This window comes from uncultured Tessaracoccus sp. (assembly GCF_947255005.1).
GTDB lineage: Bacteria > Actinomycetota > Actinomycetes > Propionibacteriales > Propionibacteriaceae > Arachnia.
In genome coordinates, this window is sequence record NZ_CAMYFI010000006.1 from 1 (window position 1) to 57671 (window position 57671).

54 protein-coding genes, 3 tRNA genes and 1 other annotated feature (1 of these 58 running past the window's edge) are annotated in these 57671 nt (G+C 63.7%); of the genes, 20 read left to right on the top strand and 37 right to left on the bottom strand.

Annotation, left to right across the window (positions count from 1 at the left end; all coding sequences use genetic code 11):
• Positions 1-134: 134 nt before the first annotated feature.
• Positions 135-905 (top strand): hypothetical protein, encoded by a 771-nt coding sequence (locus tag Q0X61_RS02350; RefSeq protein ID WP_297739960.1) that lies wholly within the window; start codon positions 135-137, stop codon positions 903-905.
• Between the two features lie 42 nt (positions 906-947).
• Here Q0X61_RS02350 and Q0X61_RS02355 read toward each other — a convergent pair whose 3' ends face one another.
• Positions 948-1838, bottom strand: coding sequence for a neutral zinc metallopeptidase (locus Q0X61_RS02355; RefSeq protein ID WP_297739962.1), 891 nt, complete (start codon positions 1836-1838; stop codon positions 948-950).
• 102 nt (positions 1839-1940) lie between these two features.
• Between Q0X61_RS02355 and Q0X61_RS02360 the strand changes: the two genes are divergently transcribed.
• Positions 1941-2627 carry an NUDIX hydrolase gene (locus Q0X61_RS02360; protein ID WP_297739964.1) on the top strand — a complete coding sequence of 229 codons (687 nt, stop codon included), beginning with the start codon at positions 1941-1943 and terminating at the stop codon, positions 2625-2627.
• A gap of 66 nt (positions 2628-2693) precedes the next feature.
• On the opposite strand, the gene Q0X61_RS02365 is transcribed toward Q0X61_RS02360, so the two are convergent.
• The 16 genes from Q0X61_RS02365 to glmU all read right to left on the bottom strand — a co-directional run bounded on the left by Q0X61_RS02365 (position 2694) and on the right by glmU (position 17977).
• Positions 2694-3584 (bottom strand): Bax inhibitor-1/YccA family protein, encoded by an 891-nt coding sequence (locus tag Q0X61_RS02365; RefSeq protein ID WP_297739966.1) that lies wholly within the window; start codon positions 3582-3584, stop codon positions 2694-2696.
• A gap of 98 nt (positions 3585-3682) precedes the next feature.
• A tRNA-Leu gene (locus Q0X61_RS02370) sits at positions 3683-3756 on the bottom strand.
• A 6-nt stretch (positions 3757-3762) separates the two neighbouring features.
• Complete coding sequence (locus Q0X61_RS02375; protein ID WP_297739968.1) at positions 3763-4698, bottom strand: Ppx/GppA phosphatase family protein; 936 nt, start codon at positions 4696-4698, stop codon at positions 3763-3765.
• A complete protein-coding gene (locus tag Q0X61_RS02380) occupies positions 4674-5138 on the bottom strand; it encodes a DUF501 domain-containing protein (protein ID WP_297740066.1) in 465 nt (154 codons plus the stop codon). The genes Q0X61_RS02375 and Q0X61_RS02380 overlap by 25 nt, the downstream gene beginning before the upstream one ends.
• 41 nt (positions 5139-5179) lie before the next feature.
• Positions 5180-5821, bottom strand: coding sequence for a septum formation initiator family protein (locus tag Q0X61_RS02385; RefSeq protein WP_297739970.1), 642 nt, complete (start codon positions 5819-5821; stop codon positions 5180-5182).
• 30 nt (positions 5822-5851) lie between these two features.
• A complete protein-coding gene (gene eno / locus Q0X61_RS02390) occupies positions 5852-7129 on the bottom strand; it encodes a phosphopyruvate hydratase (RefSeq protein WP_297739972.1) in 1278 nt (425 codons plus the stop codon).
• A 108-nt stretch (positions 7130-7237) separates the two neighbouring features.
• The gene (locus tag Q0X61_RS02395) at positions 7238-7855 is read right to left on the bottom strand and encodes a MazG family protein (RefSeq protein WP_297740068.1); all 618 of its coding nucleotides are present in this window, start codon (positions 7853-7855) and stop codon (positions 7238-7240) included.
• 40 nt (positions 7856-7895) lie between these two features.
• Positions 7896-8402 (bottom strand): hypothetical protein, encoded by a 507-nt coding sequence (locus Q0X61_RS02400; RefSeq protein ID WP_297739974.1) that lies wholly within the window; start codon positions 8400-8402, stop codon positions 7896-7898.
• Positions 8403-8455: 53 nt separating this feature from the next.
• Positions 8456-11920 carry a transcription-repair coupling factor gene (gene mfd / locus Q0X61_RS02405; RefSeq protein WP_297739976.1) on the bottom strand — a complete coding sequence of 1155 codons (3465 nt, stop codon included), beginning with the start codon at positions 11918-11920 and terminating at the stop codon, positions 8456-8458.
• Positions 11921-12107: 187 nt separating this feature from the next.
• Positions 12108-12683 (bottom strand): aminoacyl-tRNA hydrolase, encoded by a 576-nt coding sequence (gene pth, locus Q0X61_RS02410; RefSeq protein ID WP_297739978.1) that lies wholly within the window; start codon positions 12681-12683, stop codon positions 12108-12110.
• Positions 12680-13297, bottom strand: coding sequence for a 50S ribosomal protein L25/general stress protein Ctc (locus Q0X61_RS02415; RefSeq protein ID WP_297739980.1), 618 nt, complete (start codon positions 13295-13297; stop codon positions 12680-12682). Before Q0X61_RS02415 ends, pth begins: the two co-directional genes overlap by 4 nt.
• A 268-nt stretch (positions 13298-13565) precedes the next feature.
• Complete coding sequence (locus Q0X61_RS02420) at positions 13566-14750, bottom strand: MFS transporter (protein WP_297739982.1); 1185 nt, start codon at positions 14748-14750, stop codon at positions 13566-13568.
• A 45-nt stretch (positions 14751-14795) separates the two neighbouring features.
• Positions 14796-15161 (bottom strand): CrcB family protein, encoded by a 366-nt coding sequence (locus Q0X61_RS02425; protein WP_297739984.1) that lies wholly within the window; start codon positions 15159-15161, stop codon positions 14796-14798.
• Positions 15154-15537, bottom strand: a complete 384-nt coding sequence (locus tag Q0X61_RS02430; RefSeq protein WP_297739986.1) for a CrcB family protein — start codon at positions 15535-15537, stop codon at positions 15154-15156. Before Q0X61_RS02430 ends, Q0X61_RS02425 begins: the two co-directional genes overlap by 8 nt.
• Positions 15534-16475, bottom strand: a complete 942-nt coding sequence (locus Q0X61_RS02435) for a ribose-phosphate diphosphokinase (protein ID WP_297740070.1) — start codon at positions 16473-16475, stop codon at positions 15534-15536. The genes Q0X61_RS02430 and Q0X61_RS02435 overlap by 4 nt, the downstream gene beginning before the upstream one ends.
• Positions 16476-16516: 41 nt before the next feature.
• Complete coding sequence (glmU, locus tag Q0X61_RS02440) at positions 16517-17977, bottom strand: bifunctional UDP-N-acetylglucosamine diphosphorylase/glucosamine-1-phosphate N-acetyltransferase GlmU (protein WP_367270694.1); 1461 nt, start codon at positions 17975-17977, stop codon at positions 16517-16519.
• 461 nt (positions 17978-18438) lie between these two features.
• Here glmU and Q0X61_RS02445 point away from each other — a divergent pair, with 461 nt between their 5' ends.
• Positions 18439-19194 carry a hypothetical protein gene (locus tag Q0X61_RS02445; protein WP_297739988.1) on the top strand — a complete coding sequence of 252 codons (756 nt, stop codon included), beginning with the start codon at positions 18439-18441 and terminating at the stop codon, positions 19192-19194.
• Between the two features lie 139 nt (positions 19195-19333).
• Here Q0X61_RS02445 and Q0X61_RS02450 read toward each other — a convergent pair.
• Positions 19334-19415: transfer RNA gene (locus Q0X61_RS02450), tRNA-Gln, on the bottom strand.
• Between the two features lie 280 nt (positions 19416-19695).
• Here Q0X61_RS02450 and Q0X61_RS02455 point away from each other — a divergent pair.
• Both Q0X61_RS02455 and Q0X61_RS02460 read left to right on the top strand, forming a co-directional pair.
• Positions 19696-20253: a DNA-3-methyladenine glycosylase I gene (locus Q0X61_RS02455; RefSeq protein ID WP_297739990.1), complete on the top strand. Its 558-nt coding sequence runs from the start codon at positions 19696-19698 to the stop codon at positions 20251-20253.
• 36 nt (positions 20254-20289) lie between these two features.
• Positions 20290-20967: a TetR/AcrR family transcriptional regulator gene (locus Q0X61_RS02460; RefSeq protein ID WP_297739992.1), complete on the top strand. Its 678-nt coding sequence runs from the start codon at positions 20290-20292 to the stop codon at positions 20965-20967.
• A gap of 3 nt (positions 20968-20970) precedes the next feature.
• On the opposite strand, the gene Q0X61_RS02465 is transcribed toward Q0X61_RS02460, so the two are convergent.
• The 4 genes from Q0X61_RS02465 to rsmI are packed head-to-tail and all read right to left on the bottom strand — an operon-like array spanning position 20971 to position 24462.
• Complete coding sequence (locus Q0X61_RS02465; protein WP_297739993.1) at positions 20971-21873, bottom strand: 4-(cytidine 5'-diphospho)-2-C-methyl-D-erythritol kinase; 903 nt, start codon at positions 21871-21873, stop codon at positions 20971-20973.
• Positions 21874-21882: 9 nt separating this feature from the next.
• Positions 21883-22767, bottom strand: coding sequence for a 16S rRNA (adenine(1518)-N(6)/adenine(1519)-N(6))-dimethyltransferase RsmA (rsmA, locus tag Q0X61_RS02470; RefSeq protein WP_297739994.1), 885 nt, complete (start codon positions 22765-22767; stop codon positions 21883-21885).
• Positions 22760-23623, bottom strand: coding sequence for a TatD family hydrolase (locus tag Q0X61_RS02475; RefSeq protein WP_297739996.1), 864 nt, complete (start codon positions 23621-23623; stop codon positions 22760-22762). Before Q0X61_RS02475 ends, rsmA begins: the two co-directional genes overlap by 8 nt.
• Positions 23620-24462, bottom strand: a complete 843-nt coding sequence (gene rsmI / locus Q0X61_RS02480) for a 16S rRNA (cytidine(1402)-2'-O)-methyltransferase (RefSeq protein ID WP_297739998.1) — start codon at positions 24460-24462, stop codon at positions 23620-23622. The genes Q0X61_RS02475 and rsmI overlap by 4 nt, the downstream gene beginning before the upstream one ends.
• A gap of 73 nt (positions 24463-24535) precedes the next feature.
• Here rsmI and Q0X61_RS02485 point away from each other — a divergent pair, with 73 nt between their 5' ends.
• Complete coding sequence (locus Q0X61_RS02485; protein ID WP_297740074.1) at positions 24536-26086, top strand: dolichyl-phosphate-mannose--protein mannosyltransferase; 1551 nt, start codon at positions 24536-24538, stop codon at positions 26084-26086.
• A gap of 281 nt (positions 26087-26367) precedes the next feature.
• Here Q0X61_RS02485 and Q0X61_RS02490 read toward each other — a convergent pair whose 3' ends face one another.
• Positions 26368-27444: an FAD-dependent oxidoreductase gene (locus Q0X61_RS02490; RefSeq protein WP_297740000.1), complete on the bottom strand. Its 1077-nt coding sequence runs from the start codon at positions 27442-27444 to the stop codon at positions 26368-26370.
• Here Q0X61_RS02490 and Q0X61_RS02495 point away from each other — a divergent pair.
• From Q0X61_RS02495 to Q0X61_RS02505, 3 genes are all read left to right on the top strand, one after another.
• Positions 27443-27997, top strand: a complete 555-nt coding sequence (locus tag Q0X61_RS02495; protein ID WP_297740002.1) for a flavin reductase family protein — start codon at positions 27443-27445, stop codon at positions 27995-27997. The two genes, Q0X61_RS02490 and Q0X61_RS02495, sit on opposite strands and share 2 nt — an antisense overlap.
• A 66-nt stretch (positions 27998-28063) precedes the next feature.
• Complete coding sequence (locus Q0X61_RS02500; protein WP_297740076.1) at positions 28064-29455, top strand: L-serine ammonia-lyase; 1392 nt, start codon at positions 28064-28066, stop codon at positions 29453-29455.
• A gap of 52 nt (positions 29456-29507) precedes the next feature.
• Positions 29508-29580: transfer RNA gene (locus Q0X61_RS02505), tRNA-Ala, on the top strand.
• Between the two features lie 96 nt (positions 29581-29676).
• On the opposite strand, the gene Q0X61_RS02510 is transcribed toward Q0X61_RS02505, so the two are convergent.
• From Q0X61_RS02510 to Q0X61_RS02545, 8 genes are all read right to left on the bottom strand, one after another.
• Positions 29677-30870, bottom strand: coding sequence for an IS481 family transposase (locus Q0X61_RS02510; protein ID WP_297740004.1), 1194 nt, complete (start codon positions 30868-30870; stop codon positions 29677-29679).
• A 265-nt stretch (positions 30871-31135) separates the two neighbouring features.
• Complete coding sequence (locus tag Q0X61_RS02515) at positions 31136-31813, bottom strand: response regulator transcription factor (RefSeq protein ID WP_297740006.1); 678 nt, start codon at positions 31811-31813, stop codon at positions 31136-31138.
• The gene (locus Q0X61_RS02520; RefSeq protein WP_297740008.1) at positions 31806-33041 is read right to left on the bottom strand and encodes a sensor histidine kinase; all 1236 of its coding nucleotides are present in this window, start codon (positions 33039-33041) and stop codon (positions 31806-31808) included. The genes Q0X61_RS02515 and Q0X61_RS02520 overlap by 8 nt, the downstream gene beginning before the upstream one ends.
• 50 nt (positions 33042-33091) lie before the next feature.
• Positions 33092-34510 carry an ABC transporter permease gene (locus Q0X61_RS02525; protein ID WP_297740010.1) on the bottom strand — a complete coding sequence of 473 codons (1419 nt, stop codon included), beginning with the start codon at positions 34508-34510 and terminating at the stop codon, positions 33092-33094.
• Positions 34510-35250 carry an ABC transporter ATP-binding protein gene (locus tag Q0X61_RS02530; RefSeq protein WP_231974286.1) on the bottom strand — a complete coding sequence of 247 codons (741 nt, stop codon included), beginning with the start codon at positions 35248-35250 and terminating at the stop codon, positions 34510-34512. Before Q0X61_RS02530 ends, Q0X61_RS02525 begins: the two co-directional genes overlap by 1 nt.
• 714 nt (positions 35251-35964) lie before the next feature.
• Positions 35965-37251, bottom strand: a complete 1287-nt coding sequence (locus tag Q0X61_RS02535; protein WP_297740014.1) for a recombinase family protein — start codon at positions 37249-37251, stop codon at positions 35965-35967.
• 481 nt (positions 37252-37732) lie between these two features.
• Positions 37733-38179 carry an AraC family transcriptional regulator gene (locus Q0X61_RS02540; RefSeq protein WP_108870659.1) on the bottom strand — a complete coding sequence of 149 codons (447 nt, stop codon included), beginning with the start codon at positions 38177-38179 and terminating at the stop codon, positions 37733-37735.
• A gap of 41 nt (positions 38180-38220) precedes the next feature.
• Positions 38221-39315 carry a GNAT family N-acetyltransferase gene (locus tag Q0X61_RS02545; RefSeq protein ID WP_108870660.1) on the bottom strand — a complete coding sequence of 365 codons (1095 nt, stop codon included), beginning with the start codon at positions 39313-39315 and terminating at the stop codon, positions 38221-38223.
• A gap of 59 nt (positions 39316-39374) precedes the next feature.
• Between Q0X61_RS02545 and Q0X61_RS02550 the strand changes: the two genes are divergently transcribed.
• The gene (locus tag Q0X61_RS02550; RefSeq protein WP_297740018.1) at positions 39375-39989 is read left to right on the top strand and encodes a TetR/AcrR family transcriptional regulator; all 615 of its coding nucleotides are present in this window, start codon (positions 39375-39377) and stop codon (positions 39987-39989) included.
• 249 nt (positions 39990-40238) lie between these two features.
• Here Q0X61_RS02550 and Q0X61_RS02555 read toward each other — a convergent pair whose 3' ends face one another.
• From Q0X61_RS02555 to Q0X61_RS02565, 3 genes are read right to left on the bottom strand one after another with little or no spacing between them, the layout of a single operon-like run.
• A complete protein-coding gene (locus tag Q0X61_RS02555) occupies positions 40239-41303 on the bottom strand; it encodes an RES family NAD+ phosphorylase (protein ID WP_297740020.1) in 1065 nt (354 codons plus the stop codon).
• Positions 41296-42249, bottom strand: a complete 954-nt coding sequence (locus tag Q0X61_RS02560; RefSeq protein ID WP_297740022.1) for a sce7725 family protein — start codon at positions 42247-42249, stop codon at positions 41296-41298. Before Q0X61_RS02560 ends, Q0X61_RS02555 begins: the two co-directional genes overlap by 8 nt.
• A gap of 7 nt (positions 42250-42256) precedes the next feature.
• Positions 42257-43144: a sce7726 family protein gene (locus Q0X61_RS02565; RefSeq protein ID WP_297740024.1), complete on the bottom strand. Its 888-nt coding sequence runs from the start codon at positions 43142-43144 to the stop codon at positions 42257-42259.
• Positions 43145-44127: 983 nt separating this feature from the next.
• On the opposite strand from Q0X61_RS02565, the gene Q0X61_RS02570 reads away from it, so the two are divergent.
• The 3 genes from Q0X61_RS02570 to Q0X61_RS02580 all read left to right on the top strand — a co-directional run bounded on the left by Q0X61_RS02570 (position 44128) and on the right by Q0X61_RS02580 (position 46301).
• Positions 44128-44484: a DUF2185 domain-containing protein gene (locus Q0X61_RS02570; protein WP_297740025.1), complete on the top strand. Its 357-nt coding sequence runs from the start codon at positions 44128-44130 to the stop codon at positions 44482-44484.
• 132 nt (positions 44485-44616) lie between these two features.
• The gene (locus Q0X61_RS02575) at positions 44617-45522 is read left to right on the top strand and encodes a DUF2268 domain-containing protein (protein WP_297740027.1); all 906 of its coding nucleotides are present in this window, start codon (positions 44617-44619) and stop codon (positions 45520-45522) included.
• A 26-nt stretch (positions 45523-45548) separates the two neighbouring features.
• A complete protein-coding gene (locus Q0X61_RS02580) occupies positions 45549-46301 on the top strand; it encodes a MerR family transcriptional regulator (RefSeq protein WP_297740028.1) in 753 nt (250 codons plus the stop codon).
• A gap of 371 nt (positions 46302-46672) precedes the next feature.
• Here the strand turns inward: Q0X61_RS02580 and Q0X61_RS02585 are convergent.
• Positions 46673-47925, bottom strand: a protein-coding gene (locus tag Q0X61_RS02585; RefSeq protein ID WP_297740030.1) for an IS3 family transposase whose coding sequence is annotated in 2 segments (ribosomal slippage) — positions 46673-47631 and positions 47631-47925 — 1254 coding nt in all. Because the reading frame shifts where the segments join, the coding sequence is not laid out codon by codon here.
• Positions 47510-47641: a sequence feature (AL1L pseudoknot), on the bottom strand. It overlaps the preceding gene by 132 nt.
• A 101-nt stretch (positions 47926-48026) precedes the next feature.
• Positions 48027-48377, bottom strand: a complete 351-nt coding sequence (locus tag Q0X61_RS02590) for a sulfate permease (RefSeq protein WP_297740032.1) — start codon at positions 48375-48377, stop codon at positions 48027-48029.
• Positions 48378-48637: 260 nt separating this feature from the next.
• Here Q0X61_RS02590 and Q0X61_RS02595 point away from each other — a divergent pair, with 260 nt between their 5' ends.
• From Q0X61_RS02595 to Q0X61_RS02615, 5 genes are all read left to right on the top strand, one after another.
• Positions 48638-49594: an AAA family ATPase gene (locus Q0X61_RS02595; RefSeq protein WP_297740033.1), complete on the top strand. Its 957-nt coding sequence runs from the start codon at positions 48638-48640 to the stop codon at positions 49592-49594.
• A gap of 83 nt (positions 49595-49677) precedes the next feature.
• Entirely contained in the window at positions 49678-52209 is a 2532-nt protein-coding gene (locus Q0X61_RS02600) for a S8 family peptidase (RefSeq protein WP_297740035.1), read from the top strand.
• Positions 52210-53082: 873 nt separating this feature from the next.
• Positions 53083-53472 (top strand): hypothetical protein, encoded by a 390-nt coding sequence (locus tag Q0X61_RS02605; protein WP_297740037.1) that lies wholly within the window; start codon positions 53083-53085, stop codon positions 53470-53472.
• 450 nt (positions 53473-53922) lie between these two features.
• On the top strand, positions 53923-54516 hold the full coding sequence (locus Q0X61_RS02610) for a TetR/AcrR family transcriptional regulator (protein WP_297740039.1): 594 nt from the start codon (positions 53923-53925) through the stop codon (positions 54514-54516).
• Complete coding sequence (locus Q0X61_RS02615; RefSeq protein WP_297740041.1) at positions 54513-54869, top strand: DoxX family protein; 357 nt, start codon at positions 54513-54515, stop codon at positions 54867-54869. The genes Q0X61_RS02610 and Q0X61_RS02615 overlap by 4 nt, the downstream gene beginning before the upstream one ends.
• Before the next feature lie 42 nt (positions 54870-54911).
• On the opposite strand, the gene Q0X61_RS02620 is transcribed toward Q0X61_RS02615, so the two are convergent.
• Positions 54912-56180 carry an MFS transporter gene (locus Q0X61_RS02620; RefSeq protein WP_297740043.1) on the bottom strand — a complete coding sequence of 423 codons (1269 nt, stop codon included), beginning with the start codon at positions 56178-56180 and terminating at the stop codon, positions 54912-54914.
• Positions 56181-56264: 84 nt separating this feature from the next.
• Here Q0X61_RS02620 and Q0X61_RS02625 point away from each other — a divergent pair, with 84 nt between their 5' ends.
• Positions 56265-56600, top strand: coding sequence for a helix-turn-helix transcriptional regulator (locus Q0X61_RS02625; RefSeq protein WP_297740045.1), 336 nt, complete (start codon positions 56265-56267; stop codon positions 56598-56600).
• A gap of 97 nt (positions 56601-56697) precedes the next feature.
• Positions 56698-57671, top strand: the 5' portion of a protein-coding gene (locus Q0X61_RS02630; protein ID WP_297740047.1) for a TrwC relaxase. Its footprint extends 379 nt past the window's final position; 974 of the gene's 1353 nt are visible here — the first part of the coding sequence; it begins with the start codon at positions 56698-56700; its stop codon lies beyond the right edge, outside the window.

Sequence of the window (57671 nt, forward strand, 5' to 3'; positions counted from 1 at the left end):
TACACCGGTGGCGAATCGTCGGCAGCGTCAGATGTGTATAAGAGACAGCCCCCTCCCCCTCCGTCGATCCGACGGCGCTCCCTCGGCCACTACAGATCACGGGGAAGCTCACCGACGGCGACAACGCGCTGCGCGTGGTGCAGGCCCTCGACAAGCTCGCGCACCACCGCCCGGCACTGAAGCTCGACGTCACCCCCACATCGGCCACGCTCATCGCCCTCGGCGCCGACGACAAACCCATCGCCTATCAGTGGTCGAACGGCACCCTCGACGCAGCCACCACCGACTTCCAATACCTACAGCAAAACACCTTCTCTCCGGCCGATTTCCCGCTCGACAAGCTCGGCACCATGTTCCAGCACGCAGAGCGGCTCGGCGTGAAGGGTCAGCTCGTCTACCAAATCCAGGAGTACGGCCGCGCCGCCATCACGCAATCCATCTCGTCACGGCCCGAGACGGTCACCGTGTTTTTCCTGAGCGACGCCACGCCCGTCCCCACCATCGGAGTGACGCTGCCGAGCGACGTAGCAGCCGGCCTGGCCGCGGTCACCGCCGGCGACCAGTACATCACCCAATTCGGCTTCAGCAAGGAGCGCGGCTATTGGGCGTTCGCCATCGACGGCGACGAGGTAGTAACCCGCATCCGCAAAGACCATGTGCCCACCTTCGAGACCCGCAAGGAGAGCACCACCGAGGAGCTGCGTTTCAAGGCATCGCGCATCGACCCAGTATCGGCCGTGCTCGCGATGTCCAACGCCCGCAAGAACGCCCAGGACGCCTGCGAGCTCATCGTCTCGCAACCTCCCGCGAGCCCGGAGCCGATCATGACGATCCGCTGCGGCTCCGGCACCGTGCGCACTGATCTGGCCGGGAACAACCTCGACGACGAGCTCAAGAACAACTGACCCTACCCGGTGGGCGCTCCGGGGCACCGGGTGTCGGGAAGGTCAGAGGTTGTCGGTGCTGAAGGTGTCGCAGGCGTTCACGTCGCCTGTCTGGAAGCCCGCGTGCAGCCAGCGCTGACGCTGCTCGGAGGAGCCGTGCGTCCACTCATTTTGAATGACCTGCCCCATGGATTGCTCCTGAATGTGGTCGTCGCCGACAGCGCGGGCAGCGTCGAGGATGCGATTCAGGTCGTCCTGGGTGACGTTCTCAATGAGCGAATTCTTGTCGCGGATCGTGTGGTGGAACCAGACGCCCGCGTAGCAGTCGGCTTGCAATTCCGCGCGGACGGAGCCCGACTTGGCGCCCTTCTGCGCGCCCTGGCGGCTCTTCGCGAGCGAGCCGGTGAGGTTTTGCACGTGGTGCCCATACTCGTGGGCGATGATGTACGCCTCTGCGGCGTAGCCGCCCTGAGCGCCGAGCTGGTTGAGCAGTTTGCCCATGTAATCGGTGTCGATGTACACCGTCTTGTCGGCGGGGCAGTAGAACGGGCCAACCTGCGAGCTGGCGACCCCACATCCCGTCTCAACACGCCCACTAAACAGCTGTGTTGCCGCTCGCCGGTATCCCTGCACCTGGGTTTCCCAGAACCCGTCGATGGCCGTCACATAGGCGGGCCAGCGGCACTCCGGGTCGCGGTCGACGTCGGCACCCGTCCTACATTCGGGTTTGTTCGTCACCTTTCCCGACGCTCCGCCTCGCTGCTGAGGCTGTGCGCCACCGATCACAGCGCTGGGGTCGATGCCGAGCTGCGGCCCAAGGAAGATCAGCAGTAGGAGCAGCAATCCACCTGCACCACCGCCAACGGCGACGCCTCGACGCCCGCCTCCGCTGCGGCCCGACCCTCCGTAGCGCACACGTGACTGGTCGATGCTCGCGCTGTCTTTGAACTCCATGCTGACCCTCCGATCAATGTGCACTCATGCTACCCAGCTTCCAGCCTTGTTCGCGCGTCCATCGCCGGCCGTGAGGCTTGGGGCGAGAGCTAGGGTTGAAGAATGCGTGTCGTTGGAGTGACTACCCCGGTGGGTGGCCCCGTCGTCGACTTTCATGTCGAGCACGGTGCCCACCCCGCGGTGACGCTCTTCGATCGCGGTTTCGTGCAGCTGCGCCCCCTATCTGCAGAGCTGATTGACGACGAGATCGTCTACAAGGCTCTCGTGCGCGAGGTGGTGCCCGCAGATAACCGCCCGCAGGTGCGCTTTAGGGTGCACGTCGACCCGAATGAAGACACGCTCGTGCCGGTGCAACGCCAGGCCGCCTACGCCCTGATTCTCTCAGAGCGGGGTCTGCTCGGCACTGTGAACTCCGCGCAGTCGCACGCGGCCGGGGTTTGGGCGCTGCCTGGTGGGGGCATCAACCCGGGCGAGTCGCCGTCGGATGGGTTACTGCGCGAGATCTACGAGGAAACGGGGCAATCGATCATCATCGACCGTCTCCTCGCCCTCGAATCCGAGCACTGGATCGGGCGTTCGCTGAGCGGGCGTCTGGAAGACTTTCACGCGCTGCGCTTCATTTACGGCGGGCGCTGCGAGCATCCCACCGACCCCGTCGTGCATGACATCGGAGGGTCCACCGAGATCGCCGAGTGGGTGCCGCTGCGATCCTGGCGGCAACACCACTGGACGAACAGCTCCCGCACGCTGCTCGCGCAGTACGCACGCAAGCTGTGGGTGTGGGCCTGACATCCAGCAACAACGACGCCGCCACCAGCGCGGATGCTGGCAGCGGCGTCGACTCGTCGGGGGAGATTAATCAGACGAAGCGAAGTACGAGGCGATTCGCAGGATCTCGACGTACAGCCACACCATGGTGACGGTAATGCCGAAGGCTGCACGCCAGGATTCGCTGGCGGGCGCGCGGCTCTCGACGCCGACGCGGACCGCGTCGAAGTCCATCACCAGGTTGAACACTGCCAGCACCACGGCCAGCAGTGAGAAGGCGATAGCGAGCCATCCAGCGCCGGGGCCGACGGCGCGCAGGCCGAGGTTGACGCCGAGGAGGTACAGCACCAGGTTCACCAGCATCACGCCGGCGATGGCGAAGGTGGCGACGACCACCATCTGCTTAAACTTGGCGCCCAAGCGAATGTTGGCGAATTTCATGACGGCGAGCGTGACACCCGCGGTGACGAATGTGGCGAGCACGGCAGTCATGACGATGCCCGGCCACATCATGTCGAAGAACTTAGAAATAGCGCCCACGAAGAGGCCCTCGAACAGGGCGTAGATGCCCAGCGAGACCGGCCCGATGTTGCGCCTGAACGAGACGACCAGGGCCGTGATGAAGCCGCCCAGTCCACCGACGATCCACAGCCCCAACGTCAGTTCTGGCGGCGTGAACAAATATGCGACGGCGGCGACGAGGAACACAGCACCCAGTGAGATGCCCGTCTTCGCGATGACGTCGTCGTACGTCATCACCCCGCCGGCGGGCGCCTGCGAGTATTGCTGCTGTTGGAACGGTTGCTGAGCGTACGGGTCGTATGACGCCCCTTGCTGCGGGTACTGCCCGTAGTCTTGCTGCGGGTGACCGCCTGGCTGGGCGTATCCGACGGGCTGCCCGTAACCCGTCTGGGGGTAGCTCTGCGGCTGCTGGTTCTTCATGAACCCTTCACCGCGACCAAAAATGGGATTTGCCATTGGCTCTCTTCCTTCGGAGTGCGTCCATAGCCATGGTAACGGCAAAGCCAAGCAATCTCGAGCGTTGTTTGACACTTAATATTGCATTGTCGCATCGGTGCCCTCGACGGGATTCGAACCCGCACTGGGGCGGGTTTAAGCCGCCTGCCTCTGCCAGTTGGGCTACGAGGGCGTATCTCTAGTGGAGCATGCTGAGCGCCACACCGTCGAGAATATCGGTCTCGCTGACGAGGATCGAGCCACCCGGCACCCGGCGGGAGAGTTCGTCGAGGATGATGGCTCCGGCCCCGATTACCTGCGCGCGCAGCGGGTGCATGCACGGCTCGCGTGCGATGTCGTCGGCCCTCGTGGCGAGCCAGTGGGCGCAGCTGGCGACGACGTCGTCGCGAGTAAGAAGCGTTTCGTGGATCTCGTCGCGTTCGTAGCGCAGCAGCCCGAGCTTGCGCGCCGCGAAGCTGGTGACCGTGCCCGCCACGCCGATCGCCGTGGCGACCTCGGCGAAGTTGATGCCGGCGTGATCGATCTGCTCGCCCGCCCAAGCGCGCGCCGCGCTGACCTCGTCGGGGGTTGGGGGGTCTGCGCGGAAGAATCGTTCGTGGATGCGAACCGCTCCGACGTTGAGGCTCACCGCTTGGGCCACTTCGCGGTCGTGCAGCAGGACGAGTTCAGTGGAGCCGCCACCGATGTCGATCACGAGCGACGGCGATTCGGCCTCGACGCCCGAGAGCACGCCCTGCGACGACAGCCGCGCCTCCTCCTCGCCGGAGATGATCTCGACGTCCACGCCCAACCGCTCGCGGGCGCCACGCTCGAACTCGCCGCGGTTGGAGACGTCGCGAGCGGCGGAGGTGGCAACCACCCTGAGCTCAGCCCCGCCTTGGGCGTCGATGAGTGCGCGGAACTCGTCGAAGATGGCGAAGGTTCGCGCCAGCGCGTCGGGGTGAAACTCGCCGGTGGCGTCGACGCCCTGGCCAAGCCGGGCGAGCCGCACCTCGCGCGCGAGCTCGCGAATCTCGTCGCCGTCGGCGCGAAAGATCACCAGGCGGATGGAGTTGGTGCCGCAGTCGATGCCCGCGACGGTACGCCCGCTCACTGCTTCGTCTCCACGCGGCACGGCCTCTCCCAAAACTCGCCCAGGAGCTCCAGCGCCTCGTCGCCGAGCGGGTTCACGCCCGGCCCCTTGGCGAGGGCGTGCGCCACCAGCACGTGGAGGCACTTCACGCGGGTAGGCATACCACCGGCGGTCTTGCCGTCGATCTCTTCGACGTGGCCGAGAGCTTCGCGGTCGGCGAGATACGATTCGTGCGCCTCGCGGTACTTGGCGGCCAGCTTTTCGTCGTGCTGGAGGCGCTCAGTCATCTCTGCCATCAGCCCGGAGGCCTCGAGCGTGCCGATCATCGACGCCGCACGGGGGCAGGTGAGGTAGTAGGTGGTGGGAAACGGCGTTCCGTTCGGCAGCCGGGGCGCGGTGCGCGTCACCGCGGGCTTGCCGCACGGGCAGCGCCAGGCGACGTCGATGCATCCGCGTGGTTCACGGCCGAGCTGCGCGGCCATGACGGCGAGGTCTTCTTCGGTGACTCCCACGACGTCCTTCCTCACGATGGTTTCGATGAAGGTTTCGGGCTCTCGCCCTCCGGCTCCAATCCGATCACCCTATCGTCGTCAACCAGGCGCTTCGAATCGGGATCTTCTGCAGGCGCATCCGCCACCCGAACCGACGTCCACATCTGCTCGTACCAAGGGCCTTTGGATGCTTCGACGAGAGAACCCACCGTCTCGGAACCGTCGACGGGTTCCCCGTTTGGACCGATCACGCGGTAGCCCGTCTCCCCAGGCATCACCCAGCCCAACCGAACGCGCGCCTGCGCACGCACGTACTCCGGGTCGCTCCACCGCTCGACCTCGTCCTTTTGCTGCGCGATCGTCTTCTTCGTCACGGCGATGCGCTCGCGTTCTTCGGCAATCTGGCCGGCTTGGATGAAGTAGATGCGCAGGCTCTGCCCGAGCAAAATCATGGTGCCGAGCACCGCCGCTGTGAGCACCACCAGTCGCCAGGTGATGCCCCGAGCACGCATCATGCTGGCGGAGGTCGTCGTCGGGTGCGCGGGGTGCTCGGGCTCGTTCTCTACGGTCGACGTGGAGCGCTCGCGGTGCGCGCGCTGCTCCTGACGCGCAGTGGTCCGGGACCGCGGAGTACCGCGACCCGGACCACTGCCTGCAGGACTAGTTTTCGCCACGCGCCAATACTACGCGTGCAGCGAAACAGCTCAGGCCTTGAAACGCGGGAAGGCCGCGCGGCCTGCGTAGTGCGCTGCCTCGTCGAGGTCTTCCTCGATGCGCAGCAGCTGGTTGTACTTCGCGACGCGGTCGGTGCGAGCCGGTGCGCCGGACTTGATCTGGCCACAGCCAAGCGCGACGGCGAGGTCGGCGATGGTGGTGTCCTCCGTCTCACCGGAGCGGTGGGACATCATCGTCGTGTAGCCGTTGCGGTGCGCGAGGGTGACGGCGTCGATGGTCTCGGTGAGCGAGCCGATCTGGTTCACCTTCACGAGCAGCGAGTTGGCGGTGTGGGTGTCGATGCCCTTCTGCAGGCGGGTGACGTTGGTGACGAACAGGTCGTCGCCCACGAGCTGCACCTTCTTGCCGATCTTGTCGGTGAGGGTCTTCCAGCCGTCCCAGTCTTCCTCGTTCAGCGGGTCTTCGATGGACACCAGCGGGTAGGCGTCGACGAGTTCCTCGTAGTAGGCCGACATTTCCTCAGGGCTTCTCTTGGCACCCTCGAAGTTGTAGGAGCCGTCCTCGTAGAACTCGGAGGCAGCCACGTCGAGGGCCAGGGCGATGTCTTCGCCGGGCTTGAAGCCGGCAGCCTTGATGGCGTCGACGATGAGGTCGAGCGCCTCGCGGTTGGACTCGAGGTTCGGGGCGAAGCCGCCCTCGTCGCCGAGTCCAGTGGACAGGCCGCGATCCTTCAGCACCTTCTTGAGCGCGTGGTACACCTCGGCGCCCATGCGCAGCGCTTCAGCGAAGGAGTTGGCGCCGATGGGGGCGATCATGAACTCCTGAATGTCGACGTTGGAGTCGGCGTGCGAACCACCGTTGAGGATGTTCATCATCGGCACGGGCAGCACGTTGGCGGTAGGACCACCGATGTACTTGTACAGCGGGAGCTCGGCCTCGTCGGCAGCAGCCTTGGCGACGGCGAGCGAAACACCAAGGATGGCGTTGGCGCCGAGCTTGCCCTTGTTATCGGTGCCGTCGAGCTCAAGCATTGCGTTGTCGATGGCTCGCTGGTCGTTGGCGTCGAAGTCTTCGATTTCGTCGGCAATCACGCCGACGTTGGAGACGGCGGTCTGCACACCCTTGCCGAGGTAACGGCCCTTGTCGCCGTCGCGAAGCTCGACGGCCTCGAAGGCGCCAGTGGATGCGCCGGACGGCACAGCCGCGCGGCCGAGTGCGCCGGAGTCAAGCTCAACCTCCACCTCGATGGTGGGGTTGCCGCGGGAGTCGAGAATTTCGCGAGCCTGGATGAACTCGATGTAAGCCATGGAAGTCCCTTCGGATGTTGGCGTTGAACACCGCCAGTCTAGTGCCCTTCTTCCGAGGCACCAGAGCTGGCCGACGAAACTGCAAAACTCGACAACAGTTGACTCAAACTAGGCGTTTTCGCCGGGTTTGGCGTCGCTGTTGTCGAGTTTTGCAGTTTCCGCCTGGCGCACTTGCGTTTCGAGACGCCGGAGGGCCTTGCGTGCGGCCGCGTCGGCGTCGATGCCGCCCGCCTGCGCCCTCGCTACGAGCGCGATGATCTGCTCCCCCACCTCGTCCTCGGTAATCGGAGCGTCTGGGAGCGCGATATCGACGCCGTGCGAGCGCGAACGGGAAACTACCTTGTGGGCACGAGCAATCGCGCTCATCGAGTGGGCGATGCCGTCGAGCGCCGATGTTCGGCCCTTCTCCTGGGCCTTGCGTTGCTCCCAGTTGGCCCACATATCCGCGGGCGCAGGATCGTTGGAAAAGACGTGCGGATGCCTGCGAACGAGCTTGTCAGCGATGCCTTGGGCCACGTCGTCGATGGAGAAGCGCCCCTCCTCCTCGGCGATGCGGGAGTGGAAAAACACCTGCAGGAGCACGTCGCCGAGCTCCTCGCGCAGGTCGTCGTCGGTGCCCTCCTCGACGGCGTCCACCACCTCGCAGGCTTCCTCGATGAGGTGGTTCAGCAGCGACTCGTGGGTCTGCTCCGCGTCCCAGGGGCAGTCCGTGCGAAGCTGCTCCATGATCTGGCGCAGCCGCTGCAGCTGGTCGTCAGGCACTTACTTACTTGGCGGGCACAGACAGCGAGCCGCTGTCGATGGCCATCTGCCCATTTTGCAACTTCAGATCGCCGTACCGCGGGTTCAGTTCGACCTCGTCAACGAGGCTCTTCAGCGTGGCGGTGAACTCGTCGGGCGACACCGTCTGCTGCAGTTGGCCGAGCGCGTTGTCGAACGACATCTGACCGACGATGAAGTCGTGGCAGACCTTGTTCGACGCGTACTGTGGCAGCTGTTGCTGGATGGTTTCTTCGATCTGCTCGCGGGGAGGAACCGCGTTCTTCAACGCGTCGTGGTCGAGCAGCTTGCCAAAGGCCGCATACACGGCGATAGTGCTCTCCGGCACCTGCCCGACGTAGTCGCCGCACTGTTGCATCACGTCGGTGACGGCATCCGCCTTCACCACATCGTTGCCTACCACAGCAGCGTTGTTCGGGGAGTGCGCACACCCGACGAGCAACAGGCTCGCGGCAGCGACACCAACCAGCGGTTTCCAAGCAGACTTCTTCACGTGCCGTACCCTACCAGCCGCCAGGCACCTCAGATTCACGCCCGCCGCCGACATCAGCCGAAGATTTGCTCGACGAGCGTCGTCGCCCAGGGCAGAGAGTCGCCCTCGGGTTTCGGCACCATGATGTATCCGGGCTTGATCCTCGATCCCGGGTACAGCCGCTCCAGGCGGAGCTTGCGCGATTCGGGAAGTTCGACGGGGGCGAACCGCACCACTTTCCCCGCCGGGGCGATCTCCTCGATCCCGGCCTTGCGGGCAAGGTTGCGCAGGTGCGCGACGCCCAGCAGATTCTCCACCTGCGTGGGAGGCGCCCCGTAACGGTCGTGGAACTCGGCGCGCGCGGCGTCGATGTCCTCGTCGGAGCGGATTTCCGCCACCTGCTTGTACATCTCGAGCCGCAAGCGCTCGGAGCTGATGTAGTCGTCGGGGATGTTCGCGTCGACAGGGATGTCAATGCGCATCTGCGACTCGGCCTCGGGCATCTCGCCGCGGTAGGCCTGCACCGCCTCGCCAACCATGCGTAAGTAGAGGTCAAACCCGACGCCCTCGATGTGACCCGACTGGTCTTCACCCAGCAGGTTGCCGGCGCCGCGCAGTTCGAGGTCGCGCATGGCGATGGACATGCCGGCGCCGAGGTCGGTGTTCGCGGCCATCGTCGCGAGGCGCTCGTGCGCAGTCTCGCTCAGCGGGCGATCCGTCGGGTACAGGAAGTATGCATAGCCGCGCTCCCTGGAGCGCCCGACGCGCCCGCGCAGCTGGTGCATCTGGGAGAGGCCGAGGTTGTCGGCGCGGTCGATGATGAGCGTGTTGGCCGTCTGGATGTTCAGGCCGGCTTCGACGATGGTCGTCGCGAGCAGCACGTCGGCGCGCTGCTCCATGAAGTCGAGCATCACCTGCTCGAGGCGCTTCTCGTTCATCTGCCCGTGGGCGGTGACGATGCGCGCCTCGGGGACGATTTCGCGCAGGTGGGCGGCGGTTTTCTCGATGGTGCTCACGCGGTTGTGCACGTAGAACACCTGGCCCTCGCGGGCGAGTTCGCGACGGATCGCCGCCCGCACCTGCGCGTCGTCGTAGGGGCCGGCGAAGGTGAGCACGGGGTGGCGTTCCTCCGGCGGGGTGGCGATGACGGACATCTCGCGGATGCCCGTGATGGAGGTTTCGAGCGTCCGCGGAATGGGGGTGGCCGACATCGTGAGCACGTCGACGTTGAGCCGCATCGACTTCAGGCGCTCCTTGTGTTCAACGCCGAAGCGCTGCTCCTCGTCGATGATGACGAGGCCCAAATCTTTGAACTCGACCTCTTTGCCAAGCAGGCGATGGGTGCCGATGATGACGTCGACTTTGCCCTTCGCCAAGTCTTCCAGGGTGCGCTTGGCCTGCGCGTCGGTTTGGAATCGCGAGAGCTGCGCCACCCGCACGGGGAACCCTGCGAAGCGCGACGCGAACGTCTCATAATGCTGCCCGACAAGCAGCGTCGTCGGCACGAGCACCGCCACCTGCTTGCCGTCTTGCACCGCCTTGAACGCGGCACGCACGGCGATTTCCGTCTTGCCATAGCCGACGTCGCCGCAGATGAGGCGGTCCATCGGCACGACGGATTCCATGTCGTGCTTCACTTCCTCGATGGCCGACAGCTGGTCGGGGGTTTCGACGAAGGAGAAGGCGTCCTCGAGTTCACGCTGCCAGTCGTTGTCGGGCGCGAAGGCGTGCCCCTTCGTGGCCTGCCTCGCCGCGTACAGCTTGATGAGCTCCGCGGAAATCTCGCGCACTGCCTTGCGGGCGCGCGCCTTGCGTTTCGTCCAGTCGGCGCCGCCCATCTTGTCGAGCGACGGCGACTCCGCGCCGACGTAGCGGGAGAGCTGGTCGAGCTGATCCATCGGCACGAATAGGCGATCCCCCGGCTGTCCGCGCTTGCTCGGCGCGTACTCGATGACGAGGTAGTCGCGCGCGGCGCCGTGCACGATGCGCTGCGCAGATTCGACGAAGCGCCCCACGCCGTGCTGCTCGTGGACGACGAGGTCGCCCTTTTTCAGCTCGAGCGGTTCGATGCGGTTCTTGCGGCGGCGCGGGAGGCGTCGCTCTTGCTGGTCGCGGACTTGCTGGCCCGTGAGCTCGCTGGCCGTGATCAGCTCAATCCGGGGCCCATCCGCACGCCAACCAGCCATGGCCCGCCCCACAACGACGGAGACGCTCCCAGCCGCGGGTTCCCCGTCGAGGGTATCCAGCGACGCGCGAACCCCCTGCTCAGCGCACAGTTCGACGAGGCGCTGGGCCAGGCCCTTGCCTTCCACCATGAGCACGACGCGCCAGCCGTCCGCGACACGGGCGCGGATGTGTTCGATCGCCGCGTCGGAGTTGCCACGGAAGGCCTCGGTGGGTGCGACGTCCAAGTTGCGGTGGTGCGCACCTTCGGCGGAATACTCGTCGTCGATGTCGGATTGGAAGGGGCTCAGCTGCCACCACCTGTGGCCGAGTGCGAGCGTGTGATCGCGCACGTCGGCCAGCTCCCAGTAGGCGGACGCCTCGAGGTCGATGGGCGACGTGCCTCCCCCCGCCGCCGCGGCCCAGCTGGCGTCGAGGAATTCGCGGCTGGTGGCGACGAGCTCGCTCGCGCGGGTGCGGATGAGTTCGGGCGCGATGGCGAGCACCAGCGAACGCTGCGGCAGCACGTCGACGAGCAGCTCGACCCCGTCGACGAGCACCGGGATGAGCGCCTCCATCCCCTCGACGGCTTGCCCCTCCGCAATGCGGCCGAGCATGTCGCCCAGTTCGGGATGCTCTGCGGCGATGGCCTTGGCGCGGGCGCGGACGTCGTCGGTGAGCAGCAGCTCGCGGCAGGGCGCGGCGGTGACTTCGTCGATGGTGTCGCCGGTGGAGCGCTGATCGGCGACGTGGAACGTGCGGATCTCGTCCACTTCGTCGCCGAAGAAATCGACGCGGAAGGGGTGCTCAGCGGTGGGCGGGAACACGTCGATGATGCCGCCTCGCACCGCGAACTCGCCGCGGCGCTCCACCATGTCGACGCGCGAGTAGGCGGCGTCGACGAGGGCCTGCTGCACGTCAGTGAGCTCGTATTCCTTCCCGACGGTGAGCGTGACGGGCTGCATCTGCGACAGCCCTTTGACTTGGGGTTGCAGCACGGAACGCACGGGCGCGACGACCACCTGCGGCGGGCGCTCAGAGGCGATGCGGCGCAGAGCGGCGAGGCGTTTACCGACGGTGTCCGCGCGCGGTGAGAGACGCTCGTGCGGGAGCGTTTCCCAGGCAGGAAAGTACGCCACTTCGTCGCTGCCCAGCCACGTGCCAAGCTCATCGACGAGCTGCTCGGCCTCCCGGTAGGTGGAGGTGACCGCCAGCACCGTCGACCCCTGTTCCGCGATGGCAGCGGTGAGGAAGGGGAAATACGCAGGTACCGCCGAGAGATCCAGAGCTGTGACGCCCGGGCGGCGGACGTCGTCGAGGGTATTGCGAAGCGCCGGATCCGACGAAAGGGTTTGCAATATGCCGGGGAACTTCACGCCATCATCCTATGGGTTGGTTAGCAACAGGGCACGTCCGCTCGTCAGGCAGCGGCTTGAACCCCTGAGGTGGGAGCTTGGGTGGCAGTTTTGCGCCCATGGACGGACGCGGAACTGCCACCTAAGGCCAGAGCCTGGCTCCGACGGCGACGCGCGCTTGGCGGGCTCCCGCTCGTCGGCGTCGAGGTCAGGAGTTGAACCTGTTCTGCGCTGCTGCGAGGCCGTGCTGCACCAGGTATTCGACGGCGTCAGCTGCCACTGCGGCGTCGACGCGCATCTCGTCGAGTTCTTTCGGGCGCATCTTGGCGAGCACCCAATCGGCCGACGGCTGCCGCCCAGGCGGCCTGCCGATGCCGACGCGCACGCGGTAAAATTCGCCGGTGCCCAGGTGCGCGCGAATGGATTTCAGGCCGTTGTGGCCGTTGTCTCCCCCACCCAGCTTGAGGCGCAGGTGCGGCGGGTCGAGGTCGAGTTCGTCGTGCACCGCGATCACGTCGGCGGGCTGCACCTTGTGGAAGCGCGCCAGCGCCCCGACCGCCTCGCCAGACAGATTCATGAAAGTAGTCGGTTTGGCCACCACATATTTCGCTTCGGGCCGGACGAACGTGGCGACCTCCGCCTTCATTCGGGAGTTGATGGAGAAGGAGGAGCCGTGGCGGTCCGCTAGGTCCGACACGGCCCAGAACCCGACGTTGTGCCGGGTGGGGCTGTACGTCGGGCCTGGGTTCCCAAGCCCGACGACAAGCACCAAGCGGTCGGTCACTCCGCCGCTTCCTCCGTGGCTTCACCCTCAGCCTCTTCGCTCTCTTCCTCAACCTCGGGCTCCTCGGGCTCTTCGTCCGGGAGCACGATGGAAGCGACGAGGGTGTCGGTGTCGATGTCCGGCTCGACGTCGCCGGGGAACTTGATGTCGGAGACGAGCACGTTGGCTCCCACCTCGAGGCCTTCCACCGACGCCTCGACCTGCTCCGGAATGTCCGCAACGGGCGCGAGCACAGGGACGGCGATGAGGTCGTGGTTCACGATGAGGCCAGGCTGCGGCTCGCCGGTAATGACGACGGCAACTTCCACGGCCACCTTCTGGCCGGCCTTCACCAAAATGAAGTCGACGTGCTCCACCTCGGGCAGGATGACGTGACGCTGCACCTGCTTGGGCAGGGCGAGCACCGGCTGCCCCTCGCCCTCAACCTCGATACGGAACAGCGCGTTCGCGGTACGCAGCGCCAGGAACAGATCCTTCGCGGGCAGGAGCAGGTGCAACGGCTCGGAGCCGTGCCCGTAGAGCACAGCGGGGGTCTGGCCGTCGCGACGGGCGCGGCGCGATGCGCCCTTACCGAACTCGGTGCGCTTTGTGGCCTTGATTTCAACGTCTGCCATGGGGGTTCCTTTCAACGAAGGCGGACATGCTCACGCCTGTTGAAGGAGCTCGTCGATCACGGACTGTTCGTCCCTCGCCAGGCAACTCGTCGAGTGTACCCCCGACGAGCTCGCTCCCCCAAACACAGGTCTACTCCGCGAACCTAACCCGATATCCACATTCGTTTGCCAGAACCGCCCCACAAATCAGCAAACGAATGTGGATATCGGGTTAGGTGCGATGCCAGCTCCAATGCGCGATCGCACCTGCAACCAGGAAGCGCTGGGGTCAGCCCAGAGGACGTTTCCCGCGCAGGCGTCCGCGTCGGTGGTCACGCACCTTGTAGAACGCGATGGGCGCCAGTGCGGCGAGCAGGGCCAGCATCGCGGCGACGAGGAACCCTCCCGAGGAGCCGGAGTGGTCAATCACGAAGCCAGCGGCAGCGGACCCGACGGCCGCACCCACCAACTGCCCGGTATTGGCCCACCCGTAGGCCTCGGCGGACTGCTCGAAGCTGATCGTCGACGAAATCAGCGAGAACATGATGGCCAGCGCGGGGGCCATGCCCAACCCAGACACGGTGATCGCCACAAACGTGGACGGGAACGAGAGCACCTGGGCTGCCAGCAACGAACCGACGAGCATGGCGCCCATCCACAACGACAGGGTGAACTTTCCCGACTCGCGGTGCCCGAACATCATGCCCGCGACGAGCGAGGCCACCGACATACCTGCGAGGATGAGCCCGGCCTGCAGCCCGCCCTCGCCGAAACGGTTCACGACGGAAGCCTCGATCGCGGCCGTCGAGCCGATCATGAGGAACCCGACGACGGTGGCGAGCACGACGGGGCCGCGCAGCAACACTGCCCCGAACGTGCCGCTGCTCGGCGCGAATTTCACCTCGCCGAGCTCGGGAGCGGAGATGAACCAGGCGCCGCCGATGACGAGCATCGCCGAGCACACGACGAGCCCCACCACCGACGAGATCTGCATCGATATCAGGGTGATAACCATCGGCCCTAGCACCCAAATGATCTCCTGCGCGGATGCGTCGAGAGAGAACAGCCGCGAGAGCTTGCTCGGGTCTACCAGCTTGGGGTACATCGTCCGCACCGCCGGCTGCACGGGCGGGAAGCTGAAGCCCGCGACGAGACCCACGGCGATCGTGCCCGCCAGCGGCATCGGGAAAAAGGCGATGCCCAGCAGCGACGCGGCACAAATGAGGGTGGTGGAGACGAGCACCGTGCGGGCTCCAATGCGCCCCATCAGACGGCTCGTGAACGGCCCAGCAACACCCTGGCCAATAGACGTCGCGGCCAGCACAAGGCCCGCGGCACCGTACGAGCCAAACAGCCGCTCCACGTGGATGAGCAGGCCGAGCGAGATCATGCCGCTGGGGAAGCGCGCGAAGATTTGCGACGCGACGATGCGCGCGACGCCCTTCGTCTTCAGCAGACCCCAGTACGAGTTCACAATTTCCGGATTGTAACCGGATTGTCCTGCCTCAATGCAACCGCATTAGGCCACGCCGATCAGCCACCCCATGGCACCCGCAACAAGGCACGCCAAGAAGCCGCCCAGCCATTGCCACACGAACGTCGCCACCCGCCGGTCGGCAAGGAGTTTCGCGGCGTCAACGGCGGCCGTCGAGAAGGTGGTGAAGCCGCCGCAGAAGCCAACGCCGAGCACGGCGACCGCCGTCGGTGAGAGCACGTGAGCGGCACCCAAGCCGACGATCCACCCCAGCGCGAAGCTGCCCAGCGTGTTCACCACCAGGATGCCGATGGGGAACCGGCGGTTCCAAGCTGCGAAGCAGGAGTCGACGAGGAACCTCGCCGTCGCGCCCACACCGCCGGAGGCCATGACCAGCAGGAATTCAACCATCACGCTGCCCCAATCGCAGCCCGAGGCCGGCGAGCAGCACCCCAATCGGCAACAGCAGCAGCGCGGCGATCCACATCCGTACCGAGGGTTCGTCTCGGGCAACCACAGCGACGGCGTACGTCGAATACGTGGTGAATGCGCCGAGGGCCCCCGTCGCGATGAACAAGCGGTACGCGTCGGCGCGGGGGCCGGAGCGGCGCCCTAGCCAGCCAACAAACAAGCCAAGAAGGAAGGCGCCGAGCGCGTTGATGAGCAGCGTCGACGCGTACCCGCCGCCGAGCATGCCGACGCCGTGGCGCAGGCCGGTACCGATGCAACCGCCCAGGAAGACGAGCAGGAGTTTCCTGCCAAACGCTACGACCGCCGGTTGGTTCACGCCTGCCCGTCGAACAATGACGTCACCGATCCGTCGAGGAACACCTCGCGGATGGCCTTGGCCAGCAGCGGGGCGATCGAGAGCACGGTCAGGTTCTTGATCTCGTCGTGGGCGTTCGTGGGGAGGGTGTTCGTGACGATGATCTCCTCCATGCCTGAACCGTTGAGACGCTCGACGGCAGGGCCGGAGAAGATGGGGTGCGTGGCCGCTGCGATGACCCGCTTCGCGCCGCGCTGTTTGAGCGCCTCGGCAGCCTGCACGATGGTGCCGGCGGTGTCGATCATGTCGTCGACGAGCAGGCACGTGCGGCCCTCTACCTCGCCGACCACCTCGTGCACGGCCACTGTGTTGGCCTTGTTCGGGTCGCGGCGCTTGTGGATGATTGCGAGTGGGGCGCCCAGCTTGTCGGTCCACATATCCGCCAACCGAACGCGGCCGGCGTCGGGAGAGACGACGGCGAGATTCTCGTCGGAGTATTTCTTCTGGACGTACTCGGCCAGCACGGGCAGGCCCCAGAGGTGATCGACGGGGCCGTCGAAGAATCCCTGGATCTGTGCGGCGTGGAGGTCGACGGACATGATGCGGTCGGCGCCGGCAGCCTTGAAGAGGTCAGCCACGAGGCGTGCGGAGATGGGTTCGCGGCCAAGGTGTTTCTTGTCCTGGCGGGCGTAGGGATAGAACGGCGCGACGACGGTGATGCGTTTAGCGGAAGCGCGTTTCAGCGCGTCCACCATGATGAGCTGTTCCATCAGCCACTCGTTTACCGGTGCGGTGTGCGACTGGATGACGAACGCGTCGCTACCGCGCACGGATTCCTGGAAGCGAACGTAGATCTCGGAGTTGGCGTAGGCGATGGCGCGCGTCGGCACCAGCGCCTGATCCATCAGGGTGGCCACTTCTTCGGCAAGCTCAGGGTAGGCGCGACCAGAAAACAGCATCAGGTGCTTCTGGTTCGAGGCGAATTCCGTGCTCAATATTCTCAGTGCTCCCGTGACTCGGCGACCTTGGGGTTGATGGATCCGTCGTGGGTGGCCGCGGCCTGATCCCACTTCGAGCCGGGTCGGCGCTTCGCGGCCCAGCCCTCAGCATTGTGTTGGTGCCCACGAGCGACGGCAAGCGCGCCGGCGGGGACATCGTCGGTGACCGCCGATCCTGCGGCGACGAAGGCGCCGGGGGCGATGTCGACGGGTGCGACGAGTACCGAGTTGGAGCCGACGAAGGCGTCCTTGCCGACGTGGGTGGTGTACTTCTTCTCGCCGTCGTAGTTGGCGAAGATGGTGCCGGCGCCAATGTTGACACCCTCGTCGATGATCGCGTCGCCGCAGTAGGTGAGGTGCGGCACCTTCGCCGTCGGGGCGATCTTGGCGTTCTTCGTTTCGACGAACGCGCCGATCTTGCCGTCGGCACCCAGAATGGTGCCGGGGCGGAGGTAGCTGAACGGGCCGACGGTGGCCCCCTCACCGATGACCGCGAACGAGCCGTGCGTGCGGATGACTTCGGCATTCGCGCCAACCTCGACGTCCATGAGCGTGGTGCTGGGGCCGATGATGGCTCCCTCGCCGATGGTAGTTGCGCCCTGCAAGATGGTGCCCGGGTGGAGCACGACGTCTTGGGCAAGGTCGACGTCGACGTCAACCCAGGTGGAGGTGGGATCGATGATGGTGACGCCCTGGCGCATCCACTCGTCGAGGATGCGGCGGTTCATTTCAGCGTTCATGCGGGCGAGCTGGACGCGGTCGTTGACGCCTTCAACCTGCCACAGGTCTTCTGTAACGTATGCCCCCACTTGCTGGCCAGTGCCGTTGGCGTGAGTGAGCACGTCGGTGAGGTAAAGCTCGCCCTGGGCGTTGTCGGAGTTGAGGTTGGCGAGGCCGGCTCGCAGCGTCTCGGCGTCGAAGACGTAGATGCCGGAGTTGATTTCGGTGATGGCGCGCTGCTCTTCCGTCGCGTCCTTGTGCTCGACGATGCCGCGCACGCGGTCGCCGTCGCGGAGGATGCGCCCGTAGCCGGTGGGGTCGTCGACGTTGGCGGTCATCACCGTGACGGCGTTACTGTGGGAGCGGTGTACGGCCACGAGCTGGCGGAGGGTGTCGCCCGTGAGCATCGGGACGTCAGCGTAGGTGACGACGACATCGCCTTGGATGTGCTCTAGGCCGGCCAGTCCGCATTGGACCGCGTGACCGGTGCCGCGCTGTTCGTCTTGGACTTGCGAGGTGACCGACTCATTGAGGCGTCCGAGTTCTTCGACGACCTGCTCGCGCTTGTTGCCCACCACGACGACGAGGTGCTCCGGGTCGAGCGCAGCGGCAGCGGAGACTGCGAAGCTGAGCATGGTTTTGCCGGCTACTTCGTGCAGCACCTTAGATTTCTTCGATTTCATCCTGGTGCCGCCACCTGCAGCGAGGACAACGACTGCGGATACTGGTGCGAGATCAGTCAAGAGCGCTCCTAACTCCGGCGTGCGCTACTCACTCTACTGCGCATTGCGTCCCTGTGTCTTAGATCAGCGACTTACCTCGACCACCCCTTCCTCGACTAGATACACACCAGAAGCCCAGAACAGACGATTTGGGGCTAACAACGCAGCCTGGTGTGTAGCTAGTCAAGCTGGCGTGTAGGTACAGCCTTGCCGAGGTGCCCCGTACCGCTGCTCAGGCAGCCTTTCCAGTACCCAGGCACTACCCGGTCCTTGATTTCTGCAAAACAAGTGGAGGAGTGGTGCTCTCAAGACGTGCTATAGGCTGAGGAAGCAAGCAAACTGGAGAGGATGCTGGATCAATGACCGCACACCGTATGCCCACAGTAGTGGTGGCTGCTCTCCTCATGGTCACTACCGTGGCTTGTAGTGGAAGCTCTTCGCCTAAGAGTTCTTCGCCAGCGTCCGAACCACCGTCCTTACCCATGCTCCTCGACGAAGTCTCCAGACACACCACTGCACTCAGCCAGATAGTGGTGAAACCAGACAAGGTCTCTGCCGTCACCGATGGGCCAGAGGGACAGCAGGCGTGGAACCTCAATAACACCAGTGTGGATCCCTTCCCGGTCGAGCACCGCGGGCCCTCGGTTGCTTGGAAGGATCTGGACGGTGACATTCTCGCGGCAGAACTGCAGCGGATCCAAGAAAGCTGTGGCCGCGAGGAAGCTACGTGGAGCCAAGCGGATATCTTATCTGCTACAGCCTCCGTGCTGACCGTGTATTGCGCCGGTCAGGTCCCCCCTGCCCCAGCATCGCAGACTTGGTGGAATGGGCACCCGGTGCCGGACATCTCGGCACTCACCAGTCTTGAGCGCTGGCAGCTGGCGCTGGACGTCGCCGCAGACGTCGCTCCGCAGGGTTCCATCAACGAGATAGTATTCGACGGACACACCGTAGCGGTGCAAACCACAACCCCTACGTGCGCTCTGCATGTTGTGCTCGGTGGTGATCAACGCCCCGTCGTTTGGGCCTGCTTTACTCCGACGGTTCGACCCGGAATATCACAGGATTTCAAGAATGCGGACGAATTACTCGCAAAACAACATGAGGCGATGGATTCCGCTGGCATCGTCAGTGAGGCCGACACCGAAGTACGACTAGCCCCAGACGTGCGGAATACGAAGATCGAAATCTCAGTCAGGCAGGGAACTCGGTCCGCTTCTGAGCCGTTGACCCGCTAACTGCAGCGCCTTCCTCGACTAGATACACACCAGAAGCCCAGAACAGACGATTTGGGGCTAACAACGCAGCCTGGTGTGTATCTAGTCGAGCTGGCGTTCACCCAGTCGAGCAACCGCGCCGAAACTCATCGTCGCGGACTGGCACCCCGGGTGGGAGTCGAACCCACTTCGCTAATCCTGATTCAAAGTCAGGCGGGCCCTGCCGAAAGACCAACCGGGGTATCGCCCCTCGAAGGGGCTCACAGCAGTGTATTGCAGCCTGGCCATACTGACCACTTCTCCGGCGAGCCGGCGCGTTGGACGTCGCATGAGAGGCTGCGCGTGCTCAACTGCAAAACTCGCCAACAGTGCTCGCTCACACCCCAAAAAGCGGCGGTTTGGAGCATCTGTTGGCGAGTTTTGCAGTTTTTGCTCGGGCGCCCGAGTTTTCCACAGATTGCTTTCCGGATGGGAATCCAGCAGTGCTCGCAGCCATAGTGAAGATGAGGAAGGAGACAGAAGGTGACAATCAGATGCTTCGGAACAGGGGACGCGCTCTACGAGCGCTACCACGACGAGGAGTGGGGCCGCCCGCTCGCGCTGAGCCCCGATGAACGCGAGCTCTTCGAGAGGCTCGCCCTGGAAGGCTTCCAGTCGGGGTTGAGCTGGCTCACGGTGCTGCGCAAACGCGCAGCATTCCGGCGGGCGTTTCACGAGTTTGCACCCGATGTGGTCGCTGGATACACGCAAGCCGACATCGCGCGTCTGATGAGCGATGCCGCCATCATTCGCAATGAGCGAAAGATTCGCGCAGCTATCCGCAACGCCGGGACGCTCGTCGAGTTGCATGCCGCGGGTGGGTCGCTCATGAGCCTGCTCGAAGAGCACCGCCCGGCTGAGCATCGTCGGCCACCCACGCCAGCGGAAGCGCCTGGGCAATCGGTCGAGTCGATCGCACTGGCGAAACGCCTGAAGCAGCTCGGTTTCGTGTTCGTCGGACCGGTCACCATGTACGCCTTGATGCAGGCCGTCGGGGTCGTCGACGACCACGCCGAGAACTGCTGGCTCGTGGCGGGGTGAGTGCAATTTCTCGTCTGATGGGTCAAGATGGGGTGCATGGCAACCACTACGCAGCGCCCACGCGCCCGTCGTCCGCGAGTTCGGATGACCGCAGCCGAGCGCCGCGAGCAGCTCATCCGGGTGTCGCGAGAATTGTTTGCCAACCGCGGGTTCGAGGGAACGTCGGTGGAAGAAATTGCCGCCTCGGCCGGGGTCTCAAAACCCGTGGTGTACGAGCACTTTGGGGGCAAGGAAGGCATCTATGCCGTCGTCGTCGACAGAGAGACGCGCGCCCTCCATGACGCCATCCATGAGGCCATCACCACGCCCGGTGCACGTTCACGCGAGCTGCTCGAGCGCGGTGCCCTCGCGTTGCTCGATTACATCGACGAGTGCCCCGACGGGTTTCGCATCCTGGCACGGGATTCGTCGCTGACCGAACCCACGGGCTCGTTCGCGTCGATCCTGTCGGACATCGCGTCACAGGTGGAAGACATCCTCGGCAGGCAGTTCGAGCGTCTCGGGCATGACCCCAGGTTTGCGGGCCTGTACGCGCAGGCGCTGGTGGGGCTCGTCGCACAAACCGGGCATCGGTGGCTCGATCACCGCGAACCGGAGAAGACGGTCGTCGCGCGGCATCTGGTGAACCTCGCCTGGAATGGGATGGCCAATCTGAAGCCAGATCCGCACCTGCTGGTCGAGCTCATCGAGGAACAGCGTCAAGCCAACGACTGACGACTAGTCGTGCACCACTTGGGCTCCAGCGACGGGGCCCGTCGACACCCGCACCGTGCGCACACCCGAAAACAGTGCGAGCTGCTTGCTGAGTGCCTCGGCGTCACGTTCAGAGGTGGTCAGAAACGCGCAGGTGGGGCCGGAGCCGGACACCACTGCACCGAGTGCACCGTGTTCGAGCCCGAGCTGGAGCGTGTGCTGCAGCGTCGGCTGGAGGTTGATGGCGGCACGCTGGAGGTCGTTCGTGAGGTGGGCACCGACGGCGTGCGCGTCGCCGGCGTGCAGTGCTTCGAGCAACTGCGTCGGGATGTCGGTGGGTTGCGGCTGTGAGATGCGGTCGAACTCTTTGAACACTGCCGGGGTAGACAGCCCGCTGTGCGACAGCGCAAACACCCAGTGGAACGCGCCCGTCGTCGCGATGGGTTCCAGTATCTCGCCCCTGCCGCTGCCGTGCGCGGTGCCGCCCATGAGTAGGAACGGCACGTCGGAACCCAACTGCGCACCGAGCTGCCGGAGCACATCACGAGGAGCGTGCACGCCCCACAGTTCGCTGCACGCGAGGAGTGTGCCGGCCGCGTCTGCGGAACCGCCCGCCATGCCTCCCGCCACGGGAATGCGCTTGCGGATACTGATGGCCGCGCCTGCATCGTCTATGCCGAAGTGGCTCGCCACCAGCTTGGCGGCGCGCATCGCGAGGTTGGTGTCATCGACGGGAAGGAAGCCGGCGCCCTCGCCGTGGAAGGACAGGCGGAACTGTCCTGGTTCGGCGCGTTCGACGGTGATGAGGTCGTTCAGCGACACGGCCTGGAAGATGGTGCCGAGCAGGTGGTAGCCCTCAGCATCAGTCTCGCCCACGCGCAGCGCGAGGTTGACCTTGCCAGGCACCCGAACCCGAACCGTCGACATGTCGCCAATCTAGCGGTTCTGCGTGTCATGCGGGGTGCCCGCAGCAGATGTCGGTAACTGCTGGGCGATGGCCGCGAACTGGCCGACGGTGAGCGTCTCGCCTCGCGCTTCGGGAGTGATCCCCGCGGATTCGATGGCCGCGCTCGCCGCCGACGACGAACCAAACAATGGTGCCAGCGCGGCGCGAAGCATCTTTCGACGCTGCGCAAAAGCTGCATCGATCACCGCGAAGGTGGCGGAGCGCGAGCCTTCCGGGGGCTCGCGGCGAGTGAGCTGCACGAGTCCGGAGTCGACGTTCGGCCGCGGCCAGAACACGGCTGGTCCGACGGTGCCTACTCGCTGCGCGTCGGCATACCACGCCACCTTGGCCGACGGGACCCCGTACACCTTCGAGCCGGGGCCAGCAACGAGGCGGTCGGCCACCTCCAGCTGCACCATCACGAGCCCGCGGCTCCACCCTGGAAACAGCTCCAGCAACCGCAGCAGCACGGGTACCGACACGTTGTACGGCAGATTCGCAACGACGGCGGTCGGCGCACGCCCGGGCAACTCGTCGATTTCCAGTGCGTCGGCGTGGACCACCGCCAACCGGGTGGCGGCCTCGTCGCCGAGACGCTCGCGAGCGGTTTGCGGCAAGCGTGCGGCAAGCGTGTCCTCGATCTCGACGGCGGTGACGCTCGCCCCGGTCTCCAGCAGCCCGAGCGTGAGGGAACCGAGGCCAGGGCCGATCTCGAGCACCTGGTCTGCGGCAGCGATGCCGGACATCGCGACGATGCGCCGCACGGTGTTGGGATCGTGGACGAAGTTTTGGCCGCGCTGTTTCGTCGGGCGAAGATCCAATTCGTCGGCGAGTGCGCGGATAGTCGCCGGGCCCAGCAACCCCGTGTCAGTCATCGTCGCCCCAGCGGCCGCCGTAGGCGGCCCAGGTGTTCTCAGTCACCTGCGTGCAGAACTCGGTGAGGTCGATGTCGAGGAGGTCTGCCAGGAAGCGCACGGTGTGCGGAATGAGGTAGGGCGCGTTGGGTTTGCCGCGCTCCGGCTTCGGCGTGAGGTAGGGGGCGTCGGTTTCGACGAGGATCTTCTCCAGCGGCGTCACGTGGGCGGCTTCACGAAGGTTCGGTGCGGATCCGAAGGTCACCACGCCCGGGTACGACAGCCAGAACCCGTGCTCCACGCAGGCGGTCGCGAAATCGGCGTCCCCGGAGAAGCAGTGCATGACGGTGCGCTCGGGGGCGCCTTCGTCGTCGAACACCCGGAGGATGTCGTCGTGGGCCTCGCGGTCGTGGATAACCAGCGTCTTGTTGTGCTGCTTGGCCCACTGAATGTGCCGACGAAACGAGCGCTCCTGCGCACGTTTGCCGTCGTCATCGCGGGTTCGGTAGTAGTCGAGCCCGGTTTCACCGACGGCAGTGGCATCGGGCACCATGCGCTCGATCTCCGCGAGAGTCGCCTCGAACGGCTCATCACCATCGCGCGTGGCGATGACCGCGGCATCGTTCGGATGCAGCGCGACGGCGGCCGCCACACAAGGCTGTGCTGCGGCCAGCTCGAGGGCATGACGGGAGCTGGCCACGTCGTAGCCGACGTCGACGATGTGCGTCACGTTCACCTGGGCGGCCAGCGCGAGCGACTCACCCGGCTTTAGTTTCGACATGTGCCAGGTGGTGGAGGTGTGGGTGTGGTTGTCGACGATGCCTCGCGGCAGCGGTTCTGGCAGGGCCGGCAAACCCAACTCTTCCAGCACGTTCATGATCGTCCTTCCTTCTCGGCGACGGCTGCGGCGTAGAGGTCCTTGCGGCGGCTTCCGGTGATCGATGCCACCTCAGCCACGGCCGCCGAGAGTTTCATACCCGAATCTATCCGGGCGCGAACCAGGCTGAGCGCATCCTCCGGCTCCATCTCGACGACGCTAGCCCCTTCAATCACCACGGTGCATTCGCCCCGCACGCCGTCGCGCGCCCAGCGCAGGGCCTCGTCGAGGGTGCCGCGAAATACCTCCTCGTGGGGTTTCGTGAGCTCGCGGCAACACGCGACGCGGCGGTCACCGCCCAGCGCCGCGACGGCGTCGGCGAGAAATTCCTCCAGCCGGTGGGGCGCTTCGAACAGCACCATGGTGCGCTCTTCGGTGGCAAGCGCGTCGAGCCGTCGACGCCGCTCTCCGGCTTTGCGCGGCAGGAACCCCTCGAAGCAGAAGCGGTCGACGGGCAGCCCTGAGACAGCGAGCGCGGTGAGCACCGCGGAAGGGCCGGGTAGGGCGGTCACGCGCAGTCCGGCTTCGAGAAACGCGGTAACGACGCGATAGCCGGGGTCGGATACCGACGGCATGCCGGCGTCGGTGATGAGCGCGACGGTCGCGCCGGCGCGGGCTGCGTCGACGAGTTCCGGCGTGCGCTGCGATTCGTTGCCCTCGAAATACGACACGATGCGCCCGTTCGCGGTGATGCCCAGCCGGCGCAGCAGTGTGACCGCGCGACGTGTGTCCTCGGCCGCGACGACGTCGGCATTCGTGAGTAGCTCCCGCAACGCGTCGCTGGCGTCCCGGCTCGACCCGATGGGGGTGGCCGCCAGGATCAAAACACCGTCGGACATACGCCCAGCCTATCGCCGACAGCCGGGCGGGAGCCGCCCACTGTTCACGCGACTGGTTACACTCAGCTGCGTGATATCCACCATCGATGCGCTTGAAGAGGGTCGCCTGCGCCGCGACGAACTCACGTCGTGGTTCGTGACGATTGGCATCACGCTGTTCGCGTTCGTGCTGCGGCTCGTCGGGCTCGGGAACCCCAACAAGCTGGCGTTCGATGAGACGTACTACGCCAAAGACGGCTGGACGCTCATGCATCACGGCTACGAGCTGGATTGGAAGGAGCACGCCGACGGTCACATCGTCGCGGGCAACATCGATCAGGTCACCAATAACGCGTCGTTCGTCGTCCATCCCCCACTGGGCAAGGAGCTTATCGGGCTTGGCGAGCTGCTCTTCGGTCTGGATTCCTTCGGCTGGCGCATCTCGGCGCTCCTCGCCGGCACGTTGCTGGTGATGTTCACCATCCGCATGGCGCGCCGTCTGTCACGCTCGACGATGATCGGCGCGCTCGCGGGCATCTTGCTCACGTTCGACGGGCTCGCGTTTGTGCTGAGTCGCCTCGCGCTGCTCGATATTTTCCAGGCCATGTTCGCCGTCGCTGGCATTTCGGCGCTGCTCGCCGACCGCGACTGGTACCGCTACAAACTCGCCAGCGTGCTGCGTGAGCGCGGCCTTCCCGATTTCGACGGCGGGCCGGCGCCGTGGTTCTGGTGGCGGCCGTGGCGGCTCGTCGCCGGGCTCATGCTGGGCGCGTCGATTGCGGTGAAGTGGAACTCGATGTTCGTGATGGCGGTGTTCGGCATCGTCACCGTCTGCTGGGACGTCGGCGCGCGCCACCTCGCCGGCGCGAGGCGCCCCTGGATGGCGCTGCTGATCGACGCCCCGCTCGCGTTCGTCCAGATCGTAGTCGTGGGGCTCGGGGCGTACCTCGCGACGTGGATTCCCTGGCTTCGCACCGACGGCGGATGGGGCCGCGACTACGGCACCCAACATCCAGACGATACGGCGGTGCGCATCTTTGGCGACGGCCTCGGCTCGCTGTGGCACTACCACAAGGAGATGTACAACTTTCACACCGGCTCCCACATGATGCAGAACGCCACGCACACCTATGAGGCACATCCGGCGGGTTGGCTGTTCATGATTCGCACGACGGGGATCGCCGCCGAGAACGACATCAAGCCTGGCGAGCAGGGGTGCACCGCCGTCGATACCACCTGCCTGCGCGTGGTGTCTGCGCTGGGCACTCCCCTGCTCTGGTGGGCGGCTGCGATTGCGTTGGTCATTGCGTTGTGGTTGTGGCTCGGGCGGCGCGACTGGCGCTTTGCCGTGCCGATCCTGGCGCTCGCGTCGACGTGGCTGCCGTGGTTCCGCTACGCCGACCGGCCGCTGTTCTTCTTCTACGCCATCATGATTATTCCGTTCACGGTGACGATTCTCGCGATGGTGCTCGCGCGCTTCCTCGGCCCCGCGGACCATCCCCTGAGACGGCGACGCGCGATCATCGTCGGCATCATCGTCGGGCTCATCATCTTGAACTTCGCGTTCATCTACCCCGTGCTCACAAACCAATTGCTGACGCGCCCCGAGTGGCTCATGCGCATGTGGCTAGGCACCTGGATCTAGCGAGCCCGGGTGGTTGAGTAGCGGCTGTATGCGGCGTATCGATCCTTCCATGGGTTTTACAAGTGATCAACCGTCGTCGAACTTCAAAATCCGTACGCAGTTTGACCAAACACCCCAAAATCGGGTCCTTCATCTCATCTGCGTACGGATTTTGAAGTTTTTCAGTCGGCGCATCTCGATACGCGGCTTCGCCGCTACTCGATGACCGGGGAGCGGGCCGCCTTGACCCCGGTGGTTGAGTAGCGCCCGAAGGGCGCGTATCGAAACCACACCCGAGCCCCTCACAGGCGGCTGAGCACCCAGCTTTTCACACCCGCGCGCACGCGGCGGGTCAGCGGGAGCGCGCGCCCGTCGCGTCGCACACCGATCAGCGTCTCCGCAAGCCACAGCCCCGAGGCTGTGCCGTTCATTAGCTCGCCGCGACCGTTGCCGCGCGCGTAGTAGCCTCCGGGAATCGCGGAGGCCCCGACGACGGGACGGCCGTGGTCGGAGGGGTCGATCGCGAGCTGGCCACTGGCCACGATTTCTGCGCCTTGGCTAGCCAGATCGTCCTCCAGCTCTGCCCTGGCCGCGTCGATACCGCTCGGCGTCGACTTCCGACCCACCACCAGTTGCGTGTCCTCGTCGGGGCGGATCAACCACGCTGGCCCGTCGGCGCGCAGCTCCACCCACCCGACGGGTTCCGCCAGCCGCGCGGTCACCGTCGGAATCCATTGGGCCGGGCTCACGCGCGCCACTCGCCCCCACGGGGAGACGCCGAGGGTGTCCACGCACGCGACGGCCTTCAACGCCCCCGGTTCGCGCGCCCAGGCGAGATTGTTGCGGTATGCCACGCCGGTCACGCCTTCGGAGCGCCGGATGTGCGTGGTGGTAACGCCGTACAGCACCTGCGCGCCGGCGTCCAAGCACTGCTGCAGCAGCGCCGTCGCGTACTCGAATGGATCCACCACGAGCGCCGGCGAGGTGAGCGCCCGGTCGGCGACGTCGACGTCTGCACCAGCGCGCGAGAAGAGCTGCGCGAACTGCCGCAGTTGCATGAACGACGCGTCGCCCAGGGAGCGGTCGACGAACCCCAGCGCGCGCCCCTCGACGCCGGCCTCGGCGATGACCTGCCGGATAAACCCAGTGCCGTGGACGTTGCGGGCGATGTGCTCGATGGTGACGTCGTCGCCGTATTCGCTGCGCATGTCTGCGACGGTGGACGCGTGCCCGGCGGCAGCCACGCCGTGTCCGATGGCGGCGCTGCGGTGCTCCAGGTTCGGGTCGAGTACCACGACGTCGAACCCTTCGCGCGCGAGTGTTCGGGCGGCGGTGAGGCCTGCCACCGTTGCTCCAAGTACCACCACGTCATGGATCATGACCCCCACTGTACTCGCAGGCGCTAGGATTCCCGGCGTCTACCGAGGAGGATTATTGTCTGCGCTCGAGCAGGATTTTCGCGACGCCATGTCGCGCGTGCCCGCGCCCGTCGCGATAGTGACAGCGCTGGTCGACGGTGTCCCGCAAGGCACGACGGTGTCGGCGTTCTCGTCGTTGTCGTTGACGCCGCCGATGGTCATCGTCGCGCTCGATAATCGGGGCGCCATGCGCGACCACGTGGCCGCTGCCGGGCATCTCGGGCTCAATATCTTGGCGGGCGACCAGGCCGACCTCGGGGCCCGGTTCGCCTCAGACCACGACCGGTTCGATGGCGTCGAATGGGAACTGGCCGACGGGGTGCCCCGCCTCGCGGGCATCGCGGCGTTCGTGCGGTGCGACGGCATCCAGTTTCTGCCGGGCGGTGACCACACCGTCGTGCTCGGCACTGCCGCGGAAGCGCGCTCGTACAAGGAGGAGTCCTTGTCGTACCACCTTCGGGCGTTCCATTCGGTACCTGCACGCCTGCCGCTGCCCACCGCCGAGCCGCGCTAGGCCGCGCATCCCGCCACGGTGTGGGGCCTAGGCCGGTACAGTAGCCGTGTGACCACCGCCGTTCAGTTGTCGTCCGCCACGCGCGTAGCGGACATGTTCAAAATCGGCATCGGGCCGTCGTCGTCGCACACTGTCGGGCCTATGCGTGCCGCCGCGTTGTTTGCCGAGCGCCTCCACGGCCTACCGGTGGCGCGGGTCACGGCTCGCTTGTGCGGCAGCCTCGGCTCCACCGGCCGAGGCCACATGACCGACCGCGCTGTGCTGCTCGGCCTGCAAGGCTATGACCCGCAAACCGTGCCCGCGGACATCGTCGCCGACTGTCTGCGCCTGATCGAAGAGCGTGGACATATCAACATCTGCGGCGCCGAGGTGCCGCTCGACTTTGAGCGCGACATCATCTTCGAACCCCGCACCATCCTCCCCTTCCACGTCAACGGCCTCGTCTTCAACGCCTACGACGCCGCCGGCAACGAGCTCGCCCACGGCACCTACTTCTCCACCGGGGGCGGGTTCGTGAGTGAGCAGGTCGACGACGGACACGTCGTGAGCCTCGACGCGCAGCCCGCCGACGCGATTCCCGAGCCGTTCCAGTACAACAACGCCGGAACGCTGCTGCGCCTGTGCGAGGTCGAGGGGCTCTCGATCTCCGACGTGGCCCGCGCCAACAACGGCGACGGCGACGAGCTCGACGCCTATCTCGACCTCATCCACCGCACAATGAACGAGTGCATCGAGGCCGGCATGTCCGCGACGGGCATCCTCCCCGGCGGGCTGAACGTGCCCCGTCGGGCGCGACGTCTGAAGGAGCAGCTGATGAGCCGCGACGGGGAACGCGGGCCGAGCTGGCAGTCGTCGAATGACCCGATGGCGGGCATCGACTGGGTGAACCTGTACGCCCTGGCGGTGAACGAGCAGAACGCTGCGGGGCAGCGAGTTGTGACTGCCCCGACGAACGGCGCCGCCGGCGTGATCCCCGCCGTCTTGCGATACTACGAGCGATTCGTTCCGGGCGCTGACCGCGAAGGCATCCGGCGTTTCCTGCTGGCCGCTGCCACCGTCGGCTCCATCATCAAGGCGAACGCCTCGATCGCTGGCGCTGAAGTGGGTTGTCAGGGCGAGGTTGGGTCGGCGTCGGCCATGGCCGCCGCGGGCCTCGCCGAGGCGCTGGGTGGCTCCCCGCTGCAGGTCGAGAATGCCGCCGAGATCGCGATGGAGCACTCGCTGGGGCTGACCTGCGATCCGGTTGCCGGCCTGGTGCAGATCCCCTGCATCGAGCGCAACGCCATCGCCGCAGTGAAGGCCATCAATGCGGCGCGCATGGCAATGTGGAGCGACGGGCGCCACCAGGTGTCACTCGACACCGCAATCCGAACCATGCGCGACACCGGCAGAGACATGCTCAGCAAGTACAAAGAAACCTCCGAAGGCGGCCTGGCCGTCAACGTCATCGAGTGCTGACCCACCCCGGTTGGTCCGCCACGTGAGCGCGTGGTAAATTAGCTCCTCGCCTGGGGCTATGGCGCAGTTGGTAGCGCGTCTCGTTCGCAATGAGAAGGTCAGGGGTTCGAATCCCCTTAGCTCCACGTATGTCATGAGTCGCGTCATGCTTGACGCATGAGTCGCGACATGCTGGACGGATCGGCATCCCAGTTGTTTTTGTTCTGGGGTGCCGGTTTTGTTCATTTGGGGTGAAATGGTGGGTCGCCGTGTTTCCAGTAGGCCTTTTGGTAGTCGCGGGCGGTGTCGATGTAGTGCTCGGTGAGAACTTCTCCGGTTTCAACCAGTGATGTGGTGATGTGGTTGTCGGTGATGACCATGAGGATTTTCTTGTGTTTGTAGGCGCGTCCGATGCCGAGGTGGAAAAGTTTGCCGGCGTAGCGCACGCTGACTTTGCCGTTTTTGTCGACTGTGTCGTTTCGGGTTCGCCATTCTTTTTTGGGGTTGTCGTTGGGCGTGGCTTTGACTCCGGTGGTGTATGCCTGCTGTGGGGTGCGTCTGCCCAGGGCGCGGTGGGGTCGGGTGCAGTTGTAGTTTTGGCGAAACTCATTGAGGAGTTGTTGCAGCTCATCAATGGTTTGTGCTGGGGGTCGGGCTTTGATCCATTTTTTGAGGGTTTGGTGGAACCGCTCAATTTTTCCTTGGGTTTGGGGGTGGCCCGGCCGGCCGTTTTTCTGTTGGATTTTGTGTGCGACGAGCACTTTTTCGAACGCGTTTCTCCCACCTTTGCGCCCGGCTAGGCGTGCGGTGAACACCAGTCCGTTGTCCGTCAGCGTGGATGCTGGTGGGCCGTATGTGTGGATTAAACGTGTGAGTTCGGCGGCGACGGCGGGGCCTGTGAATGCGGCGGCCGCGGTGATTGACAACAGGTATCGCGAGTGGTCATCGAGGAAGTCGAGGACTTCAACGCGTGTGTTGTCGGCAAGGAAGAGGTGGGTGATGTCGGCTTGCCAGCATTCGTTGGGTATTGCGGCCTCGAAGCGGATGTAGGAGCTTTTTGGCTTCTTTTGCGGCTGCGGGGTGATCAAGCCTTCGTTGGTGAGGATGCGACGGATCGTCGAAGTTGACGGGGCACGTTTGCCGGCCTGTTCGAGGTGGTAGGTGATGGTTTCGGGTCCTGCGTCAAGTCCGTGCCGGGTGAGCTGTTTGCGGATGTCGATGATTTCGTTGCGTAACGCGTCCGGTAGCGCGTGTGGGTGGGTGTGAGGGGCACGCGATTTCGGTGCGATTGCCTCGGCGCCGCCTGCGTCGTAGGCGTTGAGGATCTGGTGGACGCGTTGGCGTGAGATGCCAAAGCGCTTGGCGACGTTGGTGGGTGTGCCGCCTTGGTCTCTGACAGCTGTGACGATGGCGAGGTTGCGGTTGGGACTGTTCATGGTGTCAAACATGTCCCGACTCACCAGTCAAGCGTCACCGACACGGCTGAGGTAACCCTAAGTGTCAACAATGACGCGACTGACCTGTCAAGGATCACAACGCCTTCCCCAGGCACACCCCGTCAAATATGTCGTGACCTCAGACACCCTTAGCTCCACGTAAGATGAGAAAATCGAAACTTGCCCCGCCTGAAGGCGGGGCAGTTTTGTTTCTGCGGTGACGTGGGCCGGGGCATCGATGGTGGTGTGGGCGAGAATCCGAGTGTCATAGCCCTGCTCTGTGCCAGTGCACGGCGATCTGGACGCGGTCGCGGAGGTTGAGCTTGGTGAGGATGCGGCTGACGTTGCGTCGTACGGATGCGGGTTCGATGGCGAGCCTTTCGGCGATTTCGGTGTTGGACTCGCCGTCGGCGATGAGGCGAGCGATGTCGCGTTCTCGGGGTGTGAGTAGGTCGAACAGTGCTCGCATCTCGGTTTGCTGGTGGTGGGGGAGGGCGCGGGGGATTCCGCGTTCGATGACTTGACGGGTGATGCGTGGGGTGAGGATGGCGTCGCCGCGGGCGACGGCTTCGACCGCGGCGATGAGATCGGGGGTGCGGATGTCTTTGAGGAGGTACCCGGACGCGCCGGCGGTGAGGGCTCCGAAGGCATAGTCGTCCTCGTCGTACGTGGTTAGGACCAGGACTTTCACGGACGGGTACGTTCGGGTGATCCGACGAGTGGTTTCGATGCCGTCGAGCACCGGCATGCGTACATCCATGAGGACCACATCGGGGAACGGCATGGCTTGGTCTTGCGTGGCGGTGAGCAGGTCGAGAGCTTCATGGCCATTGCTGGCTTCAGCGGTGACGGTGAGGTTCGGGCTACGTCGGAGCATGAGGGCGAATCCTCGGCGTGCTATGGCCTGGTCATCAACCAGCATGATGCGCAGGGGCTCAGGCATCGTCGTACTCCTCGTTCGATACGTGCGGTAGCTCGGCGTCGACGATCCACTCGTCGGGCTCGCCGGGGCCAGCATTGAACGTGCCGCCCTGGCTGGTGACTCGATGGGAGAGGCTCCGCAGCCCACTGCCCGGCTCTTGGCTTTCAGACGAACGCGGGTGCCCATGGCTGCGAATGGTAATCCGGACGCCGTTAGCCGTGTGGTGGTCGATGGCGATGGATGCCCGTTTGAGGGGCTCGGTGTGGCGCACCGCGTTGGTGAGGGCTTCACGGACGATAGTGAAGCCGAGATCGGCGACGGCCGACTCCTCGGGGCATCGTCCGGTCTCGGTTACCGTGACGGGGATGTCGAGGGCTCGGATGCGATCGGCCACAGCGTGGACATCGTCCCAGCTATACCGGCGGGGCTGGTCCGCAGCGGTTGCGGCCGGGTTCTCGAGGCGCCCGAGCAGGGCGACGGCGCGCCTGGTCTCGGTGAGGCCTTCGCGCGCCAGTGTCTCGATGTCCTCCAGCGATTCGTCGAGCTCTGGATTCTCGGTGGCCCCGGAGAGGCCCTGGGCGAGAGCGATGATGGCGGTCAGATTATGCCCGACGCTGTCGTGGAGCTCGGCGGCGATGCGCGTGCGCGCCATGGCCTGGTTCCGTTGGGCGGCGATGATGCGAGCGCGCTCAGCATCATGGCGGGACTGCTTCGTGGCCGTTCTCCAGCCGCGCACGCTGCGCGCCCCGATCCCGGCCAGGGCACTGAGCGCCGCCACGCTCAGCTGGCCGGTGAACTCGTCGACGACAGTTGTCGTCGCCACCATCCACGAACTGGCGAGCATACCGAGGCAGGTCGCTGCGATCGAGCCCGCGACCGAGGTTACATCGGTGTCGGCGACCACGCGGAACAGCGCGAACAACAGCGGAAAGGCGACATAGTTGTGCATCTCCACCGTGGACGCGGCGAGATACACGCTGCCGGAGAGCACCAGCACGGGCACTGGGTGACGGAGGCACCACAACAGCACGGCACCTGCGAGTATCACCGTGATCGTGACGGTTGCAGCTCCGGGAACCGACTGGATGAGATCGAACGCCACCCCGTCACGAGGGCTTCCGGCAAACAGGAGCCTGGCTACGAGCACGGCCTGGAAAGCGACGCAGGACAACACCATCACCAGCCACGCTGTGCCGGCATCCCGACGCTCGCGACGGGTCTGATCGAACCAGTCCCGAACAGCCTGCACCGCTGCTCCTTCCCAGAACTCGACTGCTGATGATTACTCTTACCAGTGTTTCAGGCGTGACGCAGCCCCGCTGCTGTCTCCCGGCGCAGCCATGTCATCGCCTGGCTGAGCTGGACAGCCCACAGCGCGAACCAGCACACCAGGAAGCCCGCGGCCAATCCCAGCCAAGGAACGCTCAGCACCACGGAGCCCACCAGCGCCAGTGAGCAGCTGACCACCAGCCACGCCACTAGAGCCACCGGAAGCAGCCCCATACCGGCTGCGCACAGAGCCAGGCAGAAGGACTGCCACGCGACCAAACGTGAGACCTGTACGGGGCTCATCCCCGACGCGCGCAGCGTAGTATGCTCGCGCGCCTGGTCGCGGCCGCTGAGCGCGATGACCGCCATGCTCGTCGCGATCGCCATCACGCAGAACAGGCCAGAGAGAAGGGCGATGTCGGTCAGGTTCGGATCCTCCAGCGGGAAACCCGCCCGTGTCATCACGGCCAGGTAGGAGCCTGTCGCGGTGAAGATGACGCCGCCCAGCGCGATCGCTGCCGCCAACGGCGCGATCGTGTTCGCGTTCATCGCCGCCTGCGCCCGGGCCGAGCGCGCCGCCACCTGTCCCACGGGGACACGGAAGAGACGCAGGACCTGGTGCGCGACGTTCAGGGCGACATGCACCAGAGCGGGTCCCGTCACGTACACCGCAGCGGCGCTCAACCCGCCGACCCACGTCGCCGCATTCACCATCGCCGTGGTCGACCGCCCGACCTGCGCAGGATCCAACGTCCGGGGTGTCGCGGCCGCCATCGCCACAGCACAGGCCAACAGCAGGCCTCCAACGAGCCACCGCCCCCACGCACGCCGGCTCCGAACAGCCGCGGGCCCACGCATCGCTTCAACGGGCTCCACCAGAGCCGCACGGTGCGCAGGCCAGGCAGCGCCCAGCAGACACGTCACCACCGAGAGGACCAGCGCTGTGCCGCCCGCCACAGCGCTCGGCGCGAACAGCGGAGGAACGAAGTCACCGGTGCCGCCCGGAAAACTCGCACCGGCCATCTCGTTGAACCACGGCACCACGAGCGAACTCAGCACCGAGCCGAGCGCCACCCCCGGAACAGCCCCGACGAAGCTGGCCAGCCCGACCAGCGCCCACAGGCAGGCGCGGACCTGCCGGGGCGAAGCTCCCATCAGCCGCCACTGGGCGAACGTGTTGCGGGTGCGCTCCACCGTCGCAGAACCCACCACCGTCAGAGAGCACACCGCGAGCAGCGCGATCACTGTGTAGATCGTCATCGAGACCATCGCGAACTCGCCGCCGTCGAGACCTGATCGCCGGGCCGCGTCCAAGAACTCGGTGGAACTGGTCCAGAGGAACTGATTCGTGCACGCCGTGACCAGGACCGTCACCGCGGCGACCACACCCATACTTGGCGCCCACCCGAACCAGTCGCTGCGGAGGATCCGCACCACATGACGCAGCATCACCGCACCTCCGATCGGCGCACCGGTTGACGCATCCCGGCCAGCACCTGACCGGCGTCAAGCCCGGAGCCCACCCCGGTGATCGACCCGTCGCGCATGAACACCACACGATCGGCCAGCGTGGCGGCATCCACGTCATGCGTCACCATCACCACCGTGGTCCCCGCATCCGCGAGCTCCCGCAGCACCTCCAGAACCAGGCGTGAATTGGTGCTGTCCAGCGCGCCCGTCGGCTCGTCGGCAAACACGACAGCGGGTCGGAGCAGCAGCACCCGGCACAGCGCCACCCGCTGCTGCTCCCCACCCGACAGCGCCCCCGCAGCCGTCCCTGCCTTCGCCGCCAAGCCGAAGCGTTCCAGCAGCCGAGTGCGGACCTGGCGGTCAACCTGCCGACCGGCCAGCGACAGCGGTAGGGCCACGTTCTCCTCCACGCTGAGGTAGCTCACCAGGTTGTACTGCTGAAACACGAACCCGACCCGCGACCGCAGGAACGTCGCCCGCGCCTGCCGAGACATCGCATAGACGTCATATCCCTCAATCAGTACTTGACCTGCGGTCGGAGCGTCCAACCCGCTCAAGCAATACATCAGCGACGTCTTCCCTGCCCCGCTGGCACCCACGATCGCTGTCAACGACCCTGGAGAGAACATCACCGAACACTCCCGCAAGACCCAGTCGCCACTCGCGATCTGCCGCCCCACTGCAACCGCGCTCACCTCGCCAGCATCCCTCGTCTGCACCCGTCACTCCTTTCGGCACCGGCCCTCCGTCCGAAGGCCTACAACAACCAAAGCCGTCCACCCACCCTCGTGTCGTGCCGAAAGAAGAAACTGTCATCACCAGAGGACAGGACCAGGCCCACAGCCGCGCAGACAGTCTGAGGACGTCGGCCGATGCCGGCCGCCCCTACAACCACCCCGTCATTGGTCAGCAGACAAGGAGGAAGCTGCGCCACTTGCCCGAGGCATGAGGCTGCGTAACGGGCTGGACGGGTGTGTCGCTGCAGTTGCACTTCAGTGATGATCAAGTGTGTGCGGACTGTCCCCGCCGTGGTTGGCGTCTGCGGTGCTGCGGTCCGTGCCGTCGAGAGCGGATCGACTGGTGTGCTCGCACCGTCTGAATCACGGCCGGGGAAAGTTTCGACATGCCTTCCGCTAGCTCCACCAGATCGGACGTACTAGAACACCTGACATCGTTGGGTGCGAGGGCGGCGAACGGCTCGTTGAGCTGGATCACCGCTTTTTCGTCTTCGGTGATGAGGATGCGGTGGTAGAAAGCTTGGTTGGCGAGCCGTTTGCCGTGGTCGTCGGTGCGCTCCTACATCCGGCCGCAGTCAGCGAGGAATCGTAGGGCGGTGGCGAGGTGCTGGCGGGGGCCTTCGTGGTCGTGCCGCTCAGCGTCCAGGCGTTTGGCGACGTCGGCCAGAGCGATCCTGATCCGGTCCTGGTGGCGCTTCAGGGTGTCGAGGTCGATGGCGTCGGCGAAATAGCTTCGAGGAGCTTATCTGCCTCGCCTTCCAACCGCTGTTTGGAGGCGGTGAGGTCGTCGATGGCCTGGGACCGCTCAGCCAGGCGCTCATCGAACGCCGCCTCGATTCGCTCAGCAAGCTGCACATAGGTGCTTGGGCTGATGGCGATCTGTTGGTAACACTCGGCGACGAGTTGCTCAGCGACGCCAACGGGCACTGCCTTCCTCGTACACGTCGTGCGTTTGGTGGCTCGACCGGTGCAGATGTAATAGGCATAGCGGATGCCTTGTTTGTTGCGGGCGTAGTCGAGCTGCAACCGGGCGTTGCACGTGCCGCAGTACAGCGTGCCCTTGAGGTAGTGGTCGTGCTTGCGGCGTCGTTCCCCAGCGGTGGCGCGGGTATCCAGGAGGATCTGGACCTGCTGCCAGGTCTTCGCATCGACAATCGGCTCGTGGGCGCCGGGATGGAGAGCACTCTGGTAGCGGACCTGCCCGATGTAGTACGGATTACGCAGCAGCTTGAAGAACGTCGACCGCCCCACCGGCCCCGACGGCCGCTTCGGCGTCGCCACTGTCGTCAATCCTCGGGCGGTGGCTTCGGCCAGCAGGTCGGGGACGGTGTGCTCACGCTTCGCGTAGGTTTCGAAGACCCAGCGGATGAGCGGTGCACGGTCGGGGTCGATCTCGACGGTCCGGTACTCCCTGCCGTGCTCGTCCTTGCGTCGCACGTTGCGGTAGCCGATCGGTGCACGGGAGGGGGTGCCGCCTGCGGCGACTTTCTGGGTCATGCCTTTGGTGACTTCGGCGGCGAGGTTGCGGGAGTAGAACTCCGCAATCGAGGACATGATGCCGTGCAGCAGCATCCCCGACAGGGATTCGTCGATGTTCTCGGTCGCGGAGACCAATTGGACGCCGGCGTCGATGAGCTGGCGGTGGATGTCGACGTCATCGAGCCGGTTGCGGGCCAGCCGATCCACTTTGTACACGATGCAGTAGGTGACCTGATGGGTCGCGATGTAATCCAGCATTCGCTGCAGCTCGGGCCGCTTCGCCGACCGGGCTGACTCGCCCGCGTCGACGAACTCCGCGATCACCTGGGCGCCAAGGGTTTCGGCTTTGCGACGGTTCGCCTCCCGCTGTGCCGGGATGGAGAACCCTTCATCGCGGCCACCGGTGGTGGCTTGTTCCTTGGTGGAGACCCGCTGGTAGGTCACCGCCGTCACCCGTCCCTCACCCGGGATATTCAGGGGCTTCGTGCGGGGAGTGGTCGTCATGATCGGTGGTCCTCGTCGTCGAGTCGGCTACAGGTTCCGGGGTGTGGGTGTGGAGGCGGTCGGCCAGGTGCAGCACCAGCGCGACGAGCCGGTCCAGGTCCGGCTCGCCCCGGGGTAGGGGTTCGGCTATCAGTCTGCGTCCGTTCGGTGTGGTGCGTGCATACCTCATGCCCCACAGGTGGACACCCCACCCCAGAACCCGCGGGGACGGTCGGGGTGGTGACGGTTCCGGAAAATGTCCGGGACCGTCCCTTCGACTGGAATCGGGCACGAGTGTGCCGGGTGGGGTGTTCACGGCTGGGGAAATTTCCCCAGCCGTCCATCCGCACCGAATGATGCACGATCTGGGCCGCTCCACGGCGTGACGCGACACGGCGAGCCCAATGGAGGCTCACCAGTCAGGTGCGCACCGCATCCCGGAGGGAACACCGTGGCGGTGGCCTTCACGACTATCACAGGTGAGGGATACATGTCGAGCAGATCAGCCATGGATGAGCGGATCACCGTCCGATCTGCCCGTATCCCGGTCATCGCCCGTGGCGGGGAGGAGTTGTCCGCACCACAAGCAACCGGTCAGGTCGTCTGCCGTCTGCTGGCGGTACTCGGCCCGATACGCGGTCGGGGTGACTCCCATGATCTTGGCGAACTGCTCCGCCGCATGAGCACGATTCCGCCACCCCACCCGGACCCCAATGTCGGCGATAGTCATGTCCGACTCCCGCAACAGGCGAGCCATCTCCCGCACCCGCAACCGAGCCAGCCACGCGATTGGAGGCATGCCAATCTGGTCGTTGAAGACCCGCCCCACCTGCGACGGCGAGAGATACAGGCTGCTGGCGATCTCAGCGAGGCTCCAGCGATGCGCAAGGTCGCCCTGCATCTCTGCGGCTGCTTTCTGCACCACTGATCGAAGAGCAGACTTGCTCATGCGACCTCCTCACCCACATGGATGCTGGCAAGTCGTTCCAGCTAGACACGCGCAGGGGGCGGAGTGACATGTTCGCTTGCCAGGCATGCATAGACGAGGGTGCTGGTCCATTGACCCTTGCTGTACCAGTCCTCGACGTGGTGGGCTTCCAAACGCATCCCGACCCGTCGAGCCAGGGCGGCAGAGGCGGCATTGCGAGCATCCATCTGCGCAGTGATGCGGTGTAGTTGGTAGTGCTGGAATCCCACCTTGAGGACGGCCTGAACGGCTTCGGACGCGAACCCCTGGCCACCATGATCAGGGTCGAGCACCCAGCCGATTTCGGCTTGTCCATGCTCGCGGTCAGTCAGCCACAAGGCGACATCGCCGACTGGGAGGCGATCATGTTCGATCACCAAGGCCAGGGCGCCGCTCGTGGAGCCGAGGCCGGTTCTTTCAAGTCGCTGGGTGAGTTTCATGTCGGTGTCTTCGACCGTCCACGGGTCATCGAGCAAGTATCTGGCGACCTCGGGACGTGAATAGAGTGCCTCCAGCCAGGCATGGTCTTCTGGCTGGTGAAGCCGTAGCCGTAACCGGTCAGTGGACAGCGGCCAGTGCGGATCGGGGTAGAGCCTGCGGCGATAGTGGACCAGTTCCTCACGTACGCCTGCTGGCGTGGTGTCAGCCTGGCGGGAAGTCTCGACAAACCCGGCATTGATCAGGCGCCGTTGGGAAGCTCGATTGGCAGTGACGGTCCGGGCAGTCAAAGCGCTCAACCCGGACTCCCGAGCAAGGGTGACTGCCAACTCAAGACCGCGAGCGGCATGACCAGTGCCACGCCGCTCAGGGGCGATCCAGAAGCCCACCTCCGCCGACTCGGTGCCGACATCGAAGATCACCATGCTGCCGACAAACTCGTCAGACTCGGCATCCGCGAGAGCGAGCACAGCCAACGTGCCATCGGCCAAGCCGGGCTCCACCACCTCGCGGATCAGGGCTCGTGCCGATTCGGGGGTGTACTCAGGCTCCGGAAGATGACCGAACCTGCGCACAGCCTCATCTGCCGTACCGTCCGCATACGCCGCCGCATCCGCGTCCGTCATGCGCCGCAGACACGTGCTGCCCGACACGAGGGGAAGTACCGAAGACTCCAACATACCACTAACCTAACATAGAGCGAATAACTATCTGAAGGCTGTTCGGATAGTCTGGGGTGGTGAGCTACTGGGACCATCGCAAGCCCGTCCAACGCCATCGAGCAGTGGATATCGCCCAGATCGCTCGCGCGTCCGTCGCGCTGCTGGACGAAGGGGGCCTCAGAGCATTGACCTTGCGGGCAGTGGCGCAACACGTGGGGGTGGCCCCCGCAAGCCTGTACTCGCGAGTCCACTCGGTGGACGACCTCTTCGACCTCGCCCTGGACACGGCTCTCACAGATGACCCCGCAATGCAACAGGCCGTCAGCGACGCTGACTTGCCAGACCTCATGATGGCGTTCTTCCGCCATCTCGTTACTCACCACTGGGCGGGGCACGTGATCGGGATGCGCGCCCCCCGCGGCCCCGCCTACATGCGTCTCTCCGAACGCATGTGCCTCCTACTTGAACAAGCGGGGGCGGAGGACCCGCTGGGGGCGGCCTACCGCTTGTCGAATCTAGTGATCGGCAGCGCGCTCACCGCCCCCATGGCCCCCAACGAGAAGCACGCTCCGATCGACGCAGAACAAGCCCCCACGTACGCTCGCCTTCACCGCGAACACCACATCAGCCCGGAAACCATCCTCGCCGACGGCATCAACTGTCTCCTCACCTGCACGAACCAGACCGGCTAACGGAGACGCCACGCGTCTTGCAGATCGAGGACAGGCGCCCTTTGGGCGACGCATTGATACTTCACCGCGTGGTGGTCACCGTGGAGCAGGCGGGCCGGGACTGATGGGCCGGAGCCTCGATCTGCAAGACACGTGCTAGTCCCACAGCTGCTCTGCGGGGCAAACCACATACTGAGCAGTACGGGCGATTGACAAGGTTGCTATTATGCTGACCCGTAGCGAACGTTGGTCTTAGCGGGAGGGGCCTGATCAGGCCGACGCAGCGCCCGAAATGACCACCGTCACACGATCTACGCCAACGACTTTCGTCTCCACAGGGGAGGCCAGCTCCGGAGAGAAGAGCGCCAAATTGACACCATCGCTAACCGAACTCCGGTAGATGACTCCTTGGTATCCCCGCTTCTTGATGAATTCACATAGGTACTGGCTTGGGATGTATTCAAACGCAGCGCTGCGGGGTTTCACTGGTTTCGTGAGCTCTTCGCCTAAGCGCTCGAGTAGGGGGAGTCCAGATCTAAGCGACATGATCTGCTCCGCGTTCTCAAGTATGAAGGGGGATGCGCTCTTTCGAGGATCTCGAAGATCGACTGCCAGAATGGAGGGAACCTGGAAAGTTGCAACACTGACCACCTCACCCGTATGCGGCCGCACCTCAGACACCGCCGTTGTTGCAGTTGAGCCAAGATATAGATACGGAATTCCGGCAGGATTCGCGCGTCCGTGTCCGGCGAGGTGCGCGGGCGGAGCGCCCATCTTGCCGAGAGGCAAGGGCTCGTCACCTGAGAGCAAGCGAGCACGATGCCACAGGTCCGTGATCTCTTTGAGGGTGTCGACTGGCGCGACTAGCAACTCCAGCATCTCCGCAAGACGCTCAAGATCAATTGGCTCGTCCAGGAACCAACGGTTACGGTGCATCATCTCATCACGGAGATCGTCCCATCGTTGAGGTGTCTCATTGACCAGCAGGTCTATGGGCGCGAAGGATCGCCGGACAATCTCGCCATCGTTCAGGATGTCGGCAAGAAGTTCCTTGGCGTGTGCCTCATCCATCCTAGGGTTATCGAACAGGCGCCAATCTTCTGCGAGCAGGGCTGCCAGAGATTTGCCTTCGTCGTCAGTGTCGTAGCAATCGACCAGCATCTCGAACCACTGGCTCAGCGCAGAAGGGTCAATAGTGATTGTGTCCTGAGTTCCACAGTAGCCACAGTTGCCCCGGCGAGGCTGGCCAGTGCCATCCCCGATGACCTTGGGGATGATATTCCGCGTTAGCCCCGGATCTCCGAAACAATTTGCACAGCAGTACTTCTTAGTCATTACGGTTGGCGTAATGATAGTGGGCGAGCGTCTCCAGATGGTGTTTAATCGAGAGCTTCTTTACATATCCCAATCCGGGGAAGTGACCGCGCTCATTCAGGTCTCGGAACTCAACAATCGCGCTACTTTCCAGAAGCTTGGAATCTCCAGAATCGAGTTTCCTGATCATCTTGTCCAATGCTTGGGCGAACTTTCCGGCCGGGTCGGTTGGCGTGTCGTTCGTATCAGACTTGAAATGATAAATGAACATCGCGTCATCTTGATCTGGGTCAATGAAGGTCAGATGGATGGCGACTGCATACGCGGGACCTCCCCCCTCGCTGTAATTGTCTCCGACCGTCAAGAAGTCCCCATATCCGTCCACCCCCTCCTCAAGTGAGTAAGTGACGTGAAGGTCTGAAAAAGCCTCGACGGGTGGATATTCCGAGTTCTTCATTTGGGTAAACCCGTCGCTAACCAAGATTCGCGGGTGTCCATCGAAATGTTTCCGGTAGAGACGATTCGAGTGATCTTCCACGAAAACATTACGGAAGTCCCCTGCGCCCCCTCCAAGTAGAGCAGATAGGCCCCGGGGGTTGGTGAACCCAGCATGGATTAGAGTCGTCCCAGATTTATTGAATCTGTTCGTCAAATCATGTGCCTGGTCTAGAGTAGTTTTACTAGTGAGAAGAATTCCAGCCCCTATTGCATCACTACCTTGGTACTCCTGTTCAAGAAGTTGAGCAATGCTTTCCCAACTCTCTCGATGGTCGCCATAACTCGGATTTACTACCACGACTGCTTGAGCTTCGACGTCAGTCAAGGACTTGAGCGTCTTGTCCAGCCCTCCAAGCGAGGCGCGCACGGGTTCGATGACGGGAACGAAATTGGACTCAGCGATTAGAGCGGCCGATTCACGAATTGCGATTAACTCAAACTGTTTTCCGCGGAAATAGGGGTAGTACATGTGGTCCTCATATCCAGGTAAGAGCCTCGGTTAGCGGGGTTTCAACAGCTTCCTTGATGCGGACCCTGTTGTTGGGGGTCGGACTTGCAGCTAAGGCGGCCGCTCGTATCGAGCCGGGGACAGAACTAATGAATGAAGCTAGGCGGGCTTGTGATCGGCTAGTCTTAAGTGTCTTGACCGACTCGTCGTGGACGACGGTTGGTTCCATGGTTGCGAAGATGCGGCGAAGCTCAGAGCGAATCTCTGTATTCGGCACATCCGGAACTTCCTGCCCTAAACGCGACAGGATTGATTTCGCTTCATCAACTCGAAGAATGTCTAAAATCTTCGTCGGATTGACCCTCTCAGGTTTGTTTTGAGGAGGCCGAGTGGTCTGCAAGGTGTATCTTTCGGATAAAGTTATGATACCAACATCCTCCGGTATAGCTTCGAAGACTTTTGCAAGGTGCCTCGTGCTAACTACAACGTTGACCGCGGCAAACACTTGACAGTAGTTTTTGACTTGGCTTCTCAACCGGGACAAAGAGTCGCGCTCTGATTTAATCTCGTAGGCTGTGGAGGTCCCATTTAGAACTACAATGTCAGCCTTGCACGAGCCCGCCCGAACCTCGCTGAGAAGTGTGGCAGTGTTCAAGTTGTGGCGGCCCAGGAGAATCTTCTCTGTGATCGCAGCCCGGTAAACGTAGTCGTCGCGAAATTTTGACCTCCTGAGTAACCCGAATGCTTGATCGAGCGCGGTTCCTACGGTCGCTTCAGGCGGCAAGGATGTGCTGAGACGGGTAAGGAGAAGCAGCCTAGCAAAGAGTGGGGAGCCTGCGTGCTTGCTGAAATCTCGCAGTACTGCTGCAGAAAAGAGACGGCTAAGGGCTGCGGCTTCGTTCTTGTCGAGGTCCATCTGCTTCCCATCCTCTCTCCGCTCACCGGTTGCGGAACTCCTCAGTCTGCCCAAGACTATATCGTGGTGCGCTAGACCGTTGCGTGGCTCGCCGCCGTGGTTCCTAATCGTAGCTGGCCATGATGTTGTCTAAACCAACGTTACGGTGTGCGGCCGTGGCTCCGTCATAACAACGGCCGCTGGGAACTACCGCCCTCACGGCTCCAGGCCGCGACCAGCTCGTTGACTGTGCGGGTGAAGGCGTCTTCGCCCCAGACGACGCAAATTGTTGAGTGGAGGTTCTCGCCCAGGTGTCTGTGCCCATTCCTGCCACGGCATGTAGCGCGCTACTCGCCCACGTACGTAGCGCTCCGCGCCGATCTTGACAGCCCCGCATTACCCGCGATGATGTCTGCGACCCAGCAGCGATAGACGCTGAAGCACTTTCTCGAAGCTCAGCAAAGGATCGTCGAGGAGTGACAACAACAAGCTCGACAGTGCCCGCTGGTGGCAACTGCTGCAGATGCCTCGCGCAGGTTCGTAGCGAAGTCCGACCCCACGACGACCCATCTCACAGACATTTCAGCACCCGACCAGGCAGCCACGACAATTGCCACCACGCCATGAGAGCCACTCCCTTCCTGTGTGCAGACAGGCTGACCGTTGATGCGTTTGACTCGCTTTCGTGAACGACGTGGTGTGCTACCTTGACCGCGACAGCTACAGCGCAGAAGACTCGCCATGCAGGTAGGATCCGAACCGATGACAAGCGTTTACGACGACGAAGCGCCTTGTCTGCCTGAACACCTCTCGTGCAAGCTACCGGCCAAACAACTCGATCCTCGAAACCTTTATGCCGCCCGAATACCGGAGCAACCGTCTCGTGTGCGGCTGGAGTGATTTCTGTTCGAGAAAAAGGCAAGACAAAGAAGTGCATCTCCCAGCACCCGCGGCTCCCTAGTGGAAATCCCAGTTGAATCGTGACAGGAAGGAGCGTGTCTCGCATGGTAGAATTTATCCCCAATGCGGGTGCCTGTATTGCCACAAAAAATGTGCTAAATGGTGTCGGCGTGGTCAGGTGGATGGTCCGCCACCCCTCCCAGCACCCGGCTGATAACGGTTGGTTCATCATGGGGCATCTCGACACCGAAGAATACCTCGCGGACACGAGTAACTATCAAATCACTGATTTCAATCTCCTGTGCAGTATTGAGCCGGCGCTCATTGGAATCTGGAACCTTCCCGTCGGTTCAGATCTACAAATCGTGCGCGATGAACTAGGGATTCGCATCGTCGACACTCCCACCGGGCGAGAAATCCCTCTAGAAGAGCAGTACATTCCACCACGGTTCCGCAAGTAAACCAGCGCGGTCATCCGCCTACCGTGACCGTCGTTTGTGATTCACAAGCACCGCCTGTTGCAGCCCAAAGGGACGCGGCGGTTCGTGCACGGGATTGACCTTCTCGTAACGTCAATGTTTACGGTGGTGAGCATGACAATCTCGATGATCGACAGCCTCGCTGGCATGCGGCGTCTCGCACAGGCACCACCTGGCGAGTGGGATGCGGCGGTCCGCGAATTGTGGGCGCCAATGGCCGATATGCATTCCTTCATCCCGGGCAACCTGGATCTAACCCAGGTGCACGCCAACAACTTCGGGTTCGGACCTGGCGCCTCCAGCGACCTCATTCTCGATACCCTCCATACTTTAGAATCAGCCGATGCCTGGGGGCGGATTGAGCGGGCTTTGCAAGACGGACTGGAGCGCTTATCGACGGCTCATCCGGGTATGGACATGCCGGACCTTCGAGTGCTGCTCATCCTGGGCGACCCCGGCAATCAGCATTTCATGGACGAGCTTCGCGGGTTGTCGGCCCTCGGTGGGATCAGCGGCTTCATCACGATCACCGTCTGGCCCACCCCTGAGGTGTTGAGTCGATTGGAGGGCATCGCTTTGCACGAAGTCCACCACAATGTGCGCTACTCGCCAGGCGGCGTGCCGTGGGACCCTCGAACGGTTACCGTGGGTGAGCACGTCGTAGCCGAGGGATTGGCGGACCTATTCGCTGCGGAGGCCAGCGGTACGCAGGGGTTCACGCACTTCGTCGCAGAAGAAACACGCGCGAATAATGACGTTCTGGAACGGGTGGTCGAGGGTTTGGAAGTGACCGGGATGCAGCATTTCAGCGCGTGGTTGCTGGGCGATGCCAGCGCACGCTTATTCGGCGTCACCCCTGTGGGTCTACCCACGGGCGCTGGTTATGCGGCTGGTGTCCGTATCGTCGAAGCCTACTTGTCCCAGACAGGCCGAAGTGCCGCCGACTGCGTGACGCTGCCCGCCGCCGACATCCTGGCTGTGGCCCTGCCACAGCTGGGGCTCACCACAACCGCGCATTGATTAGGGTGAGCACAGTGGAGTGGACGGTGAAAGAACTGGCTCAACGTGCCGGGATCAGCCCTCGGACCCTGCGGCACTACCACCACATCGGGCTCCTGAGCCCTGACCGAATCGGGGCAAACGGCTATCGCTACTACGGGCAGAGCGCCGTGGCACGCCTCCAACGCATCCTGCTGTTGCGCGACGCGGGCCTTTCCTTGACTGACATTGCCACCGTCCTCGACTCCCAACACAACGAGGCCGACGAAGTGGCGGCTTTGGAGGAACACGTCGTCAGGCTCCGGCGTGAGAGCGAGGCCCTGAACCGACGCATCGCGTCCGTCGAGCACACCATCGCCATGCGTCGTGAGGGACGCCAGCCGCGCATGGACATGATGCTCGAAGGGTTCAACGACCGCTACGAGACGGAAGTGGTTGCCCAGTGGGGACAAAAGGCCTTCGACGTATCCAACCAGTGGTGGCACAACAAGACCCTCGCGCAGCAACAACGGTTCCAGGCCGACGCCGAGCAACTCCTCGCACGCTGGGGCGAGCTGCATGCGGCTGGGCACAGTCCGTCCAGCCCCGAGGCACAGGCCCACGCCGCCGCACATGTGGCATGGTTTGCCGACATCCCCGGCACACCAACTCACTCCACCGACCCAGCCAATGCGACCGCCATGGTGCAAGGAATGGCGCACTTCTACGTCGCCAACCCAGACTTTCATCCCGTCTTCGGAAGCTCTGAGGCGGCCGACTTCGCCGCCGAGGCACTACTGATCCACGTCCGCCAGCTCTGACGCTCCCTGGCACCACGCACATAAGACGTTTACGAGCCCGATCACCCACCGGGAGTGCACGTCCTCCAGTAACGAACTCGTTGGATTAGGCCGGAGCCAGCACTGGCATACCGACTTCTTCGGCCGCTGCAGCCGTTCGCACGTCATAGGTGAGGAGAGCATCCGTCTGCAGGTCGATGGCTGTAGCGAGATACAGTGCGTCGAGGGAGCGTAGATTCGCTCCGGGCAAGAGGCCTGCGTGCGTGAATTGAGCCGGTTCAAGCTCGAACAACGAGACCTTCGCAAGCATCGAGGTGACCAGCCCCTGGCTGAGGGCTGGGATGCGCTGAACCGCTCGACGGAGTTGGATCGCCCCGGGTGTGGTGGAGAGTTCATAGTGGTACGTCGGCCATCTCTGGCTGACTGGTTTCAGTGTAGTAGTGTTCCTCGAACTGCGCTGGAGCGAGGTCGTTGCAGTACGAATGCGGGCGGGTGTGGTTATACCAATGCACCCATTCCATGGTCGCGAATTCCACAGCATCACCACCGGTCCACGGACCTTCCCGCCACACCATCTCTTTCTTGTATAGCTTATTAAGCGCTTCCGCTGCGGCATTACCGTAGGAATCCCCAGTCGAACCGACCGAGGCTTCTATTCCAGCTTCACGCAGCCGCTCCGTATAGGCAATGGAAACATACTGGCTCCCCTTGTCCGAATGATGAATTAACTGATCGATATTCCTGTTCTTTCGTTTCCTTTCCCAGAGCGCATGCTCCAGAGCATCCAGCGCTATATCGGTCCGCAACGTCGTATCGACTCGCCACCCAACAATCATCCGAGAACACAGATCCATGACGAACGCGACATAGACGAAGTCACTCCATGTCAGCACATAGGTGATATCGGCCACCCAGCGAGTGTTAGGAGTGTCTGCGGTGAAATCCCGCTCGACGAGGTCACCAGGATACGAGGCGGTCTTAGGCTGCCGTGTCGTAGTCGTCGACCGGGCATTAGGCACCCCGGCCAGCCCCAGAGCGCGCATACGACCTTCGACCGTGCACCTGGCGATCGGCTCGTCCGGGTACAGTCGGCGCAGCATCACCCACACGTTCCGTGCCCCGAACAATCCACGATTATCGAAATGCACACTCCGAATCCGATCATCCCACTTCGCATCAGCTCGCCTCCGGGCTGAAACCGGTCTCGCCTTGCTCGCGTACCACGAGCTCGCAGCGACCTGTACACCTGTCTGAGACAGTGTTCGACAGATCGGCTCGACTCCGAACTCATCACGATGATCATCGATGAAACCATCGATATCACTCAGCGGCGGTCGAGCTCCGCCTGGGCAAAATACGCACTCGCTTTCCGCAGGATCTCATTAGCTCGACGCAGTTCTCGAACTTCTTTTTCCAAGTCCATGATGCGTTGTTTATCATCGCTAGTCATTCCTGGCGCTTTACCGGAATCCACATGATGTTGCTTCACCCAATTACGGAGGGTGTTCTTGTTGATTCCAACCTGTTCACCGACCAGCCGGCACGCGGTACTCACAGCCAGCGCGGGTTCATTGACCAGCTTCTCATTGACCATGCGCACAGCGCGGTCACGGACCTCTGCAGGATACTTACTCAGTGCGGGCATGTTCCTATCCTCTCGGTTAGATCAAACCCTCCACCACACCCGGGGCGATCCAACTTCGCCGAGTAGGTGCGCCAACACAGCCCGAGAGCCTCGCGCGGCTGTCAGGCCGTGGGCATTGGCGAACGTGACAGCAGGCGCCGGTCGCGACGCTTAGCAGTGCGGGCGCGCACCAACAGCACTACGCTCACCGGGCCCATGACCAGGAACTTGAACGCGTTCCAGATGCACAGCAGCATCAGCAGGTGGAACCAACCGGGCGCACCGTTCTCGATGAGAATCGTCAGGATGTTCGCGACCGCAAGGCACGGGATGGCCAGCAGCATCGCAGGTACGCCCCACCTCAGCCCCCGCCGCGTGCAGAGCCTGTTCAACACGATGTTGGTCGGCATGTAGCGGTGCGGGAAGTCACGCGTGTGGATGCTCGCGGCCCAGATCAGGCGAAACATGAGCACAGTCCCCTCCTCGTCACCGGCGACAAGGAAACAAGAGGACCACTCAAGCCGAAGCCGTCAGGTTATCCACCGCATCCAGCGGTGGGCCACGCAGGTAGAGGCCACCTACAGGTAACCATGCTGCCTGGCAGTCGCGGGGAAGTGAACCCGCCGCTGTCGCGCGAGGACCTGGGTGTCCACGGCGGCGAGGCTCTCTCGGTTCCAGGTGCTCGCCGCTAAGATGGTGCAAGGGTAACGGCTAGCGGTTCAAGGAGGCAGAGATGGCGCGTGCTGACCTGCTACTTGATCTCGTCGAAGCCGAGAGACGTGGTGACCGAGACCGATTTCGCGTTCTCGTCGAAGCTGTAATCGCTGAGGAGCGAGCCAACCAGCACCACCTTGTCGCCGACCGCTTGTCCGAGCTGATTACAACCACTGGGCAGAGCGCTCCGCGTGACGACCACGCCGCAGCTATGCGCGACCTGATCCAGGAGATCGTTCCTCAACGCCGCTTGGAAGAGCTAGAGCTTGCACCGGTCCCTCGTCGGGTCGTCGCTGAGTTGATTGAAGAGCACAAGCGTTCCGAGCTGCTCCGCAGCTACGGAATCGAGCCCCGCAATCGACTCCTGTTGTCTGGTCCGCCGGGTAACGGCAAAACCAGCGTCGCCGAGGCGATCGCCTCAGAACTGATGCTGCCCTTCTACGTCATCCGTTATGAAGGAGTGGTCTCAAGCTTCTTGGGCGAAACCGCTGCACGGCTCGACAATGCCTTCGAATTCGCACGGACGCGCCGTTGTGTTCTGTTTTTCGACGAACTTGACACCATCGCTAAAGAGCGATCGGACGAGCACGAGACAGGAGAGATCAAGCGCGTGGTCTCGACACTGCTGCTCCAGATCGACCGGCTGCCTCCGCATGTCCTTCTAGTCGGGGCAACAAACCACAGCGAGCTTCTCGACCGGGCAGCATGGCGACGCTTCCAAATCCGCGCCGAACTCGAACCACCCAGCCGTGCTCAAGCGACACGCTTTCTCGAACGCCTCGCCGCCCGGATGGGCGGTGATCTCGGATTTGCCCCGCGCACTCTGGCGGACAAACTTGCGGGAGCTAGCTTCTCCGAACTGGAAGAGTTCGCTCTCGACGTGCGTCGCAGGGCAGTCCTCGAACTCCCCAACAGTAACCTCCGGAAGATCGTCCAAGAACGTCTGGAGCACAGACGAGATCAGGCGACGGGATGACGGCCGAACCTCGGCCCCTCCTGACATTCGGGCCACCAAAGGTTGCAGGCCGACCAAAACAGAAAACACGCCCTCTGCCTCGCTTGTCCAAACCAACCAGCGGCAGGCAGGGCGCACGCCTGACACCGCAATTTGGTGAACTGCGCTCGGCGTTCGATGCCGAGCGCGCACGTCTCTCGCCTGACGCGCGGGATGAGGTAGATCCGGCCTTGGTAGTGGTCTTTGACCTCGCCGGAAGCGTCACGGAGTTCCGCAACGCGATCAACAAAGTCGACGGGCTCGAGTTCTTGTCTGAATTGATCGGGGAGCAATCTGACCCTGACGACGATTTCCACATGGTGGAGTCCAAGAGCGGCCGTACGGACAAGCCCGTTCAGCACTCCCTGTACCTGATGCTGTCGAACGCAAAAGCGATTGATCAACTCCTCAGCTTGTTCAAGACTTGGCAAACAGACCCGACAACAAAGTTTGCTCGTGGCCTCGGCAGGTTCAAGACAGCGTTCGAACAGCTCACCTCAATCAGACGCTGGGGGCCAGAGGATCGCATCCGAGAGACCGGCCTTCGCGAACAGTGGCAAGAGACGCTCGACCTCGTCGGCCAATCCGTGAGCACTGTGATGGTTGAAATCGAGCTGTGGTACCGCTCCGATGCTAGACAGCGCGCCACCGCGCAAGCGCACGTCGAGAAAGTCATCGCCGACAGTGGCGGGCGTGTGCTCGATCGCTCTCAGATCGGGGAGATCAGCTACCACGCCCTGCTTGCCGAAATGCCGATTCAACAGGTTCATTCACTGACCACCGAGGGTGCCGAGTCGATCCAACTGCTGGCCACAGACGAAGTCATGTTTGTCAGTCCGTTCACCCCTATGCACGTCGCACCGCCGACCGCGGAAACGAGTATTCAGTTCGACCTGGAACCCCGAAGAGGTGCCCCTTCTGAGTTGCCTAGGGTCGCCTTGCTGGATGGGTTGCCGTTCGCTAACCATGACGCCCTCGCAGGTCGACTGGTAGTCGATGATCCTGATGGTCTTGGCGAGGACTACCCGCTGGCCTCTCGTTACCACGGCACGGCGATGGCGTCCTTGATCATTCATGGAGACCTTGCCACCCGCAGTGAACCGATCGACCGGCCCCTTTATGTGCGTCCAATCATGCAACCCCACGAGTTTATGTCAGGACACGAACAGACCCTGCCAAACAGGCTGTTCCCTGACTTGCTACACCGCGCGGTCAAGCGAATCGTTGAAGGTGATGCCGGCCACGACCCTGTCGCACCCAGCGTGCGCGTCATCAACCTCTCCATCGGGTCCCAAGCACGAGCGCTTGTGAGAAGAATGAGCCCTGTTGGCCGGCTACTCGACTGGCTAGCTCATTCCTACAACCTGCTGTTCATCGTCAGCGCTGGCAATCATCTCGGCCCAATCACAATTCCCGTTGCCGTGGCCAGCGACCCCGAATCCGCTCGATCCGCTGCAATCCGAACCCTCCACGACAGTGCGCTGTTGCGCGGCATCCTCCCTCCAGGAGATGCTCTCAACGCACTCACCATCGGAGCGACCCACACCGACGGACTCGGCGATATCGACGTACCAGACACCGCCTGGGACATTACGCACCCGAACGGACCTGCCCACTATAGCGCGACGGGACCCGGCGTCGATCGATCAGTCAAGCCCGACCTGCATCACACCGGTGGCAGAGCGCTCTACACCCGCCCTGTCATTCCAGCCGATCGCCTAGAAACCGTTGCCGTGGAACTGGCCCAGACCGCAACTACCGGTCCGGGGCTCCAGGTGGCTGCACCTGGGCGAGCAGGCGCAACCAACCACACCGTCTTCAGCGTCGGCACGAGCAACGCAACGGCACTGGTGACGCGCGAGGCCAGCCGACTCTTCGATGTCCTTGAAGCTGGCTCCGACGATTCAGAAGACGCGCCGCTGCCAGATCCTCAATATCATCCCCTACTAGTGAGAGCCCTCCTTGCCCATGCGACAAGCTGGGGCGATTGGGAACCGCAACTGCGCCGCGAACTCAAGCTGAGCAAGCAGGAAGCTCGTCGACGCCTGACCGCGCTTCTGGGCTACGGGCGCCTCGACACAGATCGACTCGGCGCTGGGGCCACAAACAGAGCAGTCCTAGTCAGCGGAGGGCTGATAGCCGGCGACCAACGTCACACCTATGAGTTGCCACTCCCGCCTTCGCTTCGTGCACGCGCAGAATGGCATCGCCTCACCATCACCCTGGCGTACATGGCACCCACTGTCAGTCGGCTCAACCGCTACCGAAGTGCGAAGGTGTACTTCGCCACTCCAGACAAGCAACTCGCAGGCGGACAACGCATTGATGCGGAGCACAACTCGGTCAGGCGCGGGAGCCTCCAACACGAGATCGTCCAAGGCAGCCGCGCCATGGTGTTCGGCGACGATGACACGTTCCCGATCCACGTTGAATGCATGGACGACGCCGAACACCTTGGTGCTGGTAAGACGGTGCGATACGCACTCGTGGTCTCCATCGAGACAGCAGCGCAGACCTCGACCACGATCCACGACGAAGTACGGGCAAGACTGCGGCAACAAGCCCGCGATCGCACGCGCGGCCGGGTACAGAGCTGATAAATCACGGTGAAGGACTGCATACTCTGGCCCAGCTCCTGTTGGGAACATCAGCGTTGGTCATGATGTCTTGAGCTCTTGCCGAGACCGTGGGACTCCGTTCGGATACGACCGTGCGTGTCGAGCATCATGACGCAGGCGGCGATCAAGTGTTTGCGGACTGTCCCCGCGGTGTAGCCGAACTTGTTGCCCACACGCTCCAGTGAAGCCCCCTGCTCATACATGGACCGCATCAGCCGAATCTCGCTGATCGACGGGGAGTGGTTGCGGAGGACGACACCGCCTTCTCGCAGGAGGCGAGAGAGTCGCTCGTCTCCAATGCCAACCTGTCGGGCCACAGCCTTCAGGGACGCGCCGGCAGCGTAAGCGGCTTCCGCTCGTTGAAGGACGCCTTCGGATGCTCGCGGCGCCTGCTGTGGGTGGCGCCGGCGCCTCTGGCGGTGTGACCTGTGCCGTCCAACGCGGATCGACCGGTGCATTCGCACCATCTGAATTACGGCCGGGGCAAGTTTCGACAAGCTTCCCGCTAGCTCCACTCCACGCACAAGGCTCGAACCTTTGCCATCATTGGCGGTTTCGGTTCGGGCCTTGTTGCCGTCTTGAACCCAGCGATGAGGGCATTGGCGTTGGTCCCTGGGTCGAGGAGCATCTCGAAGGATTCGTTGTTCTGGACTCGGAGTTGATCGTCTTCGTCAATGCAGATCCTAGTGAAGAACGCTTGGCTGCAGAGGCACCGGTTGGCGTTATTGCAGCGTGCGTAGACATCGGCGCAGTTGGCGAGCACGTTGAGGGCTTCACCGAGGTGGGCTCGAGTGCACGCAGGAAATGTCAGTGGTGGCCGTCAGACTGAAGGAAGCTCTGAGAGGAGAAAGCGTGATCGAAGCAGCCAAAGCTCTACCCGGGCTCATCAAGGACTGGAAGACCAACCGTGATCTGATCTACCAACATGTCGGATGCGTCGCCGGCTTCTTGACGATCGCCGCGTACATTCGCGAGCAACGCCCCAGTGAGGTTCTCGCTGACCTGTTCAACGTGGCCGGGGTGCCGAGTGCCGGGGACTGGCTCGAATCCAACCTCCCACCGTTCCTTGCTCAGCCAGATGCTCAGTCAAGTCACACCCTCATACAGGTGGCAGGTGTTGCCGTGCTTCTTATGCTCGTGATGCCGTTCTTCAACGCACGACGGAACGAGTCTCATGTCGATTTTCAGGCTGCAGGCCTGTTCGGTGCACGAGCAGGAGTACGACCTGGATTCTCCTGGTGATCGCTGTGCAGCTCGGATCATTGCAGTGGGGCATCGAGTGGTTGCGCTCCACGAGCTTGATTCTCGGGGCGATCGCGGCATTCGGTTTGGTCACCTTGCTCGTCGTGTATGCGGTTGCCCGGAAACTTTGGATGCACAACCTGCTTGCGCCTGTTGGACGTGGCCTTTGGTGGCTGATCGCCCGCGGCAGTGCTTGTTCTCACCATGGCCGTCTTCGCCTTAGTCTTCGTCGTCATCGGTCCAGCACTCGGCCTCGGCATGTGGCTGTTCTCCACCGAGTCAGATGCCCACTATGAAACCCAACGAAGAATCCCCTAGAGACGCACAGAAGAAGAATCCCCCACCCGCGCCATCCCCATCTCCTTGGGAAGTGCACCACCGGCGCGCCTTGACTGTGCTGCCGTCCCGTGTATTATGAACGTGTTCAGTGAACATGTTCAGGAGGTGCAAGTGGTCACTGCTAGGACTGAGGCACGTCAGACGACGCGCCGCGCCGTGCTGCAGGCCGCGGCCCGGCTGTTCGAGGAGCGTGGGTTCCTCGCGACGACCGTGCGCGACATCGCCCGAGAAGCCGATGTGAGTGTTGGGACCGTCATGGCAGCTGGCGACAAGGAAGCTCTACTTGTTGAACTCTTCGACGGCCTCATCGAGGAGCGCCAGCAGCTCGCTGACACGCAAGTCCTTGGTGGCACCGCCTGGTGCGGTGTGGACGCAGTCGCTGTGGTGGAGCCCTTCGTGGTGCTATTCGAAGAGCGTCGTGACCTTGCCCAGGCCTATGCCTCGGTTCTGGTGAGCGGACGGCATTCCTCTGTGGTTTTCACGGGCCTCGCGCGGCGGCTGATCGCTGTGTTCGAACAGCTTATGAACGCCTGCGGATGCTCAGGGCCGATGGGAGCCCCCGGGCGCGCCGAAGCGCTCCACGCGGCGTACATCGGAAGCCTGTTCATCTGGTCGGCAACCCCGGAAGGATCCGCATCGGAGTTCCTGGCTCAGCTTCGCGAGGTTTTCGCGGCGATCTGCCACCATGAGGGAGGCGACTCATGATCTTGCTGCCATCTTGGTGGGTGCCACCAGCACTTCTGGCCGCCGTCCTCCTTGTAGATGTCGCGCTGTCGGTCAGGCCGGTGCGATTCATTCGCGACTGTCTCCACAGTGTTCGCTTCCCCGAGGAGTGGTGGTGGGCTCTGCTCGTCGTCAAGACGCTTGCGGCAGCCGGGCTCATCGCGGGCATCTGGATCCCCGGGCTCGCCTTCGCAGCGAACAGCGGGGTGATCGCTTACCTCCTGTGCGCAGCAGCAGCCCACATCCGAGCAGGAGCGACAGGATCGGCTTTCAGGATCAACTGCTTGGGGATGCTGGCGCTATCCTGCGCCATCCTGGCGTTGAGCACCCTCTAGCTGTCTTGGTCGAAGACATTGGTTGACGGCATGCCAGACCTATCACGATTCACCCTCGTCTGAGTTCGATGCACCTTGCGACAGTGCCCAGATTGCAACACCAAGGACCAACACGACAGCCCCACAGCTCAGGGCAGCCACGTGTTGCGCGCTGGCGTAGTCAGCGGCCCTGTTGGGAGCTCCAGCGGCAACCAGGTCGGCTATCGTTTGGTCGGGAATGCGGCGCCGCACAAGGATGGTCAGCAGTGCTGAGTAGCAGGCCACCGACAGGGCTTCGGATCCGATGCGGGCGAAGTTCAGCAGCCCGGCAGCGCTGCCCGACGAGTGGCTCGGCACCCGGGCCAGGGCTTCTCCATCGACCACGCCGAGAGGAAGCCCGAACCCGAGCCCGATCAGCACTAGAGCTGGCACAACCGCCCACACGGAATTGCCCGGGGCGAGTGCCAGCATCGCGACCGAACCGGCCGTCAGGCAACCGATGGATGCGACCAGGACCGGACCGATGCCGATTTGATGGCGCTTCATGACTGAGACGGCGACGCTCGGAGACAGGATGACAGGAAGAGTCGCGACGAGCATCATCACTCCGGCCTGTCCTGCGTTCCAGCCATGGATCGCGCTGAATGCTGCGGGAAGGTAGGTCAGGAAGGTCACGAACCCCACCGAGGCTGTGATCGGAACTAGTGTCATCGCTGCGAACCCGCGGTTGGTCAGCAGACTGACGTTGAGCAGGCGGCGCGCTCCGTCGTGTTCAACCTGCACTGCGGGGATCCCTCTCGACATTGCTAACGACACGGCCAAGACGATGGCTGGCAGCCAGAATGCTGCGCGCCAGCCAAACGCCTGTGCAACCAGGCCGCACAGCGTTGGGCCGAGCCCCAGGCCTAGCCCGTTGATGGTGCCAAATAGTGCGAACGCCTTGGCCCGGGCGGAACCTTCCCAAGCCAGCGACAGGATCGACGTTGCGCTAGTCAGGACGGCAGCGGCGCCCGCTCCAGCCACGAGTCGGGCACCATCCAGCAGTAACAGCGTCGGTGCGAGGGCGCTGCCGATAGAGGCCAGCAGGACGATGATGACTCCAGCACGGAAGACCCGGTGGTGCCCGGCGCGGTCGGCGAACCCGCCCCACAGCAGGGTACAGAGGGCGAAGGCGACGTTGAAACCGTTGACGACCCACTGCAGCGGACCCGGACTGGATCCTAGGTCGGCCGCGATGCGCGGCAGTGCCACTGCTGTGCCGGCGATCGAGAGCGGGATCACAAGTTGCGCCGACAGGATTGCCGGCAGAGCCCAGCGTGTTGGTGTGGTCATGACACCCTTCCATAGGTACGATCAATGTCGAACCTAATATGCGGGATCAATTGGTACGATGTCAACCGAACCTATCGAAAGGTGGTGAGTGTCGTGCCGGACGAAGAAGGGCACCCCAGCGTCACCGAGATGAACCTGCCCGACGTACTGACGGCCCTCAACGATCCATTGCGGCGGCAAGTCGTCAACACACTCATCGCCGAGCCCGACGGGACCGAGCGCACCTGCGCGAGTTTTGACCTCGGAGTGTCGAAGTCGACCCTCACCCATCACTTTCGCGTGCTGCGTGAATCTGGTCTGGTGCGTCAGGTTGATCGAGGAAACTCCCGCAAAGTCTCCCTGCGCCGCGATGAACTCAACCTGCGTTTCCCGGGGCTGTTGGATCTGCTTGGCCGCGAGGAATCATCGAGGGCCGAGTAGGTCTTGCGTATCGGCGCATTCCGTCGGGCCGCCGCGCCGCGCCCGCGGCAACAGATCAGACGCCTGCGTCTTAGCCTCGACGACCTTGGCTCGGGTAATGCGCAGGGTTCGGTTGGCTTCGCTGACGCCGCGCTTGCGGGTCGGGATCGCGGTCGGTGGCTGCCTCAACACCGCCCTCAACATCCGCGCCCGCGCCGACCTCATCCTCGACGGCACGCTGAAGCCTGGCCCCAAAATCACCCTGTCCGACGGATCGGCAGCGGGCGTGGGTGACATGATCATCACCCGCCGCAACGACCGGCGGCTGCGGAACCGGCACGGTTGGGTCCGCAACGGCCAAACCTGGACCATCACCGCCGTGCGTGACGATGGATCGGTCACGATCCGCCCACCCGGTACCCGGTTCGGCAACAGCATCGTCCTGCCCGCAGACTATGTGGCTCAGCACGTCGACCTCGGCTACGCCGTCAACACCCACCGCGCCCAAGGCATCACCACCGACACCGCCCACGTCCTCGTCGAACCCACCACCACGCGCGAGAACCTGTACGTCGCCATGACCTGCGGACGGGAATCGAACCGGGCCTACGTCATCCTCGACCGTCCCGACGATCACGCCACCGCGCATCCGGGCGACAATCCCGACGCCACCGCCCGCACAGTCCTCTACGGAGTCCTCAAACACAGCGGTGCTGAACTGTCGGCGCACGAGACCATCACCGCCGAACAGGACCAGGGGGGCTCGATCGGCCAGCTCGCCGCAGAATACGAAACCATCGCCGCCGCAGCCCAACACGACCGTTGGACCACCCTGGCCCGCGGCTCCGGGCTCACCGACGAGCAAGGGCAAGCTGTTATCGACTCCGATGCCCTCGGCGCCCTGGTTGCGGAACTGCGCCGGGCCGAAGCCAACCACCACAACGCCGACACCCTCCTACCACGCCTCATCAAGGCTCGCGGGTTCGCCAACGCCGACGACATCGCCTCCGTCATCCACCACCGCCTCGCCCACGCCACCACCCGACCCGCAGGATCAGGCCGCACCCGCCAGGCCTCGCATCTCATCGCCGG

Coding starts and splice junctions, on each gene's coding strand:
- Q0X61_RS02475 (WP_297739996.1), bottom strand. CDS start 23,623: ATGAACGTGCTGGAAGAGTTGGGTTTGCCGGCCCTGCCAGAACCGCTG.
- rsmA (WP_297739994.1), bottom strand. CDS start 22,767: ATGACTGACACGGGGTTGCTGGGCCCGGCGACTATCCGCGCACTCGCC.
- Q0X61_RS02465 (WP_297739993.1), bottom strand. CDS start 21,873: ATGTCGACGGTTCGGGTTCGGGTGCCTGGCAAGGTCAACCTCGCGCTG.
- Q0X61_RS02365 (WP_297739966.1), bottom strand. CDS start 3,584: ATGGCAAATCCCATTTTTGGTCGCGGTGAAGGGTTCATGAAGAACCAG.
- eno (WP_297739972.1), bottom strand. CDS start 7,129: ATGGCTTACATCGAGTTCATCCAGGCTCGCGAAATTCTCGACTCCCGC.
- Q0X61_RS02425 (WP_297739984.1), bottom strand. CDS start 15,161: ATGGTTGAATTCCTGCTGGTCATGGCCTCCGGCGGTGTGGGCGCGACG.
- Q0X61_RS02535 (WP_297740014.1), bottom strand. CDS start 37,251: ATGACGACCACTCCCCGCACGAAGCCCCTGAATATCCCGGGTGAGGGA.
- Q0X61_RS02540 (WP_108870659.1), bottom strand. CDS start 38,179: ATGAGCAAGTCTGCTCTTCGATCAGTGGTGCAGAAAGCAGCCGCAGAG.
- Q0X61_RS02575 (WP_297740027.1), top strand. CDS start 44,617: ATGACAATCTCGATGATCGACAGCCTCGCTGGCATGCGGCGTCTCGCA.
- Q0X61_RS02415 (WP_297739980.1), bottom strand. CDS start 13,297: ATGGCAGACGTTGAAATCAAGGCCACAAAGCGCACCGAGTTCGGTAAG.
- Q0X61_RS02555 (WP_297740020.1), bottom strand. CDS start 41,303: ATGACTAAGAAGTACTGCTGTGCAAATTGTTTCGGAGATCCGGGGCTA.
- Q0X61_RS02570 (WP_297740025.1), top strand. CDS start 44,128: ATGGTAGAATTTATCCCCAATGCGGGTGCCTGTATTGCCACAAAAAAT.
- Q0X61_RS02510 (WP_297740004.1), bottom strand. CDS start 30,870: ATGAACAGTCCCAACCGCAACCTCGCCATCGTCACAGCTGTCAGAGAC.
- Q0X61_RS02355 (WP_297739962.1), bottom strand. CDS start 1,838: ATGGAGTTCAAAGACAGCGCGAGCATCGACCAGTCACGTGTGCGCTAC.
- Q0X61_RS02620 (WP_297740043.1), bottom strand. CDS start 56,180: ATGACCACACCAACACGCTGGGCTCTGCCGGCAATCCTGTCGGCGCAA.
- Q0X61_RS02435 (WP_297740070.1), bottom strand. CDS start 16,475: ATGCTGTTTTCTGGTCGCGCCTACCCTGAGCTTGCCGAAGAAGTGGCC.
- Q0X61_RS02490 (WP_297740000.1), bottom strand. CDS start 27,444: ATGATCCATGACGTGGTGGTACTTGGAGCAACGGTGGCAGGCCTCACC.
- rsmI (WP_297739998.1), bottom strand. CDS start 24,462: ATGTCCGACGGTGTTTTGATCCTGGCGGCCACCCCCATCGGGTCGAGC.
- Q0X61_RS02595 (WP_297740033.1), top strand. CDS start 48,638: ATGGCGCGTGCTGACCTGCTACTTGATCTCGTCGAAGCCGAGAGACGT.
- Q0X61_RS02560 (WP_297740022.1), bottom strand. CDS start 42,249: ATGTACTACCCCTATTTCCGCGGAAAACAGTTTGAGTTAATCGCAATT.
- Q0X61_RS02545 (WP_108870660.1), bottom strand. CDS start 39,315: ATGTTGGAGTCTTCGGTACTTCCCCTCGTGTCGGGCAGCACGTGTCTG.
- Q0X61_RS02515 (WP_297740006.1), bottom strand. CDS start 31,813: ATGCCTGAGCCCCTGCGCATCATGCTGGTTGATGACCAGGCCATAGCA.
- Q0X61_RS02525 (WP_297740010.1), bottom strand. CDS start 34,510: ATGCTGCGTCATGTGGTGCGGATCCTCCGCAGCGACTGGTTCGGGTGG.
- Q0X61_RS02445 (WP_297739988.1), top strand. CDS start 18,439: ATGCTCCTCGACGAAGTCTCCAGACACACCACTGCACTCAGCCAGATA.
- Q0X61_RS02460 (WP_297739992.1), top strand. CDS start 20,290: ATGGCAACCACTACGCAGCGCCCACGCGCCCGTCGTCCGCGAGTTCGG.
- Q0X61_RS02395 (WP_297740068.1), bottom strand. CDS start 7,855: ATGGAGCAGCTTCGCACGGACTGCCCCTGGGACGCGGAGCAGACCCAC.
- Q0X61_RS02380 (WP_297740066.1), bottom strand. CDS start 5,138: ATGGCCGCGCAGCTCGGCCGTGAACCACGCGGATGCATCGACGTCGCC.
- Q0X61_RS02565 (WP_297740024.1), bottom strand. CDS start 43,144: ATGGACCTCGACAAGAACGAAGCCGCAGCCCTTAGCCGTCTCTTTTCT.
- Q0X61_RS02495 (WP_297740002.1), top strand. CDS start 27,443: ATGACCCCCACTGTACTCGCAGGCGCTAGGATTCCCGGCGTCTACCGA.
- Q0X61_RS02360 (WP_297739964.1), top strand. CDS start 1,941: ATGCGTGTCGTTGGAGTGACTACCCCGGTGGGTGGCCCCGTCGTCGAC.
- Q0X61_RS02615 (WP_297740041.1), top strand. CDS start 54,513: ATGATCTTGCTGCCATCTTGGTGGGTGCCACCAGCACTTCTGGCCGCC.